This is a genomic window from Emticicia aquatica, from assembly GCF_923079645.1.
Lineage (GTDB): Bacteria > Bacteroidota > Bacteroidia > Cytophagales > Spirosomataceae > Emticicia > Emticicia aquatica.
In genome coordinates, this window is sequence record NZ_CAKLPY010000001.1 from 2,009,726 (window position 1) to 2,067,396 (window position 57,671).

Annotated in this window: 49 protein-coding genes and 1 tRNA gene (2 of these 50 running past the window's edge); 26 read left to right on the forward strand and 24 right to left on the reverse strand. The window is 34.0% G+C overall.

What is annotated here, in order from left to right; translation table 11 throughout:
• Positions 1-590: the 3' portion of an NAD-dependent epimerase/dehydratase family protein gene (locus MJQ71_RS08670; RefSeq protein WP_238806180.1), read on the forward strand. The gene continues 385 nt to the left of window position 1, outside the view; 590 of the gene's 975 nt are visible here — the last part of the coding sequence; the start codon falls outside the window, past its left edge; its stop codon occupies positions 588-590.
• Between the two features lies 1 nt (position 591).
• Here MJQ71_RS08670 and MJQ71_RS08675 read toward each other — a convergent pair whose 3' ends face one another.
• The 7 genes from MJQ71_RS08675 to MJQ71_RS08705 form a co-directional block, all read right to left on the reverse strand.
• A complete protein-coding gene (locus MJQ71_RS08675; RefSeq protein WP_238806181.1) occupies positions 592-1,797 on the reverse strand; it encodes a glycosyltransferase in 1,206 nt (401 codons plus the stop codon).
• A gap of 99 nt (positions 1,798-1,896) precedes the next feature.
• A complete protein-coding gene (locus tag MJQ71_RS08680) occupies positions 1,897-3,009 on the reverse strand; it encodes a glycosyltransferase family 4 protein (RefSeq protein WP_238806182.1) in 1,113 nt (370 codons plus the stop codon).
• Positions 3,010-3,020: 11 nt separating this feature from the next.
• Positions 3,021-3,095, reverse strand: a tRNA-Val gene (locus tag MJQ71_RS08685).
• A gap of 149 nt (positions 3,096-3,244) precedes the next feature.
• Positions 3,245-4,561 (reverse strand): MFS transporter, encoded by a 1,317-nt coding sequence (locus tag MJQ71_RS08690; RefSeq protein WP_238806183.1) that lies wholly within the window; start codon positions 4,559-4,561, stop codon positions 3,245-3,247.
• 34 nt (positions 4,562-4,595) lie between these two features.
• The gene (locus MJQ71_RS08695; RefSeq protein ID WP_238806184.1) at positions 4,596-5,375 is read right to left on the reverse strand and encodes a sterol desaturase family protein; all 780 of its coding nucleotides are present in this window, start codon (positions 5,373-5,375) and stop codon (positions 4,596-4,598) included.
• 34 nt (positions 5,376-5,409) lie between these two features.
• Positions 5,410-6,171, reverse strand: a complete 762-nt coding sequence (locus MJQ71_RS08700) for a 5-oxoprolinase subunit PxpA (protein WP_238806185.1) — start codon at positions 6,169-6,171, stop codon at positions 5,410-5,412.
• Complete coding sequence (locus MJQ71_RS08705; protein WP_238806186.1) at positions 6,171-7,055, reverse strand: 5-oxoprolinase subunit C family protein; 885 nt, start codon at positions 7,053-7,055, stop codon at positions 6,171-6,173. The genes MJQ71_RS08700 and MJQ71_RS08705 overlap by 1 nt, the downstream gene beginning before the upstream one ends.
• 152 nt (positions 7,056-7,207) lie before the next feature.
• On the opposite strand from MJQ71_RS08705, the gene MJQ71_RS08710 reads away from it, so the two are divergent.
• From MJQ71_RS08710 to MJQ71_RS08725, 4 genes are read left to right on the forward strand one after another with little or no spacing between them, the layout of a single operon-like run.
• A complete protein-coding gene (locus MJQ71_RS08710) occupies positions 7,208-8,380 on the forward strand; it encodes a glycoside hydrolase family protein (protein ID WP_238806187.1) in 1,173 nt (390 codons plus the stop codon).
• Between the two features lie 12 nt (positions 8,381-8,392).
• Positions 8,393-10,267: a heparinase II/III domain-containing protein gene (locus MJQ71_RS08715; RefSeq protein WP_238806188.1), complete on the forward strand. Its 1,875-nt coding sequence runs from the start codon at positions 8,393-8,395 to the stop codon at positions 10,265-10,267.
• A 30-nt stretch (positions 10,268-10,297) separates the two neighbouring features.
• The gene (locus MJQ71_RS08720) at positions 10,298-11,125 is read left to right on the forward strand and encodes a sugar phosphate isomerase/epimerase family protein (RefSeq protein WP_238806189.1); all 828 of its coding nucleotides are present in this window, start codon (positions 10,298-10,300) and stop codon (positions 11,123-11,125) included.
• A 10-nt stretch (positions 11,126-11,135) separates the two neighbouring features.
• Positions 11,136-11,804 (forward strand): 3-keto-disaccharide hydrolase, encoded by a 669-nt coding sequence (locus tag MJQ71_RS08725; protein ID WP_238806190.1) that lies wholly within the window; start codon positions 11,136-11,138, stop codon positions 11,802-11,804.
• A 1-nt stretch (position 11,805) separates the two neighbouring features.
• On the opposite strand, the gene pxpB is transcribed toward MJQ71_RS08725, so the two are convergent.
• The 5 genes from pxpB to MJQ71_RS08750 all read right to left on the reverse strand — a co-directional run bounded on the left by pxpB (position 11,806) and on the right by MJQ71_RS08750 (position 18,643).
• On the reverse strand, positions 11,806-12,477 hold the full coding sequence (pxpB, locus tag MJQ71_RS08730; protein WP_238806191.1) for a 5-oxoprolinase subunit PxpB: 672 nt from the start codon (positions 12,475-12,477) through the stop codon (positions 11,806-11,808).
• Positions 12,478-12,740: 263 nt separating this feature from the next.
• A complete protein-coding gene (locus MJQ71_RS08735) occupies positions 12,741-14,249 on the reverse strand; it encodes a M28 family peptidase (RefSeq protein WP_238806192.1) in 1,509 nt (502 codons plus the stop codon).
• Positions 14,250-14,276: 27 nt separating this feature from the next.
• Entirely contained in the window at positions 14,277-16,298 is a 2,022-nt protein-coding gene (locus tag MJQ71_RS08740) for a thioredoxin domain-containing protein (protein WP_238806193.1), read from the reverse strand.
• A gap of 37 nt (positions 16,299-16,335) precedes the next feature.
• Complete coding sequence (locus tag MJQ71_RS08745) at positions 16,336-17,961, reverse strand: T9SS type A sorting domain-containing protein (RefSeq protein ID WP_238806194.1); 1,626 nt, start codon at positions 17,959-17,961, stop codon at positions 16,336-16,338.
• Positions 17,951-18,643, reverse strand: coding sequence for an NUDIX hydrolase (locus tag MJQ71_RS08750; protein ID WP_238806195.1), 693 nt, complete (start codon positions 18,641-18,643; stop codon positions 17,951-17,953). The genes MJQ71_RS08745 and MJQ71_RS08750 overlap by 11 nt, the downstream gene beginning before the upstream one ends.
• A gap of 169 nt (positions 18,644-18,812) precedes the next feature.
• On the opposite strand from MJQ71_RS08750, the gene MJQ71_RS08755 reads away from it, so the two are divergent.
• Positions 18,813-20,096, forward strand: coding sequence for a hemolysin family protein (locus tag MJQ71_RS08755; RefSeq protein WP_238806196.1), 1,284 nt, complete (start codon positions 18,813-18,815; stop codon positions 20,094-20,096).
• 36 nt (positions 20,097-20,132) lie between these two features.
• Positions 20,133-20,762: an orotate phosphoribosyltransferase gene (pyrE, locus tag MJQ71_RS08760; RefSeq protein ID WP_238806197.1), complete on the forward strand. Its 630-nt coding sequence runs from the start codon at positions 20,133-20,135 to the stop codon at positions 20,760-20,762.
• 75 nt (positions 20,763-20,837) lie between these two features.
• On the opposite strand, the gene MJQ71_RS08765 is transcribed toward pyrE, so the two are convergent.
• Positions 20,838-24,749: a M36 family metallopeptidase gene (locus MJQ71_RS08765; RefSeq protein WP_238806198.1), complete on the reverse strand. Its 3,912-nt coding sequence runs from the start codon at positions 24,747-24,749 to the stop codon at positions 20,838-20,840.
• A 406-nt stretch (positions 24,750-25,155) separates the two neighbouring features.
• On the opposite strand from MJQ71_RS08765, the gene MJQ71_RS08770 reads away from it, so the two are divergent.
• The 4 genes from MJQ71_RS08770 to MJQ71_RS08785 all read left to right on the forward strand — a co-directional run bounded on the left by MJQ71_RS08770 (position 25,156) and on the right by MJQ71_RS08785 (position 29,264).
• Positions 25,156-26,742: an MFS transporter gene (locus tag MJQ71_RS08770; protein ID WP_238806199.1), complete on the forward strand. Its 1,587-nt coding sequence runs from the start codon at positions 25,156-25,158 to the stop codon at positions 26,740-26,742.
• A gap of 379 nt (positions 26,743-27,121) precedes the next feature.
• Positions 27,122-27,769, forward strand: coding sequence for a hypothetical protein (locus MJQ71_RS08775; protein ID WP_238806200.1), 648 nt, complete (start codon positions 27,122-27,124; stop codon positions 27,767-27,769).
• Entirely contained in the window at positions 27,748-28,563 is an 816-nt protein-coding gene (locus MJQ71_RS08780) for a sensor histidine kinase (RefSeq protein ID WP_238806201.1), read from the forward strand. Before MJQ71_RS08775 ends, MJQ71_RS08780 begins: the two co-directional genes overlap by 22 nt.
• Positions 28,564-28,589: 26 nt before the next feature.
• The gene (locus MJQ71_RS08785; protein ID WP_238806202.1) at positions 28,590-29,264 is read left to right on the forward strand and encodes a response regulator; all 675 of its coding nucleotides are present in this window, start codon (positions 28,590-28,592) and stop codon (positions 29,262-29,264) included.
• A 4-nt stretch (positions 29,265-29,268) separates the two neighbouring features.
• Here the strand turns inward: MJQ71_RS08785 and MJQ71_RS08790 are convergent, their stop codons facing one another.
• The 6 genes from MJQ71_RS08790 to MJQ71_RS08815 form a co-directional block, all read right to left on the reverse strand.
• Positions 29,269-30,366 (reverse strand): fatty acid desaturase family protein, encoded by a 1,098-nt coding sequence (locus MJQ71_RS08790; RefSeq protein WP_238806203.1) that lies wholly within the window; start codon positions 30,364-30,366, stop codon positions 29,269-29,271.
• 99 nt (positions 30,367-30,465) lie between these two features.
• Complete coding sequence (locus MJQ71_RS08795; protein ID WP_238806204.1) at positions 30,466-31,269, reverse strand: ParA family protein; 804 nt, start codon at positions 31,267-31,269, stop codon at positions 30,466-30,468.
• A gap of 378 nt (positions 31,270-31,647) precedes the next feature.
• Positions 31,648-32,997 carry an FGGY-family carbohydrate kinase gene (locus MJQ71_RS08800; protein ID WP_238806205.1) on the reverse strand — a complete coding sequence of 450 codons (1,350 nt, stop codon included), beginning with the start codon at positions 32,995-32,997 and terminating at the stop codon, positions 31,648-31,650.
• A 158-nt stretch (positions 32,998-33,155) separates the two neighbouring features.
• A complete protein-coding gene (locus MJQ71_RS08805) occupies positions 33,156-35,987 on the reverse strand; it encodes a TonB-dependent receptor (protein WP_238806206.1) in 2,832 nt (943 codons plus the stop codon).
• Positions 35,988-36,149: 162 nt separating this feature from the next.
• The gene (locus MJQ71_RS08810; protein WP_238806207.1) at positions 36,150-37,460 is read right to left on the reverse strand and encodes a serine hydrolase domain-containing protein; all 1,311 of its coding nucleotides are present in this window, start codon (positions 37,458-37,460) and stop codon (positions 36,150-36,152) included.
• A 74-nt stretch (positions 37,461-37,534) separates the two neighbouring features.
• Complete coding sequence (locus MJQ71_RS08815) at positions 37,535-38,278, reverse strand: TrmH family RNA methyltransferase (RefSeq protein WP_238806208.1); 744 nt, start codon at positions 38,276-38,278, stop codon at positions 37,535-37,537.
• A gap of 7 nt (positions 38,279-38,285) precedes the next feature.
• Here MJQ71_RS08815 and tamL point away from each other — a divergent pair, with 7 nt between their 5' ends.
• Together tamL and MJQ71_RS08825 are read left to right on the forward strand one after the other, a co-directional pair.
• A complete protein-coding gene (gene tamL, locus MJQ71_RS08820; protein WP_238806209.1) occupies positions 38,286-40,781 on the forward strand; it encodes a translocation and assembly module lipoprotein TamL in 2,496 nt (831 codons plus the stop codon).
• A 267-nt stretch (positions 40,782-41,048) separates the two neighbouring features.
• Positions 41,049-41,564, forward strand: coding sequence for a hypothetical protein (locus MJQ71_RS08825; RefSeq protein WP_238806210.1), 516 nt, complete (start codon positions 41,049-41,051; stop codon positions 41,562-41,564).
• A 25-nt stretch (positions 41,565-41,589) separates the two neighbouring features.
• Here MJQ71_RS08825 and MJQ71_RS08830 read toward each other — a convergent pair whose 3' ends face one another.
• Positions 41,590-42,906, reverse strand: a complete 1,317-nt coding sequence (locus MJQ71_RS08830; RefSeq protein ID WP_238806211.1) for a gluconate:H+ symporter — start codon at positions 42,904-42,906, stop codon at positions 41,590-41,592.
• A 190-nt stretch (positions 42,907-43,096) separates the two neighbouring features.
• Here MJQ71_RS08830 and miaB point away from each other — a divergent pair, with 190 nt between their 5' ends.
• From miaB to MJQ71_RS08890, 12 genes are all read left to right on the forward strand, one after another.
• Positions 43,097-44,530 carry a tRNA (N6-isopentenyl adenosine(37)-C2)-methylthiotransferase MiaB gene (gene miaB, locus MJQ71_RS08835; RefSeq protein WP_238806212.1) on the forward strand — a complete coding sequence of 478 codons (1,434 nt, stop codon included), beginning with the start codon at positions 43,097-43,099 and terminating at the stop codon, positions 44,528-44,530.
• 116 nt (positions 44,531-44,646) lie between these two features.
• Entirely contained in the window at positions 44,647-45,963 is a 1,317-nt protein-coding gene (locus MJQ71_RS08840) for a sigma 54-interacting transcriptional regulator (protein WP_238806213.1), read from the forward strand.
• Positions 45,944-46,492, forward strand: a complete 549-nt coding sequence (locus tag MJQ71_RS08845) for an LptE family protein (RefSeq protein ID WP_238806214.1) — start codon at positions 45,944-45,946, stop codon at positions 46,490-46,492. Before MJQ71_RS08840 ends, MJQ71_RS08845 begins: the two co-directional genes overlap by 20 nt.
• A gap of 38 nt (positions 46,493-46,530) precedes the next feature.
• Complete coding sequence (locus tag MJQ71_RS08850; protein ID WP_238806215.1) at positions 46,531-47,193, forward strand: DUF8458 domain-containing protein; 663 nt, start codon at positions 46,531-46,533, stop codon at positions 47,191-47,193.
• Positions 47,194-47,246: 53 nt separating this feature from the next.
• Positions 47,247-47,606: a preprotein translocase subunit SecG gene (secG, locus tag MJQ71_RS08855; protein ID WP_238806216.1), complete on the forward strand. Its 360-nt coding sequence runs from the start codon at positions 47,247-47,249 to the stop codon at positions 47,604-47,606.
• A 222-nt stretch (positions 47,607-47,828) separates the two neighbouring features.
• Complete coding sequence (locus MJQ71_RS08860; protein ID WP_238806217.1) at positions 47,829-48,188, forward strand: LytTR family DNA-binding domain-containing protein; 360 nt, start codon at positions 47,829-47,831, stop codon at positions 48,186-48,188.
• Positions 48,189-48,332: 144 nt separating this feature from the next.
• Positions 48,333-49,286 (forward strand): aldo/keto reductase, encoded by a 954-nt coding sequence (locus MJQ71_RS08865; RefSeq protein ID WP_238806218.1) that lies wholly within the window; start codon positions 48,333-48,335, stop codon positions 49,284-49,286.
• Positions 49,287-49,380: 94 nt separating this feature from the next.
• A complete protein-coding gene (locus MJQ71_RS08870; protein ID WP_238806219.1) occupies positions 49,381-50,193 on the forward strand; it encodes an ion transporter in 813 nt (270 codons plus the stop codon).
• A gap of 49 nt (positions 50,194-50,242) precedes the next feature.
• The gene (locus tag MJQ71_RS08875) at positions 50,243-51,382 is read left to right on the forward strand and encodes a 5-(carboxyamino)imidazole ribonucleotide synthase (protein WP_290370168.1); all 1,140 of its coding nucleotides are present in this window, start codon (positions 50,243-50,245) and stop codon (positions 51,380-51,382) included.
• Between the two features lie 77 nt (positions 51,383-51,459).
• Positions 51,460-51,945 carry a 5-(carboxyamino)imidazole ribonucleotide mutase gene (gene purE, locus MJQ71_RS08880; protein WP_238806220.1) on the forward strand — a complete coding sequence of 162 codons (486 nt, stop codon included), beginning with the start codon at positions 51,460-51,462 and terminating at the stop codon, positions 51,943-51,945.
• A 4-nt stretch (positions 51,946-51,949) separates the two neighbouring features.
• Positions 51,950-52,465, forward strand: a complete 516-nt coding sequence (locus MJQ71_RS08885; protein WP_238806221.1) for an N-acetyltransferase — start codon at positions 51,950-51,952, stop codon at positions 52,463-52,465.
• Positions 52,466-52,562: 97 nt separating this feature from the next.
• Positions 52,563-53,297: a lytic transglycosylase gene (locus MJQ71_RS08890; protein ID WP_238806222.1), complete on the forward strand. Its 735-nt coding sequence runs from the start codon at positions 52,563-52,565 to the stop codon at positions 53,295-53,297.
• Positions 53,298-53,340: 43 nt separating this feature from the next.
• On the opposite strand, the gene MJQ71_RS08895 is transcribed toward MJQ71_RS08890, so the two are convergent.
• From MJQ71_RS08895 to MJQ71_RS08910, 4 genes are all read right to left on the reverse strand, one after another.
• Complete coding sequence (locus tag MJQ71_RS08895; RefSeq protein ID WP_238806223.1) at positions 53,341-54,093, reverse strand: hypothetical protein; 753 nt, start codon at positions 54,091-54,093, stop codon at positions 53,341-53,343.
• A 78-nt stretch (positions 54,094-54,171) separates the two neighbouring features.
• Positions 54,172-54,432 (reverse strand): hypothetical protein, encoded by a 261-nt coding sequence (locus MJQ71_RS08900; RefSeq protein WP_238806224.1) that lies wholly within the window; start codon positions 54,430-54,432, stop codon positions 54,172-54,174.
• Positions 54,433-54,439: 7 nt separating this feature from the next.
• Entirely contained in the window at positions 54,440-55,228 is a 789-nt protein-coding gene (locus tag MJQ71_RS08905; RefSeq protein ID WP_238806225.1) for a lipoprotein signal peptidase, read from the reverse strand.
• Between the two features lie 68 nt (positions 55,229-55,296).
• Positions 55,297-56,505, reverse strand: a complete 1,209-nt coding sequence (locus tag MJQ71_RS08910; RefSeq protein WP_238806226.1) for a proline dehydrogenase family protein — start codon at positions 56,503-56,505, stop codon at positions 55,297-55,299.
• A 180-nt stretch (positions 56,506-56,685) separates the two neighbouring features.
• On the opposite strand from MJQ71_RS08910, the gene MJQ71_RS08915 reads away from it, so the two are divergent.
• On the forward strand, positions 56,686-57,671 hold the 5' portion of the coding sequence (locus tag MJQ71_RS08915; RefSeq protein ID WP_238806227.1) for a chorismate mutase. The gene runs 109 nt beyond the window's last position; the window shows 986 of its 1,095 coding nt (coding positions 1-986); the start codon lies at positions 56,686-56,688; the stop codon falls past the right edge of the window.

Consider the following 57,671-nt stretch of genomic DNA (forward strand, 5'->3'; position numbering starts at 1 on the left):
ACCCAGAAAACCCAAAATGTTCAGAAGAATCTGCTTATCCTGCCGCTCCTGACAGTGAATACGGTTGGGAAAAATTATTTAGTGAACGACTTTTCTTAGCTTATCAGAGAAATCTGGGCATTACTGTTAAAGTTGCTCGTTTTCATAATATTTTTGGTCCACAAGGCACATGGAGAGGTGGTCGTGAGAAAGCACCAGCCGCTATCTGCCGCAAAGTTATTGAAGCAGAAGAAGGTGGGACCATTGAAATTTGGGGAGATGGTAAACAAACGCGTTCATTTTTATATGTAGAAGAATGTTTAGAAGGCGTTCGCCGATTGATGGAATCCGACTTCTCTGGCCCAGTAAATATTGGTTCAGAAGAGATGATTTCAATCAATGATTTTGCAAAAATGATTGCCGAAATTTCTGGCAAAAACATTACTATCAAAAATATTCCTGGCCCAGAAGGTGTTCGTGGAAGAAATTCTGACAATGCATTGATCCAAGAAAAACTCAATTGGGCTCCATCGCATTCTCTTAAAGAAGGAATCACAAAAACATACCAATGGATTGCTGAACAAGCAGCCAAAGAAGTTGAACTAGTTTAATTCAAATTTCTAATAAAGTTTTTATAAAGCTATCACTACTGTGATTTTCTACAAAATCGGTTGCTCTTTTTGGGTAACCGTTTTTGTTTTCTAACAAATCCTGCATGGCATCTTTCATTTCAGAAGTATTAAACCCATCAACAGCGAGACCTAATTCATATTTGCGAGTCAAATCACCTACAACTCCAAATTTTGTTGCAAGTACAGGTTTATTATGCCGAGCGGCTAAACCAATGACACCACTTGATGAGAAGAAATTGATATAAACCACTGAAATTATATCACTTTGCCCAACAAAAGCTTCCATTTCATCATCATCAACAAATCTACTTTCCAAAGCAATTTGTAGCTGTGGTCGATTAGTTTTTGTCTCAACTAATGCCTCTGCAAGCGATTTCTCATAATCAGGTCTAATTTTACCAACAATCAATAAACAGGTTTTTGATGCCTCTTCCTGCGATAATTGTTGCATCGCTTTTAAGATATTAACAACATTCTTTTTTTCATCTATAAATCCAAAAGCTAAAATAATTTTTTTATCGGCAGCAATATTATATTTTTCTCTAATATCAAGCCCTTCTCGTACTGGATAATCATAAACTGGGTCTGGCAAGTAAGTAAATACTTTCGTTCCCAAAGTTTCATTCATCGTTTTGAGGGTTTCTAAATCATTAAAAATAAAAACTTTCTTTAATTGTGTATTTCTGCACATCCACCAAGTAGTGAATAGTTTTCTTGCTTTTGTAATTGTTGATTTTTGTTTCGCTCGAAGTGTCGTATCTTGAGCAATCACACGCGGATACGGATTAAACATTATACCCGTTACTTCACAAGGTAAACGGCTACTTCCAATCGTGTGTTGAAACATATCTAGCATCATCATTACAAGCTTATCAGCCTTATAATCAGTTACATATCTTACAATATGCTTCCAAATAAGTTGCGTTGATTTGACGATACTCATCCCAGAATTTATAGGTGTAAACTCTTCATCAGTGAAAAAAACTATTGAAACATTTGAGGCAGAAGTTTTGACTGAAGGAATATTTTTGGCTTCAGGATTTAGCAAAAAAATATATTCATTTGAAGAGGGATTCTTTTCTAAAAATCGTAAAATATTTTGGATATGTCCTAAATTGTGTCCTATTAATTTTACGTAAATATCACAAATAACGATTCGCATTTTTTCTTTTATTAGACGTTTCAAGTCTATTTATGTTCAGAATAATATCTTATTGATACAAAAAAAAGATAATTATACTATATTCCCTAATAATAATTTTGAATGAATATGCTGAAAGTGTCATTATCCGATGACAGATTGATAAACTTCTAACGTTTTGGAAGCAGTTATTGAAGGAGAAAAATCTTTTAATCTTTGTTGTCCTTTTTTAATTAATGAAGCTCGTAATTCTGCATCTTCAACTATTTTTTCGACTTGAAAAGCTATTTCTTCTTTGTCATTTGGGTTAAAATATAAAGCCGCATCTTGACCAACTTCAGGAAAACAAGAACGATTACTTAAAACTACTGGACAATTACACGCAAATGCTTCCAAAATTGGAATACCAAATCCTTCGTAAAGTGATGGATAAACAAAAGCTAATGCATTTTTATACAATAAATATAGATCATCATCACTATCAACTTCTCGATGAAGAATTTGATTACTTATTTTTAATTCAGCGAATAAATTTTCTTCAAAAGCAGTAAATTTTCCATTTCCTCCGCAAAGCAAATACAAATCATCTTGTTTATGTAAAATTGGAGCAATAGCTCTGACATAAACATCAAAATTTTTATAGTTTTCTCGGTTACCAACGTAAAGTAAATATCTTTCTGGCGTTGTGATTTTTACAGCTGGATTTGGAACAAAAGTAGAAAAATGGGTCGAATGATAAATTACTTCAACTTTATCGGGAGCAATATCGAATATTTCAAGAATATCTTGTTTTGTATTTTCTGAAACTGCTATAATTTTTGAGGCTTTCTCAAGTATTTTCTGTTTTTGGCTTTTATCAAAACCATCTAGGGCAGCATATTTCATCGAAAATTTTTCAGGAATTACGTCATGATGCGTAATTACGAAAGGCTTTTTTCCAAGAAATGGCAAAAAGTAATCTTTAAAATAAGTTGGATGAAAAATGTCAAAATTTTGGCGGGAAATCTGAAAAGCACTATTCAAACGATTGATATGCGAAAAAAGCATATTTGTTTTAGCATATCCTAAGAAAAACCTAAAAGGAATTACATTCTTAATATCTCCATTTTTCAAATAATGGTTATTTGAAAACAATAAAGCCAACTTAACATCAACTTCTTGCTCATATTTTAGATTTTGCATCAGGTCATAAAAATACCTTGCAACACCGCCATATTTAGCACCAGAAAATGATTGATGATCGTAGAGAACCTTCATAATGTAAAAAGTAGGATGTAACGGATTCGAACCGATGACCTTCGCCCTGTCAAGGCGACACTCTAAACCAACTGAGCTAACATCCTGAATATCAACAGATTAGTAGTATGAAAAATAAAAAGGATAATTATCAATAATTTTTTGATAATTATTCTGATACTATTATAACTGTATTGTAAAAATTGTATCACAAATATACTGATTTTTACATTTTTCACCAATGATTCGGCAGGAATTAATGGTAAACTTTTTTGGATGGTACTCTCATTAATAAAATAAAACCAACAACAAAAAACACCAAAATTGTTAAAACAGAATTTCGCATATTACCTGTAATCTGACCAACTAAACCAAAAATAAGCGTTCCTAAGGTGATTGCAATTTTTTCAATAATATCATAAAATCCAAAATAGGATGCAGTGTCTGTTGTATCGTCTGGTAAAAGTTTAGCAAAAGTTGAACGAGAAAGTGATTGAATTCCGCCCATAACTAAACCAACTACGGCTGCGATGACATAAAATTCGTTTTGTGTTGTAGTAAAATATGCTGCCAAAGGCATCAAAGACCAAATAAAAATAAAAATCAATAATCCTTTTGTATTCCCTAATTTACTCGAAAGCCATGAAGCTAAATAAGACCCAGGAATTGCAATAAGTTGAATGAGTAGCAATGTAGTAATTAGACCAGATTTTTCGATGTGTAGTTCTTTATCGGCAAATATTGTAGCTACATAAATTACCGTCATTACGCCCATGTCATAAAAGAAAAACGCTAATAAAAACTTCGTAATTAGTTTATTTTGTCGTACTTCAGTTAATACTTTTTTGAGTTCGCCAAAACCAGTGGTCAATCTTCCTGTTTTAAATGATTTTGGATTATCTTTTGGCAGGAAATAAAAGGGAATTTGTGCAAATAATGCCCACCAAATTCCGACTGTTAAGAACGATATACGAGCGGTAAAACCTGAGTCTGAGTCAGCTTGCGTAAGACCAAACATGGTTGGTTTCATTATCAATAGCAAGTTGCAAACCAATAAAATAACACTTCCGATATAGCCCATCGTAAAACCTTTGGCACTTAAATTATCAAAACGGTCTTCGGTTGCAATTTCTGGCAGAAACGAATTGTAGAATACGATACTTCCCCCCCAACCCATTATTGAAAGTCCAAAAGCAATAACAGCAGAATTAACATTTTCTCTAGTAAAAAAATAAAAGTATGCACAACTTGCTGCTCCTAGATAGCAAAAAAGTTTCATAAAAAACTTTCTTCTACCGCTTGAGTCTGCCAATGGCGTAAGGATTGGATTTAAAATTACCAATAAAAGAGTAGCCACCGAAATCGTATAAGAATAAAGTACTGAGTTTTGTACTTTAAAACCGAAAAAATCGACAATATCATTAATCACTTTTCCATCAGCATCTTTTATTGACGTAGTTGCCAAAAAATACATAGGAAATACAACAGTGGTTATCACTAAGTTATGGACAGAATTGGCCCAATCGTACATTGTCCAAGCGTTCAAAACTTTTTTTTGATTCTTTTCAAACATTTTAGGGTAGTTTTATAGTGATTTTTCTTATTTATTAAACTTTCGATATTGACCTCGCTTTCAATTCTTCAAATTCTTCATCATATCTTTCATCAAGCGTTCTCAATATTCTATCCCAAAAACTAAAGTATAAACCATAATTATTTTTGAAATAATGGTGATGCTGATTATGTAAAACTGACGTATTTAGCCATTTCCAAAGCCAATGTTTATTTGCTCCTTTGGGTAGCAACTCCCAGCCTAAATGTCCGTAAACATTGTAAGCGGTCATAAAAAACAAGAAAATTACAATCATCAGCGGATGCAAAGGTAACACAAAAGCGAAGATGACAAAAATTCCTGCTTCAACCAAGCCTTCGAGTGGTTGAAACGAAAAGGATGTCCACGGACTAGGATTAGTTGATTGATGATGAACTTTATGAAAATATTTAAAAAGCTTAGGATGGTGCATCAATCGGTGCATCCAATAAAAATAGGTATCATGAATGATGAGTGTCAAGAAGAATGATAAAATAAAATAACTCCAGCCATAATCTGAAATTTTATAATAAGTCAACGTATAAGGTCTAATTGTTGGATTATAAAGTACCATTCCGACTAATCCAAAAATAAAAAAAGTAAGTAACGAATACGCTATTTCTCTTTGATAATCCGTTGTTTTAGGGAATTTCAATTGGATTTTCTTGTATGAAGCCCTTTTTTTAAGCCAAATGTACCAAATCAAGTAAGCGAGTCCTGCAAGAATAAAATACCGTAAAAAGCTAGCAGTTGTGATGTACAAAAAAATCTGGAAAATATCTTCTGGTAAAAGCATTTTTGTAAAATTAGTAATGGAAAAATTGTTTTTCTCAAATAGTTTCAATCAAAATATTACGTAAAAGCAATTCTTTACGAAGCTCATTTACAAATGAAACCGCATGAATACCATCGCCATGAATACAAACTGTATTAGCTTTTAATGAAACTTCTTTTCCGTCCGTCGAAATTACACATTGTTTTTCAATCATCATAATTACTTGATTGACAGCTTCTTGTATATTTTCGATCATTGCATTTGGCTGTGTTCGTGGAGTCAAACTTCCATCATTTTGATAAGTACGGTCTGCAAAAACTTCGGAGGCTGTTTTAAGTCCAATTTTTTCTGCTTCCGAAATCAAATGGCTACCCGAAAGTCCGTATAAAATTAATTCAGGATGAATCGCCTTTGTAGCTAGTGCAATAGCATTTGCTAAATTTGGGTCTTTAGCGGCCATATTATATAATGCACCATGCGGTTTCACATGATGTAATTTTCCGCCCAAAGCACGCACCGTACCGAGCATTGCTCCGATTTGAAAAACACAAATATCATAAACTTCTTGCGAAGAAAGTTGCATATTTCGACGCCCAAAACCCTGTAAATCTGGAAAAGCTGGGTGAGCCCCAATCGCAACACCATTTTTCAGTGCTAGAGCGGCAGTTTCTCGCATAATTGTTGCATCACCCGCATGAAAACCACAAGCAATATTTGCAGACGAAATCATCGTCATTAATGTTTCGTCGTTTCCTAAAGTCCATGAGCCAAACGACTCACCCATGTCACAATTGAGGTCAATTACCTTGCTTTTCATTAAATATTATTAAAAAACTTAATACTTTCTTTTAATTTTTGTATATCTCTTTCTTGCGAAATTAATAAATCTTCTGCTTTCTCAATCGAAATTAATTGAAGTTTGAATGAATCATTGAAGTCCAATTGAGCCAAATATGGCAAATCGACCGAAATTATATTTCCTATTCGAGGATAACCGCCGCTTGTTTGGTGGTCAGCCATGAGAATAATTATTTGACCATCAGGCAAAAGTTGAATTGTACCAAAATCTACTGCCGACGAAACTAATTCGATTGCTTTGTCAAGTTTGAGCGGTTCGGTATTCATTCTAAAACCCATTCGATTTGAGTTTTTAGTAATCGTAAACAGCTGATTTTCGATATTTTGTTTGCTATTTTTAGTCAAAAATTCATATTCATTTCCTAAAGTAAACCTAATGTGAGGCGTTTTTGATGATTTTAAAAATATTTTCGATTCATACATCGAATTGCCCAAATATGGCAAAAATTTATTTTCAACTTTGGGCGAACCAAAACCGCCTTTCACTCCCAAATACACTCGATTTCCAGCTACTTTTTTATTAAATTTTAAAATACTCCCAATCGTCACATTGATGGCTTTCCAATTGGCAATTGCCTGATTATCAATAGTTGGCATAAAATCAGCACCGCCAATAATAATCGTGCAGTTTTCTTCAAACAAGATTTCTGAAGCAGGAAAGTGCATTTCAAGAACTGATTCAGATTCATTATTTTGAAGCAAAATATTAATTAAACGAACCGCATATTTATCCATCGCACCACTTGGATTAACTCCTAAATGCCGCAAACCATTTTTTCCTAAATCTTGAAAAGTAGATAATAAACCTTTTTTTAAAAGTTTCAATTTGATGTTTTTTTTCAAAAATAAGTCTTTTGTACTAACAAGCAAAGTAGAATGAGTTTTGATTTTGCCTGAAAATATTTATTGAATACAGTTCTATTTTTTCATTAATTTTGTTGCAATTGATTTATATTAAAATCAATACATTATTCAACCTTATAAAAAACCTTTCAATGAAAAACTTTTTAATTGTTTGTTTATCTATTCTGACGTTTTCTTCATTTAGTCAATCAAAACTTAACGTAAAAAAGGAATTTGAATTTGCAGCCAAGCAATACCAAGGCATGCTTTCATCGCATCCTGATTTGACTCAATTTCCACAATCTACTCTGCCTGATGGTTCACCTCGAAACATGAAATCTGACTGGTGGTGTAGTGGTTTTTTTGGCGGTTCGCTGTGGTATATTTATCAATATAATCATTTGCCAACTTGGAAAGCCGCAGCCGAAAAATGGACAATGGCTGTTGAAAATGAGAAATATAATACTCGAACGCACGACTTAGGATTTATGCTATATTGTCCGTTTGGCAATGGTTATCGTTTAACTAAAAACCCTGTCTATAAAGACATTATGCTTACAGGAGCAAAATCTTTGGCTACAAGATTTGACCCAAAAATTGGCTTAATCAAATCTTGGGAAAGCTTTGTTGGTGGTTATAAATATCCTGTTATCATAGATAATATGATGAACCTTGAGTTTTTATTTTGGGCAGCAAAAGAATCTGGAAATAAAGAATTGTATAATCTAAGTGTAATTCACGCAGACAATACAATGAAAAATCATTATCGCCCTGATTTTAGTAGTTATCATGTGCTTTGTTACGGGCCAAATGGCGAAATTTTAGCAAAAAAAACACATCAAGGAGCAGCCGATGAATCTGCATGGTCAAGAGGGCAAGCTTGGGGTTTATACGGTTACACGGTTATGTATCGTGAAACAAAAGATAAAAAATATTTAGATTTTGCTCGAAATATTGCCAATTTCTATCTCAATAATCCAAATCTTCCTGCTGACAAAATACCTTATTGGGACTTTAGCAAAGTTGGAGAAGAACGTGACGCTTCGGCAGGTGCAATTTGTGCTTCAGCTTTATTAGAATTGAGTACTTTTGGAGGAAAAGATGCTAAAACTTACTACAATTCAGCAGTTAAAATGCTTGAAAGCCTTTCTACTCCAGCCTATAAAGCAGAATTAGGAAAGAATAATCACTTTATTTTGATGCATAGTACAGGCCATAAACCTGGAAATTCGGAGATTAATGTTCCACTTATTTATGCAGATTATTATTATCTAGAAGGTCTTTTAAGATATGAATCTTTAAGAACAAAAAAGAAACTATTTTAAGCTAATTCTACGATGAAAAAAATAACGCTTTTTGTAGTTAGTTTTATTTTGGCTTATTCAAATATTTTTGGTCAATTTAAGTATTTGAATAATGTTTCAAAAGTAGCCGACCATCCTAGAATTTTACTTCTAAAAGGAGAAGAACAGGCAATCTTAAAAAACATAGCAAAAGATGCTCATTGGAAAAACCTTCATCGATTAATTATTGATGAAAGTAACAAAATTATTCCTTTACCAACCTTAGAAAGAATTCAAATCGGACGACGTTTACTTGATAAATCGAGGGAATGTATTCGTCGAGTGTTTTTCCTTTCTTATGCTTTCCGAATTACAAAAGAGAGAAAATACCTCGAAAGAGCAGAACAAGAATTGGTTAAGGTTTCGCAATTTAAAGATTGGAATCCAAGTCATTTTTTAGATGTTGCCGAAATGACAATGGGTGTTTCCATCGGCTACGATTGGTTGTTTGATGACTTATCCGATGCGTCCAAAAAAATCATTAAAGAAGCAATCATCACCAAAGGAATTGAGCCTTCTTTCGATGAAAAATTTAATGGTTGGTTAAAAGCATCGCACAATTGGAATCAAGTTTGTAATGCAGGAATTTCTTACGGAGCATTGGCAGTTTATGAAAATGATGAAAATCTAGCAAAAAAAGTGATAGACCGTGCCATTGAGTCAATCAAACTACCAATGGAAGATTACAAACCCGAAGGAGCTTATCCTGAAGGATATAGTTATTGGGGATATGGGACGAGTTTTAATGTCATGTTTTTGAGTGCCATCCAACAAGTTTTTTCTACTGATTTTGGTCTTTCTGAAACTGCGGGCTTTTTAAAAACGGCAGGTTACTTACAAAATATGGTAGGCAATTCTGGCAAAAACTTCAACTATTCTGATGATAGAATTGGCACTGGGCTAAATCCTGCCATGTTTTGGTTTGCTAATCGGACAAGAAATAATAGTCTTTTATTTACTGAAAAACAGTATCTTCAAAAGCAAGAAAATTCGATGGTAAAAGACCGCTTACTTCCAGCTACAATGATTTGGGGTAAAGATATTAACTTGGAAAAGATAGTCGAACCAAAACAACTAATTTGGGTTGGACAAGGCAAAAACCCCGTAGCATTAATACGAACTTCTTGGTCGAAAGCAGACGCAATTTATGTTGGCTTGAAAGGCGGTTCTCCTTCGGTAAATCATGGTCACATGGATATTGGTTCTTTTGTGATGGATGCTAATGGCGAGCGTTGGTCGATGGATTTGGGTATGCAAGAATATGAATCTTTGGAGTCTAAAGGTGTAAAACTTTGGGGAATGACGCAAGACTCAGAGCGTTGGCAAATTTACCGTTATAATAATTTAGCACACAGCACGCTTGCTTTCGATAACGAATTTCAAAAGGTTGAAGGTTATGCACCAATATCAAGTTTTACTGAAAATTCCAATTTTTTGAGTGCAACAAGCGATATAACTGCTGTTTACAAGGATAAAGTTGCATCAGCCAATCGAGGTGTTGCTATTATTGACCAAAAATATGTAGTTATAAGAGATGAGATAAAAACTGTCGAGAAAGAAACAACCGTAAGATGGGCAATGATGACGGCGGCAGATGTAAAAATCTTCGAAAATGGTGTTGCAGAATTGCATCAAAATGGAAAAAAACTACAATTAAAAGTAAGTGAACCAAATAATATTGCACTTAAAACTTGGTCGACTCAACCTACTCATGATTATGACGCACCAAATACGGGAACAACTCTGGTTGGCTTTGAAGTCAAAATTCCAGCAAATACAAGTACTTCACTCAATGTTTTGTTAATTCCTGAAGGTGCAAATGTAAATAATAAACAAAAGATTTTGCCTTTGAAAGATTGGAAAAAATAAAATAGATTTTCATCTTAAATCATTGTAAACATGACACATTCAAGAAAAACATTTATCAAACATTTGGGTGTTACTGCCCTTGCTCTTCCGTTGTTATCTTTTCAAAAAGCAACATTAGACCCAAAATTAAAAATCGGACTTGCTTCTTATACCTTGAGAAAATATAATTTAACTCAACTCATAGAAATTTGTAAACGCTTGGATATTAAGGATGTAGCTTTCAAAAGTTTTCATTTGCCACTAGAATCAAGCGATAGCGAAATCAAAGCAATCGCTTCAAAAGTGAAAGAAGTTGGACTAAATCTTTACGGAGGCGGTGTTATTTATATGAAAAATGAAGAGGAAGTTAAAAATGCTTTTCGGTATGCACAAGCTGCTGAAATGAAACTGATAATTGGTGTACCAAATCACGAATTACTTCCTCTTGTAGAAAAATATGTCAAAGAAACCAATATTAAATTGGCCATCCATAATCATGGGCCTGGAGATAATGTGTATCCAACGCCAGCTACTGTTTATGAGAAAATTGAAAAATTAGACAATCGAATCGGACTTTGTATTGACATTGGTCATGTTGTTAGGCTTGGAATGAACCCAATTGAAGCTTTGAAAAAATATGGTCATCGAATGTTTGATATGCACCTAAAAGATGTTGATGGTATGTTTGCGAAAAGCGAGTCTATTCAAATTGGTAGAGGTGTAATCAATATTCCAGCAGTCTTAAAGACACTTAAAGAAGTTAATTATCAAGGAGTTATGAGTATTGAGTATGAAAAAGATGAAAACAATGCCGAAAGTGGTTTGGCAGAATCGGTTGGATATTTGAGAGGTATTTTAGCAATGATGGAACGTTATTAACAAAAAAAATATGAAACACTTAATTATTATTTTATTGAGTTTTATTTCGGTAAATGTTTTTTCACAAAAAATTCATCTGTTTAATGGCAAAGATTTAAATAATTGGTACAGCGATGTGCCTGCAAAAGATAAAGATTCAACATTACGTAAATCATTTATCATCCGAAATGGTCTTTTGGTAAGTATGGGAACTCCCGAAGGACATTTGATCAGTAAAAGCAAATATTCAAATTATAAACTTGAAGTCGAATATCGTTTCGCTGGAAAACCTGGAAACTGCGGCGTTTTGGTCCATGCGTCAACTCCAAGAGCGTTGTATGGAATGTTTCCAAAGTCGATTGAAGTACAAATGATGCACGAAAATGCAGGCGATTTTTGGTGTATTGTTGAAGATATTCAAGTGCTTGACATGGAAACAAGGCGTGGCCCGAAAGAAAACTGGGGAATAACGGAAGGTAAAGAAAGACGCATTAAAAACCTTACTGATAATTCTGAAAAGCCTTTGGGTGAGTGGAATAAGATGGTTATTGAGTGTAAAGGAGATAGAATAAAAGTATGGGTAAATGGAGATTTGGTGAATGATGGCTTCTCCTCAACCGCTCAAAAAGGGCAAATTGCACTACAAGCCGAAGGAGCTGAAGTAGAATTTAGAAAAGTTGATTTAACACCTTTGAAATAAATTAAACTTTCACAAATTTAACCAAATCTCCCGCTTTTAATAGTGTGATTGAAGGAGCATTTGGCGTATAAAGTTTAAGTGCAGTTTGACCAATCAATTGCCAACCACCTGGACTTTCGGAAGGATAAATGCCTGTTTGGTTTCCTGCAATGCCAACACTTCCCGCTGGAACTTTGGTTCGTGGAGTAGATTTCCTGGGTGTTGAAATTCGGGTATCAAGACCACCCATGTAGGCAAATCCAGGCAAAAATCCCATCATAAAAACTCGGTAAATTGGGGAAGTATGAATATTTATTACTTCCTCAATACTTAGTTGATTATATTCGGCTACAAAACTTAAATCTTGTCCATTATAATTTACAGGAATCTGAACTAAATTTGGTTCGTTAGTTTGCTTGTTATCAACATTTTGAAGATTTTCATTCAAGTAATTTGCTACAAATTCAAACGCAGTCCTTGCTTGATGATTAGATTTTCTAACGATCAAAACATCATAGAAAACAGTCAAAGAAGCATACGCAGGCATTACTTCTTTCATTCCTTCAAAGGGATTTTCACTACAAAAGTGATATAATTTCATTACAAAATCATTGATTTCTTCGTCAATAATATTTCCAAAACTAATCGTAATGGCAGAATCACTAAGGGGAAATATTTGAAATTTCGGTAGCATTATTTTTAGTTACATCCGCCAATTTCAGCAGTAAAAGCTTAACTTTTATCAACTTAAAAAAGCTATTTTTGATTGTAAAAAACGAAGAAGTTTTGACTGGACTAAAATTAATTTGTGCAGTCAAAACTTCTTGATAAACCTTTTTTTGTGCTTGGCAAAAAAGAGAAACTAATAAAAAATATAAAAATAAAAAATGTACATTTCTAATTTCAGATTATATTAATCTTCTAAATTAATGTATATTTTTTATATTTCCTATCAAATCACTTACCATATAAAGTATTATAAGCTTTTTCATATTTATCGCCAGCTTTCCATTTTGGAGCAGTTGGACGGTCAGAAATTAATCTTGCCGAATAAATATAAGCTTGACAGAATTTCAATAAGTAATTATAATTCACCGATTCTGGGCTATCGCTGACTTGGTGGTAAAATTTATTAATCTCTGCATCAAACGCCGTAAAACCTGGAGCAAAATCTGGTGCTGGAATTCCTTTTGCCGCCAAACTCACATTATCTGAGCGGTCAAATAAATTTTGTTCAGGAGCAGGGTCATTTATGGCCGTTAAACCATAAGCTTTTGCACCTGCTTCAATTTGTGGTTGAGCATCTGTACGGTCTAATCCAATAATTGTAACTTTTGTTGTATCATTATAACCCGCACCATCACAATCGAGGCTATAAACACATTGTTTTAGCGGTAATAGTGGGTGTTCAGAATAATATTTACTACCTAGCAAACCAATTTCTTCTCCTGTATAGGCAATAAATAAAATTGAACGTTTTGTTCTTTTCTGTGTAAAAGCTTTCACCGCCGATAGAATTGCAGTTGTTCCGAAAGCATTATCTCTAGCTCCGTTAAAAATGGTATCACTTTCTGTTACTCTTCCACCTTTTTTACCCGTACCGACGTGGTCAAAGTGGGCAGTTAAAACAACATATTCATTTTTCAAAACAGGGTCAGTTCCTTCCAAAACACCTAAAACATTGTATGACATTACTGTTTTTTTCGCAACCTCGCTAACATTTAAGCTTAAAGAAGTAAGGTTTTCTTTAGAAAATTTCTTCAAAAGAGCATTACTTACCCAAATATGCGGAATATCAGCGTTTGATTGGTTATCAGGAGCTAAACTGAGTTTTTCGCCACCCATAAAATTAGTAATCGCACCCCACGGAAACTTCAAATTATATAATTGAATAAATGCAATCGCTCCATTTTTAGCTGCAAACTCTCCTTTTTTTGCTGAACCAATAATGTTTTCATAAGGGTCATCGCTATTCGGAACACCAAATTGAGCAACTACAATCTTTCCTTTTACATCAATGTCTTTATAATCATTTTGTTTTTCATCGACCCAACCATATCCCACAAAAACAACAGCGGCATTATCAATTTTAGTTGCCTTTCCGCTCATCATAATGAAATCTTTAGTCCATTTTAATGTATCGTTTCCAACATAAACTTCACCTTTTTTAGTCGGTTTTATATTTTCAAAAGGTACGGGTTGTAGATAATCTTTTTGGTCATTAGGTGTTTTCAAGCCATTCAAACGAAACTGTTCGGCAATATAGCGAGCGGCCACATTATTCGTAACTTCTCCTGTACGTCGCCCTAACATTTCATCAGATGCAATGAAACGTATATGAGCTTCAATCTCATTTTTTGATAAATTATACTCAGGTAATTTACGGATGGCCTTTTCACTAATTTTTTGGGCATTCGCTACAACCATCAGAAGCATTGAAAGTAAAAACAAGTAATTCTTTTTCATTTTATATTGATGTTTATTGATATAATTTTATTGTTTTAACAAATCTAAAGCTTTTTCAATATCAGTTGTTGGTAATTGACATGTTTTATCGAAACAAACATAAATAGTTGTTTCTCCTTTTTTAGTAGTTCTATTTTGTAACAAAGGCAATTTTGAGGCTTCATTAGTTCCAACAAAAACTTTATTTGGCTGATATTTTTTATCCATTAAAGTTCTTATAGTCAAATAATTATCTCCAACAATTGCAATTTCAGCAATTGGATTTGTATGCTGTGTTGCCAAACAAGCCCATTGCGTAACCCATTGAGGGTCGGTTAGCATAATTGTTTTCATTTTTGCCAACATCAAATTACTAATTTCGATAAAATCGTTTCGACCTAAAATAGTCCCAAGATTATATAAATTAGTTGCCATCATCGAGTTAGAGGCGGGAATAACATTATCAAAAATTTCTTTTTTACGAGCAATCAATTCTTCTCCTTGAATATCAGTAAAATAGAAAAATTCGTCTTCTGAATCATAAAAATTAGCCATCACATAATCTGCTAACATTTCGGCTTCAAACAGCCACTTTTCATCAAAGGTAACTTGATAAAGTGCTGTATATGAATCTATTACACTTGCATAATCCTCCAAGTAGGCTACTAAATTTGCTTTCCCATTTTTGTAATTGTGCCAAAGTCCTCTGCTCTCATTTCCGTCTTCGTTTGCAACTTTTATAGTCATTTTTTCTAATAAAAAATGAGCATTGAGAAGAGCTAAATCCAAAAATTTCTGAGTACCAATATAGCGATACGCATCAATTAAGCCTTTTAGCATCAAGCCATTCCACGAACAAAGAATTTTATCATCAAGCCCAGGACGAACTCTTTTACTGCGATAATCAAACAACTTTTGCTTGATTTCTTGAGTCAAAGGAAAGCCATCTTTCATAAATTTTCGGCTTTCTAAATGCACCACATTATTTCTGTGTTCCCAGTTTCCTTCCTCCGAAAAATCAAAAACATCACAAAATTCACTTGCTTCATTTCCTAAGATTTCATCAATTTCTTGTTTTGACCAAACATAAAATTTCCCTTCTTCTCCCTCACTGTCAGCATCGAGTGCTGAATAAAAACCACCTTCATCGCTCATCATTTCCTTTTCGAGCCAAACGATCGTCTCAGTTACTTTTTCTTTGTATAAATCGTCGCGAGTTAGGGCATAAGCCTCAGCGTATAATGAGGTAAGTTGGCCATTATCATAAAGCATTTTTTCAAAATGTGGTACTTTCCAGTCTTCATCGGTCGAATAACGCGTCCAACCACCACCAATAGTGTCATAAATTCCACCCAAAGCTACTCGATCCAATGTATGAATAAGATGTTCTAAAGCACGTTTATCTTTAGAAATGCTATAATATCTCAACAAAAACTTCCAAATACTCGGCATCGGAAATTTAGGACTGCGATTCATTCCACCTTTTTCAAAATCAAAATCTTTGTGTAAACGGTTAAAAATTGTATTCAAATCTTCCTCCGAAATTTGCAAACCCGCCTCACCAATATTCATTTGGTACTTATCGCTTTCTTTGGAAAGCATATTTTGTGTAAATCCTTCAGCAGATTTTTGTAGTTTTTGACGGTCATTTTTGAAAGCATTACTTATACTTTCGACCAAATTTGCCCAATTTCTTGGAGGAAAATAAGTTCCTCCGTAAAATGGTTTGGCATCAGGCATCAAAAAAACATTCAATGGCCACCCTCCTCGCAAACCCATCGCCTGCAAAGCATCCATGTAAATCGCATCCACATCAGGGCGTTCTTCTCGGTCAACCTTAATACAGACCAAATGTTTATTCATAATGGCCGCGATTTCTTCATTTTCAAATGATTCTCGTTCCATCACATGGCACCAATGACACGCCGAATAGCCGATACTTACCAAAATTGGTTTATCTTCTGTTTTTGCTTTTTGTAAAGCCGCCTCACCCCAAGGATACCATTCAACTGGATTATGAGCGTGTTGCAGTAAATATGGACTAGTTTCGTTGATGAGTAGATTTTGCATTTTTATATTATTAAAACCCAAATTGGCTTTACTTTTTCTATTTATTTACAACAATTTTTTTGCTAAATCCTAATGCTTTAATGATATAAACTCCGTTGGATAAACAATTGATGTTCAAATACTTACTATTATCTCCAACAAATATTAATGCTTTTTCTTCAATTAATTTCTTGCCATTAATATCAAAAACTTCAATCAGAATCTGTTGCTCATTTAAACCGATAATTTTCAACTGAATAAACTCATTTGCAGGATTTGGCGATACTTCGAAACTTGAAATCGTTGGTTCAGTAGCCAAAAGCAATCTATCAAATTTACACAAAAACACTTCATAACCTTTCAAAGTAATATTTTGACGATAATTTTGGTAAGCGATTTCGATTGTAACAACTTCATTTTCATCTTTTGCGTACGGATTATGAGCTGCAACTAACAAATCATTTCCTTTGGCAACTGCTCGCCAAATTGGCTTACGAGAATCAACATATTCTCGGGCGGGCGTTGGAATCACTAATTCATAATTTCCCGAAAACATCTCCTTATATTGCGAAAGTCGATAAAGTCCATTAATAAAATATTCGTAGGTTGCGTAATTTTCATCTGTTTTAAAAGTGCCTGGGTCATCCCAAAGCCAAAGCCCATTTGCACCTGAGAAAAACGGAAATATTGCTGTCGCTTCGGCCATGAAAGGTCTGATAAATTTTTTCACAAAGGCAGTTGTATAACTAAATCTCAACCAAACAAAAGGAATTATCGGCTTACTCGTCCAAGCTCGATTGACTTCAATTTGAAATAATAAATAGGCTAAATAATCAGGGGCAAGTGGATTTGGATAATCGTAATAATAATAAGCTGAAGGGCTAAAAAAGTCTTGGCTATTATAAGCTTGTCCACCTATGACATTCTTAGAAAAATCATAATTGACATAATTTAACAAAGAAACATCAGTCGTCCACTTTTGCCAAGAGTTTCCTGCAATATTTATATACGTATTTAAAATTGGTGAATCAGAATAACCACCAATTTTTGTACTATTTGTAGTGAAAGTTTTCGTCTCACTAAAAACCTGTGCATATAAAGCTTGAATATCTTTTTTATATTGAGTAATAAATGACTGATTATCAAGATTTTTGTAAATAGTAGGCGTAGTTGGATGATTTTTTAACACCAAAATAGAATCATTAGATTTTATTTGTAATTCAATATCAGGAATAAACAGATCAATATCAGCAATATTCGTTTCTGACGAACTTGTAAAGGCATTAGCAAAGTTAGACAAATCACTTCTCCACTTGTTTTTGTACAATTCAAGATTATTTCCCCACGGACTTTTAATGGTTTCCCAAGGTTGGTTTGCTGATGGGTAACCTACACCGTACCACACCATGGCTCGTTGATTTACAGGCAAATCAGCATCATTTCCATCAGTAGTAGCAAGATGAGTAAAACCATGCTTTAATGGTAATTTTTGAGAATCGCCAAATCTTGGACCACCATAAACAACAGAAAAAGGCAAAGAGAATTCAGGAAATTTTTGCCATTCAATGGTTTTGTTTTTGGTAGTAGGCGTTAATTGAAACACTGATGGCTGACATGAATTTTGTGCCACAGTTTTTTTAAAAAAAACGAGTAAAACTACTAAATAAAGATATTTATTCTTCATTATAATCATTTTCTTTACCAAGTTGGTCAAATACATAACGTATTGAACTGTAAGAATTTAACAACGCTTTTTTGATTTCTTTTTCGTCCATCCAGCACAATTGCTCGATTCCTTCTTCCAACTGCGGTTTCATCTCCGAGTCGTCAGTACAATTCATTCGATACCATTTGGTGCGTTTCAAAATTTTATTGCTTCCCATCGTATATGTATGCCACGTGGTGCAAAGTTTTTCACCTAATTGTACTTTGATATTGCATTCCTCCTCCACTTCTCGAATTGCTGTTTGCTTAGATTTTTCGCCATCATCTCTTTTACCTTTTGGCAAATCCCACTTGTTTAATCGGTGCATAACCAATATTTTCCCCTCAGCATTATAAACAACTCCACCCGCCGCTTTCACAACTTTATAAAAGTTTTTTATTTGTGTTTCGGTTGCTTCTTTATTTTCAACTACTATCGTAACAGACTGATAATTAGCTTCTTTTTGTTGTTGAATTTGCTTGAAAAACCTATCTACTGTTGAGTCAGAAGCATTTAAAATCACTGCGTGACCTTGAAGTTTTTTCGTGTTTAAAGGTTCTAAACGGGCGTCTATCATTACATCAAAATCATAGCCGTGTAGGTTTTTGAAACTTTTTTTATTTACAATTCTGACTAATTTATCGTCAATAAAAATAACCATGAGGTTTCTTGAAAAAGTTTAATTAGGGAACAAAGTTCGGAATTTTTTTGGAAGTAATGGCCGTGATAAAAAAATTATAATATTGTTTTTGCATAAAATCTACTTAAAATATTTTATTTTGCATCTTAATAATCATCTAACCCTAAAATTGTGGGTTTAAATCTCTTAAATGGAAATTTTAATAATCCTTTTTTTAGTCATTCTTAATGGTATTTTCTCCATGTCGGAGATTGCCTTAATCTCCTCCCGAAAAACCAAACTCGAAATAGCAAGCAAAAATGGAGACCATCGAGCGGGTGCAGCCCTAGAACTTGCCAATTCTCCGAATAGATTTCTCTCAACAGTACAAATTGGCATTACGCTCATTAGCATTTTGACAGGTATTTTTTCAGGAGATACGCTCACTCTTGACTTTCAAAATTTTTTAACAAATTCGGGGCTTCAACAAAAATATGCTGATAATATTGCCGTTGGTTTGGTTGTTTTAATTATCGGGTTTGTACAATTAGTTTTAGGAGAATTAGTACCAAAGCGAATCGGAATGTCAAATCCCGAAGCCATTGCAAAATTTATGGTCGCACCGATGAACTTACTTTCAAAAATCACCTCACCTTTTATTTGGCTTTTAACAAAATGTAGCGACTTAATCATTAAGATTTTGGGTATTGAAGTTTCTGAAAGTTCGGTTACAGAAGAAGAAATTAAGTCAATGATTCAGGAAGGAACAACGGGAGGAGCAATTGACGAAATTGAGCAAGAAATTGTACAAAATGTTTTTCATTTGGGTGATAGAAAAATCACTTCGCTAATGACCAATCGTAGTGACATTACTTTTTTGGAACTTGAAGATTCGGTTAAGGAAAATAAAGATAAAATTATTGAATCGAAACATTCGGTTTACCCGATTTGCAAAGATGGCATTGATAATATTATTGGCTTACTTTATATCAAGGATTTGCTCGGTAAAGATTTGAATGTTGAGTTAGAAAATTTAGAGAAATTTGGCAAAGAACCACTTTTTATTCCTGAAAACAACCAAGCATATCAAGCATTAGAGAAATTTCGTGAAGAACGTATTCACATGGGAATTATCTTGGATGAATATGGAAGTGTAATGGGCATTATTACGCTCAACGATATTTTGGATGCTTTAGTTGGTGATATTTCAATGGATGATGAATTTGAATATGAAGTTGTTGAACGTGAAGATGGTAGTTTTTTAGTTGATGCTTCTCTTCCATTCGATGATTTTTTGAATCAATTTGAAATCATTATTAACAATCGCAAAGAATATACTGGATTCGATACCCTTGGAGGTTTCGCTCTTCATATTTTGCAGGAAATTCCTGATACAGGTGATAAATTTGAATGGGAAGAATACGAATTTGAAATCGTTGATATGGATAAAAATCGTATTGATAAGATTTTACTTAAGAAAAAAAATGCAGAATAAGTATTGAAAATTTAATTGATTTATAGAATTTAATTTATGACAGTTTCTCAAAAAATTGCCTCCTTATTATTAGAAACAAAAGCTGTAAAATTAAGTCCCGCACAGCCATTCAAATGGAGTTCTGGTTGGAATTCACCAATTTATTGTGATAATAGAGTTACGCTTTCTTATGCAGAAGGCCGTACTTTTATCAAAAAATCTTTGGCAAAAGCCATAAAAAAACATTTTCCTGATGTCGAATTAATTGCTGGAGTTGCCACCGCAGGAATCCCACAAGGAGCTTTAGTAGCTGATGCTTTGGGTTTACCATTCGCTTACGTTCGACCAAAACCAAAAGAACATGGAATGGGCAATCAGATTGAAGGAAGAATCGAAAAGGGTCAAAAAGTAGTAGTGATTGAAGATTTGATTTCGACAGGTGGAAGTTCATTAAAGGCGGTTGATGCACTTCGTGAAGCAGGCATTGAAGTTGTAGGTATGGTTGCTATATTTACTTACGGATTTAAAGTTGCTGATAAAAATTTTGAAGAGAAAGGCGTAAAACTTGTTACTTTAAGTCATTACAATGCACTTATTGACCAAGCTATTGCTCAAAATTATATTTCAGCAGATTCACTCGAATCATTAAAGAAATGGAGAAGAAACCCTGAAAAATGGGGTGTTTAATTTTCTTTCTAATTTTCTCTTAAAAAAGGCTTGCTATTTCAAGAATAGCAAGCCTTTTTTACAAAATAAATATACCTAATTACAACCACCAATTATAGCTGTAAACACTGATCCATTATTTGCCGTAAAACCAGCATTCAAAGAAACAGATTTCCCTGCTTTATAAGTAACTGAAGCAGGCGAACTAACTTTATTAGTTGCGGTTATTGTTTGAGTTGCATATAAAGTACTAGTTCCACTCGAAATATCGGTTGTTGCTGTATGTGTAGCTGGGCTTATTAAAACTGTGCCTGTGGCAACTCTTGAACTTGCACAAACTCCACTTACACATGCTGCATAATAGGTAGTATTTGCAATTGGACTCTGCGTAAAACCTGTACCAGTGCCTAAAGCAGTTCCACCAGTTAACTGATTATACCAAGTTACTACTCCTGCGGCACAAGTGGCTTTTAAGGTGACAGGTGTGCCACTACAAATGGCTGTTGAACTTACGCTTACACCTGTTGAAGCTACTAGGTTTGGATTGACAGTTACAATTACGCTAACAAATGCACTATTACATGCACCACCCTCGCAGCGAACTTTATAAGTCGTATTTGTCGTTAAGCTTGGAGTTACAAAAGGAGACCCTGTAAACTTAAGACTTGTACCAGCCACATCATACCATTTTACGGTTGCTCCTGTACAAGTTGCAGCCAATGAAGTAGTTGCATTGTAACAAATTGTAGGATTTGGCGAAATTGACGTTGGTGATGCTGCCAAACCAATCGTAACTGTTGCGATTGCAGAGTTTACAGCTGCACACGCTCCATTTTTAACAACAGCTCTATACTTAGTTGTCGTAGCAAGATTTGTAAAAGGAAGCGTAGTAGTTGTATTAGCAATTGGTGTTGAATTTACAAAATTATCTGTTGATGATTCCCAACGAACGATACTTCCTGAATGCCCACTTAATGTAAGAGTTCCACTATTTGTTCCTGCACAAACCGTAGTACTACCAGCAATAGTTCCGCCAACAGTTGTTTTTACAATAAATGAGGTAGCTGTTCGACAAGTTGGATAAGTAGAAGTGGCAACATAGAAATTAGAAGTTCCGAGAGTTGCAGTATTAGAAATGCCTGATCCTACAACCCCAACAGGATTAAAAACCTCTCCTGTGGCTAAAGCAGCACCACCTGAAGCATTCAAATACCAACTGTTAGTACCTATACTTTGGAAAACAGGTACACTAGATTCTAATGTAAAAGTACCAGTAACATTATTTGTATATGTACTCACCACGAGAATATAAGTAGTTCCTGCTGAGAGAGTGTGTGTAAGGCTTGAAAGATAACCCGCACCTCCATCATCATCACCTCGTAAAAAATTAGTAGCTGGGCTTGCAGGATTAAAAGACGTTTGGTACAGAGAGAGATATGTATCACCCGCTAGTCCAGCAGATAGAACTGCGGCAGTTGTTGAAAATGTAACAGCTTCTGCTACGGGAGAAACAAATGCAATGGTTTGATAAAATACGCTCGACCCATCTCCTGTTGCAGCGGTATAAACAGTGCTACTTGTTGAGCTCCTTGTATAAGCTGGCAAAGCATTTGTAATTGACCCATTTTGAGCACTAATGTATGCAATGGCTGTAGGAACAACAAGACCTTCTCCAACTGGAACGGCAGCATTTTGACAAACTGAATAGTTAGCAACAGTTGGTATTGGAGCAGGATTTACTGTTAGCTTAACTGGTATTGGAACAGGAGTTCCACCGCAATCATCTGGTAAAACAGTGAACAAATACGTCACAGTAATGGGCATATTTGTGGTATTATTTAAAGTTTCATTAACGATAGCTGTGTTACCACTTCCTGCTGCATTGCTTATACCCGCAACAGCTGCACGTGTCCAACTAAAAGTATGTACCCCACCAGCTGAGGTAGTAGCCGTGTAGTTAAAGGCTTCGTTTGAACATACAATGTTACTCAAAGCTGAACTTAAACCACCTGAAAAAGGAGTAAAATCTTCTATTACAGTTTGGTCATTTGTTGAAACTCCTGTTGAAGCATTTAAACCAACTCCTCTTCTTGCAAATGCTCTTCCAATTGCACAGCGATAACGTCCTCCAAATAGGGCTTGGTCAGCAGCAAAAATTGCATCACGAGATTGAATAAAACTTGGACTACAAGGCTGTAAACGCAAACCTTCATTAACTAATTTTAAGGCTGCTAAATTACCTTTCATATCGGTTACTAAAGCTGGAGTAGCATAAATGTTGTTTACAATTTGGTTATCTTGCAAGATAATTTCCCAAGTCATATCCCATAATATAGTTGCCCAAATTGACCCAATACCATGAGGAACTGCATAGGTAGCAACTTTTGAGTAGGTAACTTGCGAATTCACATTTGCCATATCATAAGAATACGGAAATGGTCTTATCCCAACCCCTGTAATTGGTTGACCCAAAGCATAAGTACCAATTCCACGAGAAATATTCGCACTAGCAACACTTGGAGTCAACGAAGACCAATTGGTAGTAAGCATCAATGCTAAATAATCGCTCCAACCTTCTCCTCCTTGTTCTGCGTTACCAAGACAACCTGAATTGGCTGGTCCTCCAGTTAATCGAATTGACCAACCATGTCCGTATTCGTGGGCAATTACACCATTATCAAAATCGCCATCTGGTTGGTAAACACCAGATGTGTTCCATAAGTACATCTGCATTCTTCCATTACCTCCATCTGCTGGTGTTGAAAAATTGGCATTATTTACGCCTCCTCCATCTTGTGCATCAGCAAATACATAGTCGTTTCCAACACCACCTCTTCCTTGATTATTATTTTGAAAATTACCACTTGGTTCATCAAAACCATATTTCCAAAGTACATCATGAATCAAATTATTCCAATAAAATAAATTAGTAATTGCCGCATTTTGGTTACCAGCTGCGGTTGCTAGTCCAAAAGTATAAGCATAGTCAAAATCTAAAGTTGCTGAAGTTGGACTAGCACCAGTACCGTTGTTATTATTCACATCTTCTTGAGACCAAACGTTATTTCCTCGAGTTGTAGTATAATCTACGGCACCATCATTGTGCCAGCCATTTGTCACACCAGGAAATGTTGAAGCGGGAACAAACCGTGAATAGGGGTTTGTAGAAATTGTTCTACTACCATGACTTGGGCTTTCAAGTGGATAATCAAAGACATTATAACTATTCGCTACAACTGCATTGTTTGCCCGTAATGTTTCATGTACATCACTACATATATGTGGTGCGGCAATATGATTAGGTGTCCCAAAATTACAATGAATGACATCATCTCTTTTTTGTAAAATTTCTCCAGTAAGAGCATCGACATGAATATTCCAAGTATTTTGATGATTTTTAGTTTCAAAACGCACATTCCAAGTTAATGCAACTTTTGATTTACGTTTTTCACCTTCAAAATAATCATAAGGCATCCAATACAGCTTTACATCAATTTTTTCATTCGATAATGTTACATCTTGAAAAACCTTCTTGATGACCATTCCATTTGAAAGTTTTTCTGCACTAATTTCTACCGATTCTCCAACTGGAAGATTTACGTTTGCAGCTGCTTTTTGTAAAGCCTGCAAAGGACTTAAATTCATACTTAAAGCACCTGATGGAACTTTTGAAGCAATATCAGTTATAAAAGTATTTCCTACATAAATAATATTATCATCTTTTAAAGTAAGATTTAAAATACCATTGTAAACATCTATTGCTTGGCTAGTCTGATTGAAATAAATATGATACCAACCAGTAGTAGGTGAAAGATATGCACTTGAAATATTCATTTCTGCAATATCAGCCGTTGATAATTTATGTTTTGTAGAATTTTCTGTAAGATAGCGTTTCGCAATATCTATTTCTTTTTGTGCAAATGCAGAAACTGCACATAAAAATAGCAGTAAAACACCTGCGGTTCTTGATTTAAAGGTTTTGAGAAAGTAGGTAAAAGTTTTTTTCATATTTGGGAGTTTTTAAAGTACACTCATTGCAAATTTTACTCATCAAAAATTTATTAAAAAACACTCGTCAGCAAATGTTTTGGTTACTAAAATATATTTTCATAAAGGGTTTAATTTAATTAATCATAAACTTAAAAATAAGTATTCATTTCCTTTCAAAAATACTCGACTATTTATTAAACGGCAAACGTTTTTTTAGCTAAGAAAAAAAAACGTCGATAAAAAAATCACAATCAATTATTATTCGTGAAAAATGATTTTCAAAGAATATTCTGTCCAAATTCCTTAGTTAAAAAGTATATTTTTGAAAAACCAATTCAATCAAGAAGCAATCAATAAGGTACAAATACTTTGGAAATAGTTCATATATTTAGTTATTTGCAATTCCATTTTAACCCTAATACTTATGCAAAACAATCGTTCCCATCTTTACACTCTCATGACCGTTTGGTTCTTTTGGAGTTTCGTGGCAGCATCAAACGGAATTTTAATCCCACTTTTTAAAGAAAAATTTACGCTTACTCAAACCCAAGCACAACTAGTTGATTTTGCATTTTATGCAGCATATTTTATTGGTTCGGTGCTTTATTTAATATTTTCTCGCATCATGGGCGGAGATATTCTTAATAAAATTGGTTACAAAAATGGCATCGTACTTGGTTTACTAATTTCGGCAGTTGGTACTTTGTTATTTTATCCAGCCGCTCAAACAGCTTCTTATAATTTATTATTAGCAGGATTATTTATTGTTGGACTTGGTTTTTCATTGCAACAAACTGCTACGCAACCATTTATGATTGCACTAGGGCCACCAGAAACAGGAGCTCAACGTATAAATTTAGGCGGAGCTGTTAATAATTTAGGTGGAACAATTGGCCCAGCTTTGGTTTCTTACGCTATTTTTGGTTCAATCGCGAAAGATGCGGCTGCTAATGCTTCAATCGAAGATGTGAAAGTTCCTTATCTATGTTTAGGTGCTTTATTCGCTCTAATGGCTTTATTCTTTTGGCGTTCAAGTTTACCACGAATCAAGAACGATGAGGACGTACAAGTAAGTAATATTGTAATTGGTTTACCAGTAACTTTTTTGGTGTTATGTGTGGGCGTTGCTATTGCATTTTCAATCGAAACGGCTATCGTTTTTACATTTATCTTAATGGTAATTCTAATGATTGGTTACCTAATTTATTCGCTCGTTAGTAAATCTGGAGCTATTCAAAACGCAGGTTCTGTATTAAGTTATCCTCAGGCAATTTTAGGAATGACTGGAATTTTTGTTTACGTTGGTGTTGAAGTGACTATTGGTTCAAATCTTGGAGAGTATCTAAAACACACCCAAAATTTAGATTCTTCGCAAATATCAAAGTATATATCACTATTTTGGGGTAGTATGATGATTGGCCGTTGGACAGCTTCAATTGTTAATTTCAATCCTTCGCCATCGCTCAAAAAAATCTTAACAGCAGTTGTACCGTTTATTGCATTTGCCATTGTACTTATTGTAAACTCTCTTTACAGCGGCGATGTAACCGACTTGTTGCCTTATGCTGTTTGTATTACAGTAATGATTTTAGCCTATTTTGCTAGTCAAGAAAAACCAGTTCGTTTGTTATTGATTTTTACTGCTTTGGGTGCAATAATGACAGTTATTGGGGTGGTCACGACGGGTAAAATTGCCTTATTCGCATTGATTTCTGGCGGTTTATTCTGCTCAGTTCTTTGGCCAAGTATTTTTTCATTGGGAACTGCAGGTCTTGGAAAATTTACTAACCAAGGAGCAGCGTTTTTAATCATGATGATTTTAGGCGGTTCTATTATACCCGTTGTTCAAGGTAAACTTGCAGATTCATTCGGTATTCAACAATCATATTTATTAGCTGCTGCTTGTTTTGTATATCTATTTATTTTCGGATTAATAGTTCAAGGAATTCTTCGCAAACAAGGCATTGACTTTGATAAAGAAGTTGTAAAAAGTGGTGGAAAAGGTCACTAAAAAGATTAAAATAAAAGGGTTCAAGATTTTGAACCCTTTTATTTTAATATAATATTTACCTTAATGGCCGCATATTCTAGCTAATTTGTATTTTTCTCTGCATAAATTTTTCAAATAAAACCTCTCCAATTTTTTTTGTTTTATTGAAAAACACATTCTTTTTAATTAAAATCGGCATTAGCTTGTCTATTTATTAGTAAAACAGGTATTTTTACGTACTAATTTATATTTTAAAAAAAGGTTATTTGTATCGGTATGAGATTATCGTCTTTCCTATTGTTGCATGAAAATCTCCACCGATTTTATATCAATTATTTAGTTGAAATTGATATAAAACAACTTAATTATTGTTCTTGCTTACTCTTTTTCTTTTCATCTAATGATAAATTCTTTCTTAATATGGTTGCTAGATTATGTACAATACATACTTATATTACCAATTAGCATTGCTATTTTTAGATTTAGATTCTTAACCAAAGAACTAAAAGTTATTTGGTATTTTCTGTTGATGAGCGTTTTTTTTGAAGTTCTTTCAAGAACATTACTCTATTTAAAATTCCAAAATACACTTTCACTTTTACACCTCTATACAGTACTAGAATTTATAAATTTTGGACTTTTCTATCATATCGTTTTAGGCAACTTTTTCTCAAAAAAACTCATTCCAAATACAATCATTTGCTTTACACTTTTTGCCATTATTAATGCCTTTTTTATCCAAAAACTAGATAATTTTAATACGTATGCAAGCGGAATCGAAAGTATCTTAATTATTGGTTTATCGTTAATGTGTTTTTATAAAATGTTGATTGAACTCGATACACGAAACCCAACTAAACAACCAGTTTTTTGGATTAATTCAGGATTACTATTTTATTTTGCAGGAAGTTTATTCATTTTCATTCTAAGTAATTTCATCAAAAGTGATAACCATTTGCTATCACTTGCATGGGGAATGCACGCTTTTCTAATGGTTATTTTACATATTTTTATTAGCATCGGTTTATGGCTCAGTCCTCGCCGTTAGATTTATACATCCTGATTTTTGGAGGTTCTATTGCCATGTTACTTTTAGCATCGGGAGTAGTTGGTTTTATCTTTTTATACCAAAGACAAATCATACGCCGAGATTTTGCATTCAAAGAAGCAGAAGCCAAACACCAACAAGAACTATATCACGGCACGCTAAATGCCATCGAAAGTGAGCGAAAAAGGCTTGCCCGTGACCTACACGATGAAGTTGGAGCATCGCTTTCAGCCTTACGACTATTGGTTGGACAAATGCAACAAAGATCGAATGAGGATGCAATTATTGAAATCAATAGCAATAAATGTAAAGTACTGATAGACAAAACAATAGACAACGTAAGACGCATTTCCAATGATTTACTCCCACAAGGTTTAGAAGAGTTTGGTTTGGCTTATGCAGTTGAAGGCTTGTGTGAAAAAACAATGGAAATCTCTAAGATTGAAATTTCGCTTAGGATTGAAAAAATGAATTCAATCAGTACAAAAATCAGCTTGAATGTGTATCGACTTATTCAAGAATTACTCAATAATGCGGTGAAACATTCGGAAGCGACAAATATTAATCTTACGCTAAAAATTAGAAATCATATTTTAGAAATTGATTATACTGATAATGGAAAAGGGTTTGATTATGCTGAAGCTTATCAAAAAAGAAGTTTAGGATTAAAAAATATCGAAACTCGCACCGAAATGATTGATGGCTCAACCAAATTTGAAACCAAACCTAACGATGGCTTAAAATTAAATGTAAAAATTCCGTTAAATGCCAATAATCAATCTCAAATGAATTAGGTAATTCGCAATTATTTAAAACAAACATGAAAAGTATTAATGTAGCCATTGCCGACGACCAAGTATTATTCCGAAAAGGGATGATTTCTATTGTAAATTCATTTGAAAAGATTCAAATTATTTTGGAAGTTGACAATGGAAAAGCATTGCTCGAAGCCATTGAAATGTCTGAAACGAAACCTGATGTTATTTTGCTTGACCTGTCAATGCCCGAACTTAATGGCGTTGACACAACTAAAATTCTTCACCAAAAATATCCTGAAATCAAAATAATTATACTTTCTGTTTATGGAGAAGATAGGTTTGTTACACACCTAATGGAACTTGGTGTAAATGCTTATTTATTTAAAAATGTTGAGCCAACTGAAGTTGAAAAAGCAATCTGGGCTGTGGTGGAGAAGGATTTTTATTTCAACGAAGCATTTTTAGGAGCTATGAAAAATCGCTTAACTGGCAAGAAACCACGCTTATTAATTCAAGATGATATTCCGTCAACGCTAACTCAACGTGAACTTGATGTATTGGATTTAATTTGTAAACAACATACTGCTCAAGAAATTGCAGATAAACTGTTTATTAGTGTACGAACCGTAGATGGACATCGCACTAATTTGCTCGAAAAAACAGGTATGAGAAATACAGCAGGTCTAGTAGTTTTTTCCATAAAAAACAATCTACTAGACCCAAGTACCCTTCTATAAAAGCTTAAACAACTCCGTGTCCCAAATTATGGAGCATCTTGATGTGAGAATTAAGTCCTTTCAAAAAAGATGTTTTATTATTATAAATGATACCAAAATCTTCGGCAGTATTTTTAACAATTGAAGAAATGGCAGGATAATGAACGTGTGAAATATTTGGGAACAAATGATGTTCAATTTGATAATCTAATCCACCAATGTACCAAGATAAAACTTTATTGCTTCCCGCAAAATTTGCAGTAGTATTCAACTGATGAATTGCCCAAGCATTTTCAATGTTTCCTTTTTCGTCAACACTCGGTTGAGAGGCTCCTTCAACTACATGGGCTAGTTGAAAAACCGTACTCAAAATTATTCCTGCTGTACAATGCATCGCCATGAATCCAGCAAACCATTGTCCAAAAGTAATATCAAGTACAAGTAACGGAAGAACACAAATAAACAATATGTAGCCGATTTTACTAATAATTAGTGTAACTAATTCTTTCTTTGGAAAAGGTTTAACCAAACCTGATTCGGCCATTTTATTGTACAACGAAATTTCTTTAAAGTCTTTCCATAAAAAAGAAATCGTCATCAAGCTATACAAGAAAAATGCATAAATATGCTGAAAACGGTGGGCAGATTTAAGTTTATCTCCCGAAGAAAGGCGAAGCATAAATTTACCTGTAATATCTTCATCAATATCATGAATATTCGTATAAGTATGGTGCAATTTGTTATGCTGAACATCCCAATTATAGACATTTCCACCAAGAAGATAAATTGAGGCACCGAAAAATCTATTTACATTACAAGAAGAAGAAAACGAACCATGAATTGCATCGTGCATGACCGACATTCCAACACCAGCCACACCCAAACCCATAACCACAGAAAGCAATAACATTTGAGAATTGGAGAAATTACCTGTCAATATTAGTCCAAAAGGAATTAAATAAAGACTCAACATAAAAATTGCTTTAATAAGTAATTTTGAGCCACCTGTTTTTTCAAGATGATTATTATCAAAATAGGCATCGATATTCTCTCTTAGAGCAGAAAAAAACAACGATTTATCTCTATTTAGAAATTTTACTTTTGCATACTTAGCAGGTTTCATTCAGTGATTTAGGTTTTGTACAAGCAAATTTAGTCAGTTTTCATCTATTGTTAGTTATAATTTATAAAAAAAGTAATATTTTCTCCATAAAAATATCAATTATCTGGTCTGACTCAGTAATTGCTCCATTAAATCCTTCGTAAATCGTTTATTTATCATTTCACGCGTGAGTTTATAATAATCAATTGCTCCATTGGAATCGGGGTCATAACTAAAAATATCCATCGCATGGGCTTGTGCTTCTGGAATAGCTACATTTTCACGGATGTAAGTATCTAAAAATTGTTCATTCAGTTGTTTTTTCGTCGATTTGATTAAATCAATGCTCAGTCTTCGCCTTAGATTTGGGTTATATCTCGTTGCAAAAACTCCTCCAAGTTCTAAATCTGGACAAATCATTGACAACTGGCTTGCAAAAGTTAAAAAATTACGAAGACCTTCATAACTTAAAAATTCGGCTTGTAACGGAACAAAATAAAGGTCAGAAGCAACAAGTGCGATTCGGGCGGCAGTAGAGAGGCTCGGTGGACAATCTATGACAATAAAATCGTAGAGATGTTTTATTTTATTGAGTGCAAACTTAAGATTAAAAGGAAAAATCGGACTTGATTTTATTCGTTCTTCCGTCGCTAGGAATCCCATAGAAGCGGGTAATAAATCACCTACTTCAGTCGAGATAACTACTTCTTCAAAGGTTTTATCTTTTAAAATAAAACTACCACTATCGGCATTGAAAAAGTCTAAATTACTGTAACCAAAACAGCGAGTAAGGCTCGCTTGGGCATCAAGGTCAACAAATAGTACTCTACTATTAGCAAAGCGATGAAGTGCGGTACCAACGTTTTGAGCAGAAGTTGTTTTTCCGACGCCACCTTTGTTGTTAACAAAACTGAGCGTTTTCAAGGTATAAACAGCGTTTTATGGGACTAAGGTGAACAAATATATATATAAATATATTCATTCCAAATTTTCGAATTGTTTTTTGTAAATATTTGATAATCAATATTTTACAAACAAAAAACGTATCCTTTCAATCATTTTTTTTAGCTCATTTTTACCTATTTTCTCTTTTTAAAACATTCTTAATTCTCTCATTATTTTTTCAAAAAAAAGTGGTTAAAAAATTAGTAAATTCAGAATATTTTAAAAAATTACTTCACCTGAAATTTCTCCAAATACATTTATATCTCCTCTAATTAGTATGTTAATTCTATGATTTTAAATGGGACAAAAAAAGCCGTATTCTTTCAAATACGGCTTAAAACATTTTTGATACTACTTTTAAAAAAATCTTTTCAGTTCAATTAGCTGTTCAGGAATGGCATTTGTATTCCAATGTTCGTGAATCACTAGTGCTGCTCCTAATGCCGATGCTTGAGCAATTTCAGAGGCAAAAATTTGTTTATTAAAATAAGTTTCAGCAAGCAAACTCATGTATATTTCATTTTTTGAAAAACCACCATCTACAAAAATTTTCTTTGGATTCGTTCGTCCCATTACTAGGTTCAATGATGCCACTTGTTGGGCTACCAAATCAAGCATAAACTGATGATATGCTTCTTCGTAGGATTTAAACAAATTGAGATTTCGCTCCACAAACGGACAATCTTTCAATAAACCAACATCGGCTGTATCGGGTGTTGCTTGCTTAAATTTATTACGCAAAAACCAAATCATGTCTTGGTCAAAACTAACTTTTTTATAATAATCAACTTCTTTGTTAAAGTATTCGGCCAAATGCTTGGTCTGACGTTCATGTTCATTGCCTGCAAAAAGTCTTGACGCTTTTACTGGTTTTCCTTCAAAATTTAGGTAGCACAAGCAATCTTTTTCTAACTCTGCATTGGTAAGTGGCTCTTCGTTAAACGGATTAATGCTAATAGCCCAAGTTCCAGTTGATAATAATATAAATTTTTCATCAAAAGATTTTAAATATGGAACAAGAGCCGACGAACTATCATGGATGCCGATTCCGATGGCACAACCATCTTTTGTTTCGGTTACATTATTGGATAAAAGTGGCTTTTGCTGAACCGAATGTAAATGTTCGGCTTCAACCCAAGCATGATAATCGTTTTTCTGAAAATCCCATAAGGCTGTATGGCAGCCAAGGCTAGTAATTTCAGAAATAGGTTGATTTGAGAATACAAAATTGCAGTATTGCGGTAAATGAAGCGAATACCGAATCTGATGAAAAATAGTTGGTTTCGTATTTTTTAACCAATATAATTGCATACCCGAATTCAGCATTCCAAGCTCTGGAGAAGCCGTTTCAGTAAAAACATTGGTCGAATATTTTTCTGTAAAATCTTTACTTAATTGTCGAGTAAAATTTTTGAGATAATTGTAGAGCGGCGTTATTGGCTTTCCTTCCGAATTGAGATGCACAAAACTAGCTCCATAGGCAGAAAAATTCAGCCCAACAATTTCATATTCTGGATTTTGCTTGATGCGATCAAAAGAGTTTTTGAGCCAAGAACTAAGTTTAATTAAATCATCGCACGGAAAGCCATCATCGTCTAAAATTTCTTCAAATTGAGATTGTTCTTCTTTAATTATTTGATAATTTTGGTCAAAGAGAAGCAATTTTTTATTGGTTTTACCAATGTCGAAAACGGCACAAACTTTCATGTAGGTAATTTTGGAACAGAAATAGTTTTGTTTCTTAAATTGTATTTACGGTGTAAAAATACAAATTAATTGTTTAGAAACAATCCTGCACTCACCTCCTTCCCGAATCATTCAATTTATCTAACTTAAAGCCTTTTTTTTAAACTTTCAACTAATTACTAAAGTCTAAAATTCTTTAAATTATAAGTAAAAGTGAGCATGAAATAGCGAGTTAATACTTGATTTCGTGCATCTTCAATGTAAGCAGTCGAAACATTTCTGGCGATGCTATTATTTTGTTTTAGCAAATCAAAAACATTGAGACGCAGTTCTGCAGCTTGTTTTTTCAAGAATTTATAGCCAAAACCAGCATTCCAAAGGGTAAAGTTTTGATTAAATCCAGTACCTAAACCTGAATAAGCTTGGTTCAAAATTTCCGATTGAATTAAAAATCCTTTACCGAAAAGCCAATTTATTTTGAAAGAAGTATTTTGGAAAATATAATTATTATTGAGCGAAGCCTGAGCAGTGTTTCGTACAATGCTATAAGTTGGCGAATACGAAAGCGTAAAATCAATTTTTTCACTAACATTACTACTCAAAACCATCCCGCCATTAAAACCATAAGTATTCGTAAAACTCTTAATATTATTAATCATATTAGGATTTTTTATGTAACTCAAGCCAGCATTAATGTTAATATTTGATTTAATTTTTGAAAAAGGAATACCATAACTAATAAAAGTACGTGCATTGAGCATTCCATCGAGGTTGATTGGCTTGGTTAATTGTGAACCTTTAAAAAGTGTAACTCCTTGAGCTAGTTCATAATCTTTATCAGCAATAAAAGTTGACTGAACAATGGCATTATTTGAATAAGCCAAATTCAAAAACATCATTATATTTTGGGCAGTTTTAGCATTTGTAACACCATAACGAAACGATAATGAGTGACTATAATCTTGTTTCAAACTAGGATTTCCTGTTGAAAGTTGTGTTGGGTTACTATTATTTATCACGCCCTGTAATTGATTAACTGAAGGAGCATTGGTATTTGTTCGATAGAAAATCCTCAAATTAGCTTTGTTATTAAATCTGTAATTATACATAGCATTAGGCAAAATGCTATTGAATGAATATGTAACATTTTGAGCTGTTGGATAAGTTTGTTCGCTTCCTAATTGAGCATTTTGATAAGTTGTTCCTAACGTAAAAAAACCTAGTTTTCCACGCAAACGGTAGCTAATCCCAGTTCGATTGGTGAGATATGTATTATCGAACACACTACTCAATGACTGTTTTAGAATAGAATATGTAAACAATTTTTCATCATAAGCATTCACTTCTCTATCTGAAGTACTTAACGTATAGGCAATATTATGGTCAAATTGTAATTGCCCTGTTTTCCCAACTGGCTCAGTATATGTTACTCCTAAAGCCATTCGGTTACTAGTTGTCAGAGCGTGTGTTTGTTGATTAACTATTTGAGTAGTATCCTTTGGTGTAAAATATCTACTTACCGAATATTGAGAAGTAAGTCCAGTTTGGTCACTTAGATTATTACCAATATTAACTGAGAATGTCCGTCCATTTTTAGCAAAACGATGCCTAAAAAGTAATTCTCCAGAAAAATTAAAACCATTATTAGTAGCGTTTTTATTGGTAAGATTAGTATTGATATTTTGATTTTGTAAATACGTTCGACTCGCAAGCGACGAAAGAGCATCGTTATTTTGCCAACTGATTTTTGGCGTAAAAACGATAGAGTTATTTTTATCTATATTATACTCTAAACGAATATTGGCACGATGATTTATGTTTTTATTTTGAGTTGTACTTGTATCATCGTAGGCTTGTGGCTGCGTGCCTAAATATTCTCGGTGCGTAATGCTTTGATTGCCATTATTGGCTGCATTGAAAAAATAACTGGTACTAAGTTTTACTTTTTTACCTAAATTATCGCTGTAATTTAAGCCAATTGAGGTCGTTTTGGCAATACCTGGTTGCTGACCGACTGTAAAATTACTGGCATCTCCGCCCCCGCCTTGACCACCGCCACCACCTCCTCGCGGAGCTCCGCCACCACCTCCACCTCCGCCTTGTGGTCGTCCACCACCACCAGCTTGTATTCCTCCACCGCCAGTGCTACCGAGTACACCTAAAATATCTTGATTAGAAAAGTTTTGTTGATTGATATTATTAGACAATCCGATGATTGTTAGTCGTTGGTCTTTCTTGAAAAAATTTACACTTGCTCCTGATTGATAACGTTGGTCGTCACCAGCTCCTGCATAAATTTTTCCAAATTGTCCATTATTTTTATTTTGTCTGGTAGTAATATTGATGGTTTTAACCGAATTTCCATCATCAAAACCTGTAAACTGTGATTGCTCACTCAAACGGTCGAAAACTTGTACTTTGTCCACAATTTCGGCAGGTAAGTTTTTTAGTGCGAGTGCAGCATCATCGCCAAAAAAATCTTGACCATCAACCGTGACTTTTTTCACTTCCTCACCTTGGGCTTTTACAACGCCATTTTCGATGGTCACACCAGGCATCTTTTTTACCAAATCTTCAACTGTCGCATCTGGATTTGTCTTATAAGCATTAGCGTTATATTGAATTGTATCGCCTTTTTGTTCAACTCTCACTTGCTTTTCACGAATCGTTACTTCGCCTAATTGATTGGTATTTTCGGTAAGTTTCAGAATACCCAAATTTTTAAGAGAATTTCCAATTAAAACTCTTGTTTCAATATTAGAATAACCGACCGAAGAAATTCGCAAACGATAATTTCCTGATTTTAGGTTTGAAAGCTTAAAATTCCCCTCCACATCAGCCAATACCCCTTTTCTTTGTGTAGAATCTCTCGAATTAATCAACAATATACTTGCTCCCGAAACGCCAACATTACTTTGTGCATCCTGAACTGTGCCTATAAGCTCTGGCGTTTGTGCCATTGCACCAAAAACAATAAATACCAATATGATTTGTAGTAATAGCTTTTTCATGCAATGCCTTGTTTATCAGAAGTTTGATGTTGTTATTCTTGTAAAAAAATAAACTTTTCACAGTCCTTAGATATAAGTAAACTATGAAAAGTTTAATGAAAGAATTCGTATTAACGACCAAAAACACACTTGTGTAGATAAATACAAGTAAATATATCAAATTTAGTCATCAATAGATTGATAAATTAATCGAGTAAACATCGCTTCAGAGCCGCCATCTGGAGCTGCTTGCGTTTGTTTCATCAAAACCATAATGATTTTTTCTTTAGGGTCTGCCCAATAATTCGTGTTGAAATAGCCTCCCCAATTAAACCTTCCCGCACTTCCATTTCCTTTGGCTTCACCATTTTGACTGATTACACTAAAACCTAAACTGAAAAAAGAGTCACCATTTGGTCCTCCAAAAAGGTTGCCTGTTTGATTTGTTGCTGTTAATAATTCGACTGTCGTGCGGCTCAAAAAGCGTTTGCCGTTCATCGTACCACCATTCAGTAACATTTGTAAAAAAGTAGCGTAATCTTTCGCAGTTGAAGACAAACCTGCTCCACCTGAGAAGAAAGTTTTTGCTCCAGAAATTGGATAATTCGGGTCATAAAAAGTTACGGGAAAACGAACCCATTTCTGCAAGCTATCAGGTTTGTGAATATAAACCAAACGGTCTTTCTTTGAATCAGGTAAATAAAAATATGTATCCGACATGCCAAGTGGCTCAAACAAGTGCTGACGCAAGTATTCATCAAAAGATTTTCCCGAAACAATTTCAATAAAATAACCTAAAACATCCAGCCCTTCACTATAAGTAAACTTTTCGCCAGGATTGTGGTGTAAAGGCAATTTTGCTAATTTTTTAATATTATCGCTAATTTTTACTGGATTTGTAGTATATAAATCTACAATTCCTGCTTTTTTGTACATCACATTAAATCTTTCATCGCCGTCAATTACACCATAGCCAAGCCCCGAAGTATGTGTCAACAAATGCCTTATCGTTATTTCTGATTTTGCTGGCTCGGTTGTATAAGTCGAGTCCGAAAACTTAAACGATTTTAATACTTTAGGATTTTTGAACTCAGGAATAAACTTAGAAATTGGGTCATCTAACGAAAACTTCCCTTCTTCATAAAGCATCATTACGGCAGTTGAAGTAATGGCTTTTGACATTGATGCAATCCTGAAGATGTCATCCGTTTTCATTGCTTTTTTTGTTTGAAAATCGGCATATCCAAAAGCTTTTTGATAAACGATTTGCCCATTTCTTGTAAAAAGAGCCACCATTCCTGGCAGTTTATTTTGCACTACAAGGTCGTTGAGAGCATTATCAATGCGTTTGAGTCTTTCCGAAGAAATCCCAACTGCTTCGGGCGAACTCGCAACAGAAAGCGGTTTCGATGAAATCCCTGATGTTAGTGTAGTTTGAGCATTGATTTGATTAAAAAGCAACGCACAAAAAATCAGTAAAAAGTTTTTTTTCATTGTTTGTTAAGGTTGAAATTGATTTTTAAGTCTATTTATCAAGTAAAAGTTGAATTTAATTAAGCTATTTTTATTTATTCTCTTCTTTTTAAATTATCTAAAACAACAGCAGTTGCTATGCCGACATTCAACGATTCGGCAAAACCAAAGCGTGGGATTGTGATTTTTTGGGTTATTAGCTTTTCAACACTTGCACTAATTCCGTTAGATTCGTTGCCCAAAACAATGTATCCATTCGATGGAAACTCAAAATGATGCACATTTGCACTATTCAAAAAAGTGCCAATTATAGCCGAATTTGCATCCAAATTTTTAAAATACTCTGAAATTTCAACATAAAAAGTCTTAATTCTAGTAAATGAACCCATCGAAGCAGCAATAACTTTTGGATTATAAAAATCAACCGTATTTTCGGAGCAAATTACTTTTTTAATTCCATACCAATCGGCAATTCTAAGAATCGTTCCGAGATTTCCTGGGTCACGAATATCATCTAAAACTAAGACAAATTCATTCTTTTCGGCAGTTAATACTTTGTTTTCACGCATTTGCACAACTGCCAAAGCCGCATCATTGCTTTGTAATGTTCCTAATTTTTCTAGTTCATTCTGCGAAATTTGTTCGACTGATATTTTTTTTAATACTTTTTCGTTTTCTAAAAAAAACTTTGGCGTACACAAAAGCAGTTCAATTTCAAAATCAGCATTCAATAATTCAAGCACACTTTTGGCACCTTCTACCAAAAATCGTTGGTGTTCTTGACGATATTTTTTTATTTGCAAGGATTGAACGTACTTTTGCTGTTGTTTTGAAAACATATTATTTATGAGATTTTTTAGTTTACCAAAAAGACTTACCAAAAACGAATTGGCACCGAAGAAAAAACTTGCTGGTAAAATTAGCTATTTTATCCTATTTATAAGTCTTTTTAGCTCTTGTACACGAAAAGTACAATTGGAGCAAGACGAATACCGCTTAAATAGTTTTGAATTCAAAGGTAATAAACAAATCTCAACAGAAGAACTCGACTTACTGATTCCTCCTGCCCAAAAGCCAAATCGACGAATACTATATTTTCCAGTTACACCCTACGTTGGGTTTTATAATTTGGGAAAAACATTTTATAGTGATGAAAAAATTGGCGGTAGATTAGACAAATGGGAGGAAAAATTAAAAGAATTGCCTAGTTCGGCTAATTACGATGCAAAAATTGAGAAAAAAAGAAAAAAGTATCTAACCAAAATTAATGTTTATCAAGACCGCCTTGAAACAAAAGAAAACTGGTGGATGAAAAATGTAGGTGAGCCTCCCGCTAAAATCACCGAATCGGCTATTAAACGTACGAATGACAAAATCAATAAATACTTTTACAGCAAAGGTTTTTTTGATAACAAAGTAAAATACCAAATTGATTCGGTAAACACCAATCGCAGAGTTAAAGTTACTTATTTAATTGAAGAAAAAAACGCTTATCGAATTGACACAATTCAGTACGTTATTGAGGATAAAAAAATAGATTCACTGCTTCAAAGTACATTCAATGACCGCTTTTTAAAAAGGTTTGAAAATGTTGATTTCAATAAAATTGAATTAGAAAAAAGTCGAATAGAGATATTATTAAAAGATAATGGCTATTATAATTTTATTGCAAAAAACTATATAAATATCGAAATTGACACCACTGATTACCTTAAAAGAGGCTATAAAGTCAATATTGCTGTTCAAATTAACAATCCATTTCAAAAAGACCAACACGACCAATTTACATTAGAATCTGTACATTTTATTTCGGCCGATGCCTCAACGGGTTCTTCTGTAAACATTGATACCACTGAAAGTATTTTGAATAATATTCGATTTACTTTTATAGGTAAAAAGTTTCCTGCAAAAGTATTAGACAAAAAGATTTTGATTCGACCAAATCAGCTTTTCAAGGCTTCGCTTGTCAATGAAACCAATCGGCAATTGTATGGCCTTGACCAGTTTGCATTCGCCAATGTACGGTTTACGCAGCTACCCGAAAATCAGCTTCGTGCTGAAATTATTGCTCCAACTAATCCAAAATACACAACTGCGTATAATTTTGATGTCAATAATATCAATAATATTTTAGGTGGCGGAGCAAGTGTTTCGTTGCGGGCAAGAAACCTCTTACACGTTTTGGAAACCACCGAATTGGGGTTAAGAGCCAATCTTGAAGGCCAACCAGGTTTAGATTCTACCACACAAAGAAGCCGTGAATTAGGAGCAAATTTGGCAATCAATTTTCCTAAAGTTATTTTTATTAACAGGTTTTCTAACCTTTTGAGTCTTAAAAGTCCACGAACACAACTTGCTGTGAGTTTCAACAACTCAAAGCAACGGCTTTTTGAAAGACAAGTATTTCGACTAACAGGCAATTATTCATGGCAACGTTCAAAATATGAAACTATTTTGATTTCACCTTTTGATATTAACCTTATCAATACTCCTTTTAAAGACCCAAGTTTTGAAGCCGTATTAAAAACTGAACAAAATCTTCGAGTTTTATACGACCCACAATTTGTATCGAGTATCAATGGTACATACATTTTCAATAATCAAATTCAAGGCAAAAATATCAAAGCAAGATATATTCGTTTTTTTGTAGAATCTGGTGGAACAGCTCTCAACTTTTTTCCGAATAAAAATAAAATCAATTTTATTGACCAACTTTTTCCGCTTGACACTGTAAAACGAGCATATTTTCGATTTATCAAAATGAACATTGATTTTCGAAAATATATCCCAATAAATAAGCGAGATTCTTGGGCTTATCGACTAAATTTAGGTGTGGCTCATCCTTATGGACAAAATCAAGCAATGCCATTTGAGAAAAACTTTTTTATAGGTGGCCCTAATAGTATTCGTGCTTGGCGACCTCGTTCGCTTGGCCCTGGCTCAGCTCTTGGTACAACCGTTGGTAATCGTTTTTCGCAGCAACCTGGCGATATTTTGCTAGAAACAAGCATCGAATATCGAAAATATATGTTTAGATTCATTGGAAACTGGAATGCAGGATTTTTTATTGATGCAGGAAATGTTTGGAAATGGTACCAAATTGACACAAAATATAATCAAGCAAACTTTGATTGGACACGGTTTTATCGAGAAATTGCAGTTGGAACTGGTGCTGGACTTCGTTTAGATTTAGATTATTTTATTGCTCGTTTCGATTGGGGTATAAAGGTCTTTGACCCAGCAAAACCAATTGGAGAACGTTACGTTTTAGATAATTTAAAACTCGGTCGTAGCAATGATTATTATCCAGTTTTCCATTTTGCGATTGGATATCCATTTTAAGGAGAATATTGCGATAAATCATAAATTTGATATAATATTTTCCCTACTTTTGAGAAAAATATTCTTCAAAATGACAACTTTTTACATAGTCGGAGCAGTAATTATTCTGCACTTTTTGATTGGTTTTGGCTATTTGATTTATAAACTTAACGGGCCGAAGAATAAAGATAAATGACATTCTTTTTTTTTATTGAAAACTTCACTTAGAGCCGTGTTATAATTAATATTTAACCAAATTTTAAACTAGATTTTGTTACTTTTTTGCGTATGAAAACTCTTTTACTTTCTTTTCTTATTTTTATTGGATTTGCTTCTAATGCTACATTTTTTGCTGATAGTATAAAAGTTTTAGATTTTAAACCGTACAAAATAAACTACCCAAATTCATGGAAATTAAAAGCTGGTTGTGCAGTAAATGAATGTTCAATTTTAGCACCAACTGATACCCTGACAATTCCAGATTCTTATCTTGAAAGTATCAATCTTACGTTTAATCCACTACCATCTGCAAGTTATACGGTTGACAAATACGCACAATTTTCGATAGAATATTTGCCTAAAGTAGTAAAAAACTTTAAAGTCGTAGAAAAGAAAAAACTCAAACCTAATGTTATCAGATTGACTTATACTGGCGAAAAAGATACTTTTAAACAAACTTGGCGACAATATTACTATGTAAAATCAAGCAAGGTTTATATTGTTACTTTTTCGGGAGAAACATCTAAATATAATTATTACCAACCTTTTATCGAATCATTTCTTAATAGTTTTTCACTGAAATAAACTTTCTTTATTCAAATTTTATATTCTAAAAAAACAGAAAATTAATCATCAAAACTCCAATAAGACCTGAAACAGAAACGAGCGTTTCCATAATTGACCATGTTTTAAGCGTATCAATCATTGAAAGCTGAAAATATTCTCGAAAAAGCCAAAACCCCGAATCATTGACATGCGAAAACATCATACTTCCTGCACCAATACTCAAAACCATCAAATGCGGTTCTGTATGTGTTGAAGCGAGCAAAGGCGTCATAAAGCCAGCCGTAGTAATTCCAGAAACCGTCGAAGAGCCAACTGCTACTCGAATTATTGCAGCCATTCCCCAACCCAAAATCAATGGATGTAGCGTTGAGCTTTGCATCATATCAGCTATTGATTGACTCACCCCTCCATCAGTTAAAACTTGTTTCAAAGCTCCAGCTCCACCAAAAATCAAAAAAAGCATCGCTACATCTTTGATAGAATCGGCTAAAAGATTAGTGATTTCAGGCATTGTTCTTTTCTGTTTAATTCCGAGCAAATACATGGCAACCAAAACCGAAATAAACATACTCACAACTGGGTCGCCAATGAAAGTAAGGCTTTCACGCAAAAAAGAGTTTTCAGGTAAAAAAGAAGCTACAATTGAAGCAAAACTTATCAAAATTATCGGCAATAAAACAGAGAATAGGCTATTAAAAGTGGAAGGCATTTCTTCTTCCGAAAGGTCGGGTGCGATGAATGCTTTATTTGGTAAAGTTGTATATTTTTTCAAAGTTGTTCCAAATAATGCTCCCGAAACCAATATTGCAGGTATTGCTACTATAATTCCATAAAAAAGTGTGAGTCCAATATCGACATTAAACTGTTTTACAATTGCCAATGGTGCAGGATGTGGTGGCAAATAACCTTGTGTAACCGACAGTGAAGCTAACATGGGTAAACCAATATAAACAGCAGGCAATTTAAAGCGGTATGCAACTGTAATAACCAACGGAGCAAGCAACATAAAGCCTACCGAATAAAATAGTGGTAGCCCAACCAAAAAACCTGTAATCATAAATGCCCAACGAACATGATTTGTGCCAATAATAGCCATTAATTTAGTCGAAATCCGTTGTGCAGCACCACTTTGAGCAACCAATTTTCCGAGCATTGCACCAAGTGCAATAATGGCTACAATTGAGCCTAAAGTACTTCCTGTTCCTTGTTGAATGGCATTCAAAATAGCCACAGGTTTCATATTTAAAGCTAAACCAACACCCAATGAAACCACCAGAAAAGCCACAAATGTGTGAATTTTAAAATAAGAAATAAGCACAATAAGCACAATTAGTCCAATGACTGTAATCAAAAGATGCATAATTAAAACAGTTAAATGGTTGAATATAAGAGCAAAATACAAACATTAATTGATATTTTCGATTGAGAAAACTTTCCTCTAAAAAATTAAGTTATTTTAAACTGACAATCTGTCAGTATTGTTGTAATTTTGTGGTTCAATTTTACAAATTGAATGTTTATCAACCTTTTACAGGAAAAGATTTCAAAAAATGAAATTAGTTACAAACTCATTAAAAATTCTCCAAGAAGAAGATAAAGAAAACTTGGACGTAGCCCGCATCAGTGAAGACGAAAAGAGTACCGCAAGTCGTAAACTTTATATTGAAAGCTACGGTTGTCAAATGAATTTTGCAGATAGCGAAATAGTCGCCTCTATTATGCGACAAAATGACTTTGCTACCACTTCAAAAATAGAAGAAGCCGAATTAATATTGCTCAATACTTGTGCCATTAGAGAGAATGCCGAGCAGAAAGTTAGACACCGTTTACAACACCTTATTCCTTTCAAAAATAAACGTAAAAATGTTAAAATAGGCATTTTGGGCTGCATGGCCGAGCGTTTGAAAACCAAATTATTGGAAGAAGAAAAGATTGTCGATATGGTGGTTGGGCCTGATGCTTATCGTGATTTGCCAAACCTCATTAATGAAGTCGAAGAAGGGCATAAAGCTGTGAATGTATTTCTTTCGAGAGAAGAAACGTATGCTGATATAACGCCAATTCGCCTTGATTCAAATGGAGTAACGGCTTTTATCAGCATCATGCGTGGTTGTGACAATATGTGTAGCTTCTGCGTTGTGCCTTACACTCGTGGTCGTGAACGTAGCCGTGATGCCCATTCTATCGTAAAAGAAGCAACTGACTTATTTAATCAAGGCTACAAAGAAGTTACGCTTTTAGGACAAAATGTTGATAGCTACAAATGGAAAGCAAATGAAGATGAGACAAGTATTGTAACGTTTGCCAATTTGCTGGAAATGGTTGCACAAATTAATCCTGATTTAAGGGTTCGTTTTTCAACTTCTCATCCCAAAGATATTACTGACGAAGTACTTTATACAATAAAAAAATACGACAACGTTTGTAAATATATCCATCTTCCTGCACAAAGTGGCAGTAGTCGTATTTTAGAACTCATGAATCGTACATACGACCGTGAGTGGTATATGGCACGAATTGACAGAATTCGTGAAATTTTGGGTGAAGAATGTGGTATTTCACAAGACATGATTGCAGGTTTCTGCACCGAAACGGAAGAAGACCACCAAGAAACGCTGTCATTACTTGATTACGTAAAATATGACTACGGTTATATGTTTGCTTATTCGGAAAGACCCAATACGCCTGCTGCAAAAAAATTGAAAGATGATGTTCCAAACGAGGTAAAAAGTCGTCGTTTAGCCGAAATTATTGCTCGTCAACGAGAACATTCGTTTGAGCGAAATCAATTATCACTTGGAAAAGTTCACAAAGTTTTGGTTGAGGGTTTCTCTAAACGTTCGGAAAATGACCTTTCAGGACGAAATGATCAAAATAAAATGGTTATTTTTCCAAGAGAACATTTCAAAAAAGGTGATTATGTAAATGTTTTAGTAACCGATTGTTCTTCGGGCACTTTGAAAGGACATGCTGTTATTGAATAACATATATTTAACCATCAAAATGAAACGTTACAAATGAAAATTGAGGAGCATTTCTAGTTCAACAATACATTTAATTAAACTAATAGCTAACAGCCAATCGCTAAAAGCTAAATAAAATGAGCAACAACGCAGAATTACAGTCAGTCAAAAACCGCTTCGGCATTATCGGAAACGCTCCCGCTTTGAACCATGCTCTCAGTGTGGCCATTCAGGTTGCTCCTACCGATTTGACTGTGCTTATAAATGGTGAAAGTGGTAGCGGGAAAGAATCTTTTTCTAAGATAATTCATGCATTAAGTTCTCGAAAACACGGACCTTTCATTGCCATTAACTGTGGTGCAATTCCTGAAGGAACAATTGATTCTGAACTTTTTGGCCACGTAAAAGGCTCTTTTACAGGTGCAATTGACGACCGAAAAGGTTATTTTGAAACCACTAATAGCGGTACTATATTCTTAGACGAAATTGCCGAACTTCCCATCGGAACGCAAGCACGATTGCTCCGTGTACTTGAAAATGGCGAATTTATTCCTGTGGGTTCATCAAAAGTTAAGAAAACTGATGTAAGAGTTGTGGCAGCAACCAATGTCAACTTGTTGGATGCCGTTGAACGTGGAAGATTCCGTGAAGATTTATATTATCGCCTCAATACAGTACCGATTCATGTACCTGCACTTCGTGAACGAGGCTATGATATCGAATTGCTTTTTAGAAAATTTTCTACTGATTTCGCTGAAAAAAACCGTATTCGTCCAATAGAGTTAACTGAAAGTGCTGGACAAATGCTCATGAATTTTCGTTTTCCTGGCAATATTCGTCAATTAAAAAACATTGCTGAACAAATTACTATTCTTGAAGTAGAAAGATTGGTTTCAGCCGAAATTTTGACAAAATATCTTCCTCGTGAACAATCGAGTGGCTTACCAACTTTATTGAAAGGATTAAACGGTGGCAATGATAGTAATTTTTCAGAGCGAGATTTATTATATAAAGTGTTGTTTGACATGAGAAAAGACATGACTGATTTAAAAAAACTGGTTATGTCTTTGCTACAAGGTGGTCAAATCGGTGCAGATGTGGTTCAACAACACCAAGATTTATTTCGAGGAATTCATCCAGAAGAAAGTGTTGCATTGGTTGCTCCAACTGTTTATGCTCCACCTCAGCCAAATAACTATCAAAATTACCACCAACCAATTGATAATCAAGGAGTTATAAAAATCGACAACCTTCAAGATGACCGACTAAATATTGAAGATATTTCGCACGAAACAGAGGACAATTCGTATTCGCTCGAAAAACAAGAAAAAGAAATGATTGCTCGTGCTTTGAAAAAAAATAATTTCAAACGCAAATACGCCGCTTTAGATTTAGGGATTTCAGAAAGAACACTTTACCGAAAAATCAAACAATATGATATTGAAGACGAATAAATTTGAAGTTGGTTTTTACTTAAGAAAGTCATTCACTTTACTAATTTTTACATTTATTACTTGTTTTTTTACAAGTTCATGTAAAATTTATTCATTCACAGGCACAACACTTTCGAGTGAGTTAAAAACCATTACAATTCAAAATTTTGTAATGAATACTGCAGGCGGACCTGCAAACTTGACTTTAACTTTTACAGAAAAACTTAAAGAATATTATCAACGAAATACAAGTTTAAAGTTAAAACCAAACGATGCTGATTTGCTCTTAGAAGGCTCTGTTACAGGTTATGAATTAACACCAGTGTCGGCCACATCAAGCGATAAAGCAGCTCTTAATCGGCTGACTATCAGGGTTGAAGTTAGATTTGTGAATAGTAAAGATGAAGACCAAAGTTTTGAAAAAGAATTTTCTTTTTACCAAGATTTTCCACAAGAACAAACTTTGGCACAAGTTGAAGGGAGTTTAGTACCAAAGATTATCGACCAAATTGTGTTGAATATTTTTAACGATACTGCAGCACAATGGTAAGCACAATTTAAAACAAATGATAATCAACTAATAAAAATATGTTGGATAAAAATAATTTTATTGATTTTCTGAGCAACCCGCAGGCATTGTCATTGAATGAGATTATGTTCTTAGAAAATGCGACAAAAAAATATCCGTATTTTCAGTTGAGCTACACACTTATTGCCAAAGGGATTTATGCCAAAGCTCCCGAAATTGCCCAGGATGCCGTTCGGAAGGCCGCCGTTTATGCATTGAGCCGCAACGCTCTGCGTAAAGTTATTGAAAATGATATGGATTGGAACTCAGTTACGACTGCAAGGTTTATTGAGTCACCGATTGAAAATAAATTTTCGCAAGGAACTATTGAAGATGAATTAAACCGTGAGAAATTGGAAGAAGAATTAATAGAATCAATTGCAAAACCCGCTCTTAGAAATATACAAGATGAACAATTAGCCTTAATTGAACAATTTATTAAGAAAGAACCACGTATTCAGCCAATTAGAAAGAACGATGGAAGCGAGGAATTTGAGGATTTGAGTGAACGAAGTACAACCCTTAATGGCCCACTTTTGACGGAGAGTTATGCGAAAATTTTGGCTCGTCAAGGTAGATTTGACCAAGCAATTGAAGTTTATCACAAACTTATTTTAAAAAATCCCGAAAAAAGTGCTTACTTTGCGGAAAAAATAACAGTCTTACAAAAGAAAATGTTATAATTTCCCAAGCAAAAATTTAAAATATTATTCATAGTTAATCATTCATTGAAAAAATGTACACTACAATTTTAGTTTTAATGGTAATTGTTGCCATCTTGTTAGTTTTAGTAATTATGATTCAAAACCCAAAAGGTGGCGGAATTTCTAGTGAATTTAGTGGTGCTGGTTCACAAATGTTTGGTGTGCAACGCACAGGCGATATACTTGAGCAACTTACTTGGGGCTTTTTTGCTTTTATCATTGTAGGTGCTTTAACGGCTGGCATATTTTTAGACAAAACAGGTGCAGCAGCAGAAGACAATGGTTTGAATGTTGAAAAAACTCAAACTCGTCCTGCAACAGCACCAAGTACTGTTCCAGCTCAAGCTCCTGCAACAGCTCCTGCAGGTACAACTCCAGCTCCAACAAAATAATTTTTGTTAGAATATTTTTTTAAAGGTGAAAAACTAAAAAGTTTTTCACCTTTTTTTGTTCTTTATTGTGCTTAAAAAGACTTTTTTCTTACTAAATACCATTAAAAATATCGCCAAAAACAGGTAAAAATACCTGCTTTAATCCTTCATTACTTCTTTACTTTTGTAGGTACGAAAATACACAAATACCCTTTTTTCTGCCATAATATAAAATCTTGAACCATGAAAACCCTCTACTTGACCCGTCATCAACAGATTAATATAAATGAAATATTATACCTTCAAGGTGATAGTAATTATACCTTTATTCATAGCGTAAATAAGCCAACAACAATTGCGTCAAAAACACTTCATCTTATTCATTCATCTATTGATTACGAATCATTTATCAGAATAAGTAAAAATCTGATTCTAAATATTGATTACATTTCGACTTATGACATTGAAGACAAACGCCTTTCTTTGATACTTTACAACGGTCAACAATTTACAGTTTCTCGCCGAAGATTTAAAAGTTGTTTAGATAAAATTGGTGTTTTTCGTGCTATAAAAATTCAGAAAAAGGCTCACTCTGCTGCATAATTGATTGTGTATATAATCTTGGATTTTGAATGAAATCCAAGAAATATTCTGATGAAATGCTATACTATTGTTAATTAAATAATTTTGTGATTGATATTTCGTATTCATCGTTATTTTTGTCGAAATAAGATAATCGAAACAAACATGAAACATTTACAGTTCAACAACGGTGATAAAATGCCCGCTTTAGGTTTAGGAACCTGGAAATCGGCCAAAGGTGAAGTTTATGAAGTAATCAGAAAAGCTATTGAAATTGGCTATCGCCATTTTGATTGTGCATTTATTTATGGGAATGAACACGAAATTGGACAAGCAATTTCGGATGCAATAAAAAATAATGAAGTAACACGAAATGAACTGTGGATTACATCAAAACTTTGGAATAATCGGCATAAAAAAGAGCATATTCAAGCAGCCGTTGAAGTAACTTTACATGATTTACAGCTCGATTATTTAGATTTGTATCTAATTCATTGGCCAGTTGTTCATAAATATGATGTCAGTTATCCAGAAAATGGAAGTGAATTGGTTAGTTTAAATGAAGTGCCTTTGTCAGAAACATGGCAAGGATTAGTTGAATTAAAAGAAAAACAATTAACTAAACATATTGGTGTTTCCAATTTTAGTATCAAAAAAATAAATCAGATTACAGAAAAAACAGGTGTTCTACCAGAAGTTTTACAATTAGAATCACATCTTTTTCTTCAACAGAAACAAATCCTATCGTTTACTCAGGAAAAAGGAATTTTCTTGACAGCATTTTGTCCACTTGGGTCTGCCGATAGGCCAGCAAGTAGAATTTCAGAAGGTGAACCTAAATTATTTGAAAACCAAACCATTATTGAAATTGCTCAAGAAAAACAACAAACTCCAGCTCAAATTATGCTTGCTTGGGCGGTAAATCGAGGAACTTCGGTTATTCCAAAATCGGTAAATCCACAGCGTTTAAAAGAGAATTTAGCATCCGCAGACATTGAGCTTTCTTCTACCGAAATGGCTAAACTAAATGATTTAGATATACATTATAGATACATTAAAGGCGATTTTTGGTGTTTAAAAGGCAGCGATTATACAATTGAAAACCTTTGGGATGAGTAATCTTTAGGTTTAAAAGTGGTTCATTAACAAAAATCTATCTTTACTTTTTGTTAATGAACCTTTTTATTTACTTTGACGAAAATATCCAAAATAAATGGAGAGAAAAGTCTCACTGCGAAAACACGTACATAATATTCTTGAAATTACTTGGCACCGAAAGCCTGGACTAGGATTTTGGGTAAACATTATTTTAACAGCTATAATTTCGCTCAATGCTCTTGCTATAATTTTAGATACAGTACCGAGTCTTCAAAAAAAATATCACGACATAATTCTCGACTTTGAAGTATTTTCAGTGGTTATTTTTACCATCGAATATTGCCTTCGTTTATGGTCATGTGTTGAAGAATCGGCCCATAGTCACCCAATAAAAGGTCGATTAAAATTTATTTTTTCAATTTGGGGATTGGTTGATTTACTTTCAATTTTGCCTTTTTATGTTTCTATTTTCTTGACCGACTTAGGTTTTATCAGAATCTTGCGATTGCTCCGAATGCTACGTTTATTTAGAGTCAGTAAGTATTTTCATGCCTTGAGAGTAATTCAGAATGTAATTAAGGAAAAACGTGAAGAACTAGTATTGAGTTTTGTTTTCATTTTTTTCATCTTAATTATTTCTTCAAGTACCGTTTATTATGTTGAACATGAAGCACAACCTGAAAAATTTACTAGTATTCCAGAAGCAATGTGGTGGGGAGTCAACGCCATGACAACAGTCGGTTACGGCGATTTACGTCCGATAACATCCGTTGGAAAGATTTTGGGTGGAATCATTGCCATCCTCGGTGTAGCTTTGTTTGCTTTACCAACTGGTATTTTGGCTTCAGGTTTTGCCGAACAAATTAGGGGAAATAAACAAAAAATTCGCTGTCCACATTGCGGTCAAGAATTTAACCATTCACATTAAGATTGCATTTCCATCCTCTCATGCTTATCTTTGCATAAAAAACTTCTTCGTGCAATTCGATAACACAAAAAAACTCGGTATTCTTGGCGGTGGCCAACTCGGCAGAATGATTATTCAAGCTGCGATTGATTTTGACTTCACCATTAAATCTCTTGATCCAGACCCCGACGCACCTTGCAAATACATTGCTCATGAGTTTGTCAATGGTTCTTTAAAAGATTACGAAACCGTAATGGCTTTTGGGCAAGATTGTGATATTATTACAATTGAAATCGAAAATGTAAGTATTGAAGCTCTTGAAACATTTGAAAAACAAGGCAAAGCTGTTTTTCCACAACCTTCTGTACTTCGTTTAATTCAAGATAAACGTGTTCAAAAGCAATTTTATAAAGACCATAATTTACCAACTGCTGATTTTATTTTGACTGAAAATCAAGCTGATGTCAGTAATTATATTGATTTTTTACCAGCAGTTCATAAACTTGGTAAAGGGGGTTATGACGGAAAAGGCGTACAGATCTTAAAAAATGCGACCGATTTACCAAAAGCATTTGACCAACCAAGCGTATTAGAAAAATTGGTTGATTTTGATAAAGAATTAGCGGTTATTGTTGCACGAAATCCTAGTGGAGAAATTAAAACTTTTCCAGTTGTTGAAATGGTTTTTCATCCAGAAGCTAATTTGGTTGAATACCTCTTTGCTCCTGCCGAAATTTCAAGTGATATTGAAAAACAGGCAGAACAAATTGCCGTAAAAACAGCCGAAGCATTTGGTGTAGTTGGTCTTTTGGCAGTTGAAATGTTTTTGACCAAAGATGGCAAAATCCTAATCAATGAAGTTGCACCTCGACCACACAATAGTGGGCATCAAAGTATCCGTGCCAATGACGTATCGCAATACGAGCAGCATTTACGAGCAATTTTTGATTTGCCTTTAGGAAGTACAAAAGCTCATTCTAAAGCCGCTATGGTCAATTTATTAGGAGAAGATGGCTTTTCAGGAGAAGCTATTTATGAAGGCATGAATGATGTTTTGGCAGTGGAAGGAGTTCATCCTTTTCTTTATGGTAAAAAGCTCACAAAACCATTTCGCAAAATGGGTCATATAACGATTATTGACCAAAATTTTGATAAATTAAAAGAAAAAGTCATTTTTGTAAAAGAAAAGCTAAAAGTAATCTCAAAATAAATGATAAATGTGTGAATTAAAATTGATGGGTTGTCGCCTTTTTTTATCTCACTTTTCTCATATACATATCTCAAAAAATGGTTGGAATAATAATGGGTAGCCTTTCTGATTGGAAAATCATGACTGGAGCAGTTGAAATATTGGAATTATTAGAAATACCGTACGAAAAAGAAGTGGTTTCGGCACATCGTACACCGCAAAAAATGATTGACTATGCTCTTTCAGCACGAAAAAGAGGATTAAAAGTTATCATTGCAGGAGCTGGTGGAGCTGCACATTTACCAGGTATGGTATCATCAAGCACAACTTTACCAGTGATTGGTGTGCCAATAAAATCAAGCAATTCGATTGATGGCTGGGATTCAATCCTTTCTATTTTACAAATGCCTGCTGGTGTGCCAGTAGCAACAGTTTCACTCAATGGTGCAAAGAATGCAGGGATTTTAGCTGCTCAAATTTTGGGGGTAAATGACGAAGAAATTGCTAAAAAATTGAGAGCTTATCGCGAAGGGTTGAAAGATTTAGTAGAAGAAATGAATGAAGAATTAAAGAAAACAGTTTGATATTTTGACAAAAATTCTCAACAGTACCATTGAAGATATTGATGTGATTTTTAAGCTTTACGATGAGGCAATAGTTTATCAAAAAACTAAATTTGATAAGCATTGGCAAGGATTTGAACGTACGCTTATCGAAACAGAAATCAATGAAAAAAGGCAATGGAAAATAGTAATAAACGGAAATATTGCCTGTATTTTTGCAATTACTTATGAGGATGAACTGATTTGGGGAGTAAAAAACAATGACCCAGCAATCTATATCCATCGAATTGTGACTGATCCACTCTTTCGTGGCAATAATTTTATAAAGGTTATCATTAATTGGGCCAAAGATTTTGGAAAACTGATTGACAAACAATTCATCAGGATGGATACTTGGGGAGATAATGAGGCTTTAATTCAGCATTATACTCAGTCTGGCTTTAGTTTTTTAGGACTTACAACTCTTCAAAAATCTGAAGGTTTACCTAAACATTATGAAGGTGCGTGTTTGAGTTTGTTTGAAATTAAAATCACACATTGATTAATATCATTTGTTCTAATATAAAACTATTATAACTTTTCGTCAAAATATATTATTAAGCTTGTTTTCCTATTTATAACTTTAAATTTCTTTTCCCATGCAGTTCGAAGACCGAGACAATCGAGAACAACGAAATGAACGTCCCAAAGAAGCTTCCCGTAACTTGCCGATGGCAGTGTTATTGGTTCTTATAGGAATAATTTTTGCATTGCTTTACATCGGCTGGAAATATATGTCCGATGACACCTCTAGTAATGATGAATTGACTGCTGTTCCAGCAGATACTGTTGCAAATGCAATCAAAAGTCGTCCAGAAGAGGTCATTCCTGAAGAAGAAGCCTCAACTACAAGCAACTCTAGCGATTTACCTGCTGTTTCTGTACCCAAAATTGGAGAAAAAAATGAGGCTACAGCAACAAATACAGTAAAAGAAGAAAAATCAAAAGAAGATAAACCTAAAGAAGATAAAACAAAAGCAGAAAAACCTAAGGATGAAAAGCCAAAAGTAACAATTCCTTCAGGTGGGGAAACCTACACTCACACTGTTGGTGATGGAGAAACCTTCTTTGGTATTGCTAATCGATATAATATCAAGAAAGAAACCCTTAAAGCAATGAATCCTGGTGTTGATGAGAGCGGAATAAAAGTTGGTATTACCAAATTAAAAATTCGTATCAAAGCCATCCATACCGTTGGACCAGGAGATATTATTAGAGTAGTGAGTACAAAATATGATGTACCGCAAAACTTAATTATGCAGGCAAATAAGAAAACGAAAAATTATGCTGCAAGAGGAGAAAAGCTTATTATCCCATTTGCAGAAAAACAATAAGCATAAAAAAAGGCTAATTTCGATTGAAATTAGCCTTTTTTCTTCAAATACTATTATAATACTTAAAAATTGTAATCAAATCATTTCGATCTTTTACCGATAAATCATTTTGTTTGATAAAGTTTTCTACTTCTATTTTTTTATCAGCCATCAATCCTAGTACTTCTTTCTTATTTGTATTTAGTTTCAATACTTCTTTTCCTTGAGTTACAAATAACTGTTTTTCTTTACTTATTTTCACATCTTTACTACCTGTATTGAAAGCCTCAACATAATCTGGTTTAAGAATTGTTACTTTTGTATAGTCTAAAAGTTTCACTTTCCCATCAACTAGTACTTCAAAAAAACTAGGTTTGGTTTTATCAAAATTATCAACAAACTCTAAAGTACTTACATAATTTTTAATTAATTGATTCGGTCTAATGAGTGAAAAGCTTTTTATTAAAGTTCCAGAAATAACTTTAATTCCTTCTGGCGTGTTAAATTCCACGTCATTTCCATATAAAATAATTCTTACTTGAACATCAGTTAAAGAATCTAATTTTACGACACCTTTTGGAGTAGAAATTGTTTTGGGATAAAATCGAACTGTTGCTAATGACCAATCTGTATCAAGGTAATAACTTCCCAAAACTTCGGTTGTTCTTGTATCAAAACCATAAAGCATCGTTGACGTATGCTGTCCAATTTTTAGTCCATTTATATTCAAGGCGTCTTTGGTATTTTGCATCATTGTATTCTGTGCAGAAACATTGATACAAATCAGAGCAAATAAAATGTGCTTTAGCTTATTCATAAAACTTGAAAGACTAATGTGAACTTTTTATTCAACGAAAAAAAACTTTCTAGATATAAACCTCTTTTCACAACAATACTAAATCACAAAATTTACTACTAACAATAATATTGTTAGAAAAATAAGCAAAGAAGTTTGACGAAACTTAATTTGGCTGTATTCTGCACTATTTTTAAGACTTCTCAATGATAAAATCTCAAAAAACAAACATAAACCACCCAAAACACCAACTGCGGTCGACTTAATAGTTGGAGAAGGTATCTGAGCTGGCACAATGATTAATCCTAAAAATAAAACAATAATTATCCACTTGAAATTCTGACTTGATATTATTGACATAGTTTTATTATTTTATAGTTAAATTATCAGAATCTTCATCGCTTATTTCTTTTGATGAATCTTCGGTGAGTCTAAATTGGTTATCTTCTTCTACAATTTCGGCAACTTCTTCATTCATTTCATTGGCCAAATTTTCCTCTGATTTCAATTCTTCTTCTGCTGAAATTTCGGAAATATTATTTATTTGTTTGTGTTTTGCCTCAAATTCAAAGAATTTTTGCTGAAAAATCAGAATACTTACTACACCACAAAAAATACAAGCATCAGCAAAATTAAAAATTGGTGTTGTATTGAAATCACCTCCAATAAAGGGAATCCAATCTGGATATTGGCGGTCTAATCCATAAGCATAAAACATATCGATTACTTGTCCATGAAACCAAGGAGTAGAAGCACCGATTGGAGCATTATGCAAGAAAACTCCGTAGAATGTACTATCTATTACATTTCCGATAGCCCCTCCCAAAACTGCTGCAATTGACCAAAGCAATCCAGAATGTGCATTCTTTTGTGCTAAATGAACTAAATACCAACAAATGCCCACCATTGCACCCAAACGAAAAGTCGTCAAGATTAACTTGCCATATTCACCACCAAGCTCCATTCCAAACGCCATTCCTTTATTTTCCACATAATGAAGTTTGAAGAAATCTGGAATTAAATCAATTTCTCCATAATGATTTGGAAGAACATCATAAAACATCCAAAGTTTGATGGCTTGGTCTATGAGAATCAACAAAATTGTTAAAAACAAGAACTTGTACGGGGATTTTCCTCTTAAAGTGATGTCAGACATTCTAATAAATTTAATTTCTTCCAAAAATAAATGTAAAATAATAATAATTAACTGTTTTTATAGAAAAATCAAGCATTTTGACTTAAAAGTCTTCTTTCACGCTCTTTTTTGACTAATAAATATTCACGACTACTTTGTCCTGCAATGGAAGAATTTTCTTCAGCACGACGAAACAAATACGGCATAACTGCTTCAACAGGGCCATAAGGAACATATTTTGCGACGTTGAAACCTGCATTAGCCAAATTATAAGAAATATTGTCGCTCATTCCTAAAAGTTGAGCAAACCAAATTCTTGTATCATCTTTTTCAATCCCTTTTTCTTGCATCAATCGAATGCACAATAAACAACTGTCTTCATTGTGTGTACCTAAACAAATTGACAAAACATCAATATTATCAACAGCAAAATGCACTGCTTTGTCAAAATCTTCATCAGTTTCTTGTTTGGTAATATGAATTGGGCTTTTATACTCCATTTCGGCAGCTCTTCTTCGTTCTTTCTCAATATAAGCCCCTCTCACCAATTTAGCTCCGATTTTATAATTTCCTGCTCGGGCAGCATCACAAGCATTAGTTAGGTTTTCGAGACTTTCCCAACGATACAATTGATATGTATTATAGACAATGGTTTTGCCACTGACATTATACTTTTTCATCATTTCATAACTCAACTCATCAATTACATCCTGAATCCAAGTTTCTTCGGCATCCAAAAAAATTCTAACGTTCAGTTTTGATGCTAATTTACAAAGATTATCTACACGATCATGCACTCTTTGGTAGGCAAGTTTTTCATTGGAGTCCAAATTTTGGTTGTCTTCTTGTACTTTTTCAAGAAGTTCAACAGAAGCAATTCCCGAAACTTTAAAAACTGAAAAAGGAATATAAGCCCCTTGTTGAGCTGCTTTTTCGATAGTTTTGGCTATTTCTTTGGCTGTTTTATCAAAATCTTTTTCGTTGTCTTCTCCTTCGACTGAGTAGTCAAGAATCGTTCCCACTTTAGCCTTTGCCAAATTTTCTATGGTCTTTTGACAAGTATCAATGCTTTCTCCACCACAAAATTGACTAAATAACGTATTTTTGATAAGAAATTTTACAGGTAAACCTAATTTTAATATTAATTTTATAAAAAAAGTTCCTATCTTTACGAGCCAATTTTGATTCATCATTGCAAATATTAAGTATGTTTTACGTAACTTACTATTTGATTGGTGAGCAAAGGCAACTGATGTATCCTCGAAACTAAGTATATGATGCTGCGAAGCAGTTTCCATATTATTTGTTATTAAAATTTTATAAAGTATTTAGTTTTGTTGATGATTTGTACTTTTTCAATATGAAACGTTAATTAGTTATTGAATCAACTTGAAATCGAGTGCAAATATATTACATTTAAAGAGTATTTTTTTTGATTTTTTTATAAAAGCGAATCATATCGCTCCTTTAATTAACTAATGAAAGCAAATTTAGACGTACTTCCTCTTAGCAGTTGGATTGATACCGCAGGGAAGCCATTGATTATCGCTGGGCCATGTAGTGCCGAGACCGAAGAACAAGTTTCGGAAACCGTTTCACGCATTGCCAAAGAAGGCTACGCACACGTAATACGTGCAGGTGTTTGGAAACCTCGAACTCGTCCAGGTAGTTTTGAAGGTATGGGAGAAGCAGCTTTGCCTTGGTTAGCAGCGATGAAAAAAGAAACTGGCTTACCTATTGCAGTAGAAGTTGCTACGCCTCAACATATCGAATTGGCATTGAAATATGGCATTGATATTCTTTGGATTGGTGCAAGAACAACCGTAAATCCATTCAATGTACAAGATTTAGCGGATGCCTTGAAAGGAGTTGATGTACCAGTATTGATTAAAAATCCAGTAAATCCAGATTTGGCTTTGTGGGTTGGTGCTTTTGAGCGTATTGCTGGAGCGGGTATCAAGAAAATGGCGGCAATTCACCGTGGTTTTTCTAATGCTCAAGAAACAAAATTCCGTAACTCACCAATGTGGCAATTAGCGGTTGAGTTGAAAACGTTATTTCCACAATTACCAATGATTGGTGACCCAAGTCACATGGCCGGAAAACGTGCTTATTTGTATGAATTAGCTCAACGTGCGTTAGATTTGAATTATGATGGTTTAATTATTGAATCTCATCGTAATCCAGACGAAGCTTGGTCTGATGCTTCTCAACAATTAACGCCAGAAGCTTTGGGCGAAATGTTGCGTTCATTAGAAATCCGTAAACCATCTTATGGCGAAGATTTCCAAAGTGAATTAGACCAATTACGTCAAAAAATTGATAATATCGACCGTGAATTATTAGAAGTTTTAGCAGCACGTATGGCTGTTGTTGAAAAACTAGGCGAATATAAACGTGAAAATAATGTAGCTGTTTTACAACTTGACCGTTGGAAACAATTACACAATAGTCGTGCAGATTT

Excerpts from the sequence above, each read along its gene's own strand:
- MJQ71_RS08810 (WP_238806207.1), bottom strand. The coding sequence starts at position 37,460 with ATGAAAAAAAACTTTTTACTGATTTTTTGTGCGTTGCTTTTTAATCAA.
- MJQ71_RS08815 (WP_238806208.1), bottom strand. The coding sequence starts at position 38,278 with ATGTTTTCAAAACAACAGCAAAAGTACGTTCAATCCTTGCAAATAAAA.
- purE (WP_238806220.1), top strand. The coding sequence starts at position 51,460 with ATGGTTGGAATAATAATGGGTAGCCTTTCTGATTGGAAAATCATGACT.
- MJQ71_RS08720 (WP_238806189.1), top strand. The coding sequence starts at position 10,298 with ATGACACATTCAAGAAAAACATTTATCAAACATTTGGGTGTTACTGCC.
- MJQ71_RS08910 (WP_238806226.1), bottom strand. The coding sequence starts at position 56,505 with ATGGAAACTGCTTCGCAGCATCATATACTTAGTTTCGAGGATACATCA.
- MJQ71_RS08800 (WP_238806205.1), bottom strand. The coding sequence starts at position 32,997 with ATGAAAGTTTGTGCCGTTTTCGACATTGGTAAAACCAATAAAAAATTG.
- MJQ71_RS08895 (WP_238806223.1), bottom strand. The coding sequence starts at position 54,093 with ATGAATAAGCTAAAGCACATTTTATTTGCTCTGATTTGTATCAATGTT.
- MJQ71_RS08715 (WP_238806188.1), top strand. The coding sequence starts at position 8,393 with ATGAAAAAAATAACGCTTTTTGTAGTTAGTTTTATTTTGGCTTATTCA.
- MJQ71_RS08780 (WP_238806201.1), top strand. The coding sequence starts at position 27,748 with ATGGCTCAGTCCTCGCCGTTAGATTTATACATCCTGATTTTTGGAGGT.
- MJQ71_RS08745 (WP_238806194.1), bottom strand. The coding sequence starts at position 17,961 with ATGAAGAATAAATATCTTTATTTAGTAGTTTTACTCGTTTTTTTTAAA.
- MJQ71_RS08740 (WP_238806193.1), bottom strand. The coding sequence starts at position 16,298 with ATGCAAAATCTACTCATCAACGAAACTAGTCCATATTTACTGCAACAC.
- MJQ71_RS08725 (WP_238806190.1), top strand. The coding sequence starts at position 11,136 with ATGAAACACTTAATTATTATTTTATTGAGTTTTATTTCGGTAAATGTT.
- MJQ71_RS08825 (WP_238806210.1), top strand. The coding sequence starts at position 41,049 with ATGAAAACTCTTTTACTTTCTTTTCTTATTTTTATTGGATTTGCTTCT.
- MJQ71_RS08690 (WP_238806183.1), bottom strand. The coding sequence starts at position 4,561 with ATGTTTGAAAAGAATCAAAAAAAAGTTTTGAACGCTTGGACAATGTAC.
- pyrE (WP_238806197.1), top strand. The coding sequence starts at position 20,133 with ATGACAGTTTCTCAAAAAATTGCCTCCTTATTATTAGAAACAAAAGCT.
- MJQ71_RS08845 (WP_238806214.1), top strand. The coding sequence starts at position 45,944 with ATGATATTGAAGACGAATAAATTTGAAGTTGGTTTTTACTTAAGAAAG.
- MJQ71_RS08755 (WP_238806196.1), top strand. The coding sequence starts at position 18,813 with ATGGAAATTTTAATAATCCTTTTTTTAGTCATTCTTAATGGTATTTTC.
- MJQ71_RS08750 (WP_238806195.1), bottom strand. The coding sequence starts at position 18,643 with ATGGTTATTTTTATTGACGATAAATTAGTCAGAATTGTAAATAAAAAA.
- secG (WP_238806216.1), top strand. The coding sequence starts at position 47,247 with ATGTACACTACAATTTTAGTTTTAATGGTAATTGTTGCCATCTTGTTA.
- MJQ71_RS08850 (WP_238806215.1), top strand. The coding sequence starts at position 46,531 with ATGTTGGATAAAAATAATTTTATTGATTTTCTGAGCAACCCGCAGGCA.
- MJQ71_RS08905 (WP_238806225.1), bottom strand. The coding sequence starts at position 55,228 with ATGTCTGACATCACTTTAAGAGGAAAATCCCCGTACAAGTTCTTGTTT.
- MJQ71_RS08735 (WP_238806192.1), bottom strand. The coding sequence starts at position 14,249 with ATGAAAAAGAATTACTTGTTTTTACTTTCAATGCTTCTGATGGTTGTA.
- MJQ71_RS08870 (WP_238806219.1), top strand. The coding sequence starts at position 49,381 with ATGGAGAGAAAAGTCTCACTGCGAAAACACGTACATAATATTCTTGAA.
- MJQ71_RS08775 (WP_238806200.1), top strand. The coding sequence starts at position 27,122 with ATGATAAATTCTTTCTTAATATGGTTGCTAGATTATGTACAATACATA.
- MJQ71_RS08840 (WP_238806213.1), top strand. The coding sequence starts at position 44,647 with ATGAGCAACAACGCAGAATTACAGTCAGTCAAAAACCGCTTCGGCATT.
- pxpB (WP_238806191.1), bottom strand. The coding sequence starts at position 12,477 with ATGCTACCGAAATTTCAAATATTTCCCCTTAGTGATTCTGCCATTACG.
- MJQ71_RS08830 (WP_238806211.1), bottom strand. The coding sequence starts at position 42,906 with ATGCATCTTTTGATTACAGTCATTGGACTAATTGTGCTTATTGTGCTT.
- MJQ71_RS08865 (WP_238806218.1), top strand. The coding sequence starts at position 48,333 with ATGAAACATTTACAGTTCAACAACGGTGATAAAATGCCCGCTTTAGGT.
- MJQ71_RS08785 (WP_238806202.1), top strand. The coding sequence starts at position 28,590 with ATGAAAAGTATTAATGTAGCCATTGCCGACGACCAAGTATTATTCCGA.
- MJQ71_RS08805 (WP_238806206.1), bottom strand. The coding sequence starts at position 35,987 with ATGAAAAAGCTATTACTACAAATCATATTGGTATTTATTGTTTTTGGT.
- MJQ71_RS08680 (WP_238806182.1), bottom strand. The coding sequence starts at position 3,009 with ATGAAGGTTCTCTACGATCATCAATCATTTTCTGGTGCTAAATATGGC.
- MJQ71_RS08700 (WP_238806185.1), bottom strand. The coding sequence starts at position 6,171 with ATGAAAAGCAAGGTAATTGACCTCAATTGTGACATGGGTGAGTCGTTT.
- miaB (WP_238806212.1), top strand. The coding sequence starts at position 43,097 with ATGAAATTAGTTACAAACTCATTAAAAATTCTCCAAGAAGAAGATAAA.
- MJQ71_RS08770 (WP_238806199.1), top strand. The coding sequence starts at position 25,156 with ATGCAAAACAATCGTTCCCATCTTTACACTCTCATGACCGTTTGGTTC.
- MJQ71_RS08710 (WP_238806187.1), top strand. The coding sequence starts at position 7,208 with ATGAAAAACTTTTTAATTGTTTGTTTATCTATTCTGACGTTTTCTTCA.
- MJQ71_RS08860 (WP_238806217.1), top strand. The coding sequence starts at position 47,829 with ATGAAAACCCTCTACTTGACCCGTCATCAACAGATTAATATAAATGAA.
- MJQ71_RS08695 (WP_238806184.1), bottom strand. The coding sequence starts at position 5,375 with ATGCTTTTACCAGAAGATATTTTCCAGATTTTTTTGTACATCACAACT.
- MJQ71_RS08790 (WP_238806203.1), bottom strand. The coding sequence starts at position 30,366 with ATGAAACCTGCTAAGTATGCAAAAGTAAAATTTCTAAATAGAGATAAA.
- MJQ71_RS08890 (WP_238806222.1), top strand. The coding sequence starts at position 52,563 with ATGCAGTTCGAAGACCGAGACAATCGAGAACAACGAAATGAACGTCCC.
- MJQ71_RS08765 (WP_238806198.1), bottom strand. The coding sequence starts at position 24,749 with ATGAAAAAAACTTTTACCTACTTTCTCAAAACCTTTAAATCAAGAACC.
- MJQ71_RS08900 (WP_238806224.1), bottom strand. The coding sequence starts at position 54,432 with ATGTCAATAATATCAAGTCAGAATTTCAAGTGGATAATTATTGTTTTA.
- tamL (WP_238806209.1), top strand. The coding sequence starts at position 38,286 with ATGAGATTTTTTAGTTTACCAAAAAGACTTACCAAAAACGAATTGGCA.